Source organism: Streptoalloteichus hindustanus (assembly GCF_900129375.1).
In the GTDB taxonomy this organism is placed as follows: Bacteria; Actinomycetota; Actinomycetes; order Mycobacteriales; family Pseudonocardiaceae; genus Streptoalloteichus; species Streptoalloteichus hindustanus.
On the sequence record NZ_FQVN01000001.1, the window covers coordinates 170859 to 228529 of the forward strand.

The following is a 57671-nucleotide window of genomic DNA, read 5'->3' on the forward strand; positions in this document are numbered from 1 at the left end:
TTTCACCCACAACGGCGCTGAGGCCGACCACCACAACAACTCGATCAGGCTGCACGCCAGGACCAAGCTCGCCCAGGGCACCCTGACCGGTGTCGTCTTCCACGACCGGAACGGGAACAAGCAGGTCGATCCGGGCGAGGGCGTCGGTCAGGTGAAGGTGCGCCTGTTCGAGATGGGGCAGGGCGGACCCGACACCCAGGACGTGTACGGCGAGGCGACCACGGGGCCGGACGGGTCCTTCCTGATCAGCGCCGAGGTCGGCTGCCACTGGGTGGATCTGGCGCCCGGCTCGTCCTGGCAGCGGGACCACGCGAGCGACACCTGGTACGCCTGCACGAAGCGGGCGAATCCGGCCCACCTCCTCGTTCCGGTCATGCCCGTGAACGGAACGTCGACCACGCCGACGCCGACCCCGGCCGTCTCCTCCAGCACTACGACCGCTGTCGCCCCGGTGGCCGCCGGCGCGGGGCCGCAGATCGCCGCTCCGCTCCCGGCCGCCAAGGCCGTCCCGCAGCTCGCCAACACCGGCGCGGACGTGGGTGGCCTCACGATCGGTGGTGCGCTGGCAGTGCTCGCCGGGTCCGCCGCCGTCGTCCTCGCTCGCCGCAGGACCCGGGGAGAGACGCGGTAGGCATCGGGGCCTGGGCACAGGGGGCGACTCAACTGGTCGCCCCCTGCCTTTCCGCCTCGGAGCACGCCGGCTCGCCGCACCGGCAGTGGGTCAGGCGCTGGGGGCGAGGCGGGTGGCGGTGGTGATGGCCCGGTCGATGAGGTCGCCGTCGCGGGGGTCGTAGAGGTTGGCGAGGAGTTTGAGGACGACCTTCATGAGCGGGGTCATCGGCAGGCCGTAGCGGGTCGCGGTGCGCATCACGACGGGCTGACCGATGAGCCGGCTGAAGATGTTGCCCAGCCGGTAGTAGCCGCCGAACCGCTGGCGGAGCAGGGACGGGTAGCCCGCCAGGGCGCGCTCCCGCGAGGCGCCGTCGTTGCGCGCGAGCGCGTGCACCACGCACTCGGCGGCGAGCCGGGCCGACTCCATGGCGTAGGCGATGCCCTCCCCGTTGAACGGGTTCACCATCCCGCCCGCGTCGCCGACGAGCAGCAGGCCGGAGCGGTAGTGCGGCGTGCGGTTGAAGCCCATGGGCAGCGCCGCGCCGCCGACCTTGCCGATGGCATTGGCCTCGCGCAGGCCCCACTCCTCGGGTGTGCCGTCGAGCCAGGACCGCAGCAGCGCGCGGTAGTCGATCTTGGAGTTGCCGACGGCGGTGTTGAGGCTGCCCAGCCCCACGTTCACGGTGCCGTCGCCCATCCCGAAGATCCAGCCGTAGCCGGGCAGCAGCCGGGGCTCGCCGGGCGCCGACCGGTCCCACAGCTCCAGGTGCGACTCCAGGTAGTCGTCGTGGGTGCGGGGGCTGGTGTAGTAGCGCCGCACGGCCACGCCCATCGGCCGGTCGTCGCGCTTCTCCAGGCCGACGGACAGGGCGAGCCGCGCGGACACGCCGTCGCAGCCGAGCACCAGGGGCGCGCGGTAGGTCGCGGGGGTGCGGTCGGGTCCGGTCTTCGCGGTGACGCCGACGACCCGCCCGGTGCGCTCGTCGGTGACAGCGCCGGTGACGGTCGTGTCCTCCAGCAGGCGTGCTCCGGCGCTCTCCGCGTTCCTCGCGAGGAGCTCGTCGAAGTCCTGCCGGGGCCGCACGACGCCGTAGGGCGGGAAGCTCGCGAGCTCGGGCCACGGCAGTTCGACGGTCACCCCGCCGGCGATCACGCGCAGGCCCCGGTTGTGCAGCCAGCCGGCCTCCTCGCGGGTGTCGATGCCCAGGTCGATGAGCTGCTTCACGCCGCGCGGGGTGAGGCCGTCGCCGCAGACCTTCTCCCTGGGGAAGGTGCTCTTCTCCAGCACGAGCACGTCCACCCCGGCCCTGGCCAGGTAGGTCGCGGCGGTCGCGCCGGCCGGTCCGGCCCCCACCACGATGACTTCCGCGTCCTCGCCCGGCCCCCTGCGCATCGCGCCTCCCTCATCTCGCGGGGCCCCCACGTCCGCGGGGTACCCACGTCGGGCCGGCGTCCACGGGCGGGACAACGCGCTCCGCTCCCGGACGCCGACTTGTGAACGCTTTCACGAAGTCTCAGCGCCGGAGTTTAGCGATCCTCACATCTGTCGGGGACGCGGTTGTCGTCACTCCGCGGCCGACTGGTCCGGTCGGCCGGCGGCCGCGGAGTCGCCGGAGTCCCCGGAGTCCTCGGCGCTCGCGGGCGGGGCGCCGCCCTCCGCCCCGGCGGTCGCCTCCGGCTTGACGGCGCGGTGCAGGGCCACGGCGCCGCCCATGAGGTTGCGCCAGGCCACGTCCCGCCAGCCGGCCGCGTGGATGATCTCCGCGAGCTGCCGCTGCGCCGGCCACTCCGAGATGGACTCGGTGAGGTAGCGGTACGCCTCCGGATTGGACGACACCCTGCCGGCCACCCACGGCACGATCCGCAGGTAGAGCTCGTAGCTCCAGCGGAACGGCTGCCAGGTGGGCCGGGAGAACTCGCAGACCACGATCCGGCCGCCTGGCCGCGTGACCCTGGCCATCTCGCGGAGCGCCGCCTCGGTGTCCACCACGTTGCGCAGCCCGAAGGAGATGGTCACCGCGTCGAAGCTCTCGTCGGCGAAGGGCAGGCGCAGGGCGTCCGCGGCCACCAGCGGCACACCCCGGTGGCGGCCCCGCTCCAGCATCCCGAGCGAGAAGTCCGCCGCCACGCACCAGGCGCCGGAGCTGGCCAGCTCGACGGTGGACACGGCGGTGCCGGCGGCCAGGTCGAGCACCCGCTCGCCCGGCTGCGGGTCCACCGCCCGGGAGGTCTTGGTCCGCCACCGCCGGTCCTGCCCGAAGGAGATGACCGTGTTGGCGAGGTCGTAGCGCCGCGCGACACCATCGAACATCTCGGCGACCGCGCGCGGGTCCTTGTCCAAGTCCGCCCTGACCATCCTCGCAGCCTACGACCGCCCCGGAACGGCCACGTAGCTGCCCGACCCGGGACCGGGAACGCGCAGCGCGCCCAGCATCCCGTCGACCGATCCGGACCAGGGGAAGCGGCGCGCCCTGGCCCTGGCCGCGGCGCGGCGGGCCGCCTCGGGCCGGGCGAGGAGGTCCACGACGGCGTCGGCGAAGGCCGTGGCGTCGTCCGGCACGGCCGCGCCGCAGTCCGGGGTCACGATCTCCCGGAGCGCCGAGGAGGCCGACACCACCGCCGGCGTGCCCGAGGCCAGCGACTCCAGCGCGGCCAGGCCGAAGGTCTCGTGCGGACCCGGCGCGAGCGAGACGTCCGCGCTGGCGAGCAGCCGGGCGACGGCCCGCCGCTCGCCGACGAAGCCGAGGAAGGTGACCGGGAGGCCGGCGGCCCGCCGCTCCAGGGCCGCGCGGCGCGGCCCGTCCCCGGCGATCACGAGCCGGGCCCGGTGGCCGGCCCGGTGCAGTTCGGCGAGGGCGTCGACGCTGCGCTCGACGTGCTTCTCCGGCGACAGCCGCCCGCAGTGCACGAGCACCACGTCCGCGCCCCTGGCGAGCAGGTCGCGCGACGCGGCGTTGCGCCGGCCGGGGTGGAACTCGTCCAGGTCCACGCCCAGGGGAACCCGCCGGACGTTGCCCGCCCCGACGCGCTCGAACTCCTCCTGCGCGAACCCGGTGGTGCACACCACGGTGTCGTAGTCGGCGGCCATGCGGGCGTTCGCCCAGTCCGCCACGCGGCGGGCCACCCCGGCCGGCAGGAGGAACTGCTCCAGCAGCCGGTCGAGCCGCTCGTGGGAGATCACCGCGCTCGGGACGCCGTGCCGGCGCGCCCAGCGGCCCATGCCCCGCAGGGTCATGCGGTCGGACACCTCCAGGCGGTCGGGCCGGAGCCGCGCGAGCAGGCTCCGGACCCGCCACCCGTCCAGTGCCCGGTACCCGCCGGTGCCCGGAATGCGGGGCGCGGGCAGGCAGACGCGGCGGACGCCGGAGGGCATCACCTCGTCCGCGCCTTCGGCGGCGGGCACCACGAGCACGACCTCGTGCCCCCGCTCGACATAGCCGGCGCCCAGGTGGTGCAGCGCGGTGCGCAGTCCGCCTGATCTCGGGCCGTAGAAGTTGGCGAGTTGCACGATGCGCATCAGGCCGCCGTCCTCGCTTCCGCCAGGCCACCGATGACCTCGCTGTAGTGGCCCAGCAGCTCGTCGCACACCGCCGGCCACGTGCGTCGCAGCACGGAACGGCGGGCCGTGGCGCCGAGGCGGGCCCGGGTGGCGGGCTCGCGCAGCGCCCGCACCGCGTCCCGCAGACCTGACATGTGCGCCGCGTCGTCGTGCGGTGGCACCAGGAAACCGTTGCGGCCGGGCAGAACCAGGTCCCTCGGGCCGCCCGCGTCGGGGGCGACGACGGGCACGCCGCTGGCCAACGCCTCCTGCACCGCCTGGCAGAAGGTCTCGTGCGGGCCCGGGTGCACGAAGACGTCCAGGCTCGCGTACGCGGCGGCCAGCTCATCCCCGGTCAGCAGGCCGAGGAAGGCGGCGTCGGGCAGCGCCTCGCGCAACGCGCCGGCCGACGGGCCGTCGCCGATGACGACCAGCCGCACGCCGGGTTCGGCGGCCACCGCGGCGAGCCGGTGGACGTGCTTCTCCGGGGCGAGCCGGCCCACGTAGCCGACGAGCAGCTCCCCGGTCGGCGCCAGGGCGGCCCGCAGCGCCGGGTCGCGGCGGCCCGGGTGGAACTGGGCCGTGTCGACGCCCCGCCCCCAGCGCCGCACCCGGGGAACCCCGTGCGCGCGCAGGGTCTCCACGGCCCACGTCGACGGCGCGAGCGTGCGGTCGGCCCTGGCGTGCAGCCGCCGGGTCCACCGCCAGGCCAGCCGGGCGGCCCGGCCGAGGCCGTAGCTGCCGGCGAACCCGGCCACGTCGGTCTGGTAGACGGCCACGGTGGGCAACCCGAGCCGGCGGGCCGCCGCGACCGCGCGGGCACCGACCACGAACGGCGAGGCCAGGTGCACCACGTCCGGCCGGAAGGCGGTCAGGGCGGCGGTCACCTTCCCGGTGGGGACGCCGACGGGCAGCGACCGCACCCCCGGCAGGTCCACCGAGGGGAGGTGGACGACCGGGAAGCCGGCGTACTCGTCGGGGGCCTCGCCGGGCGCCACGACGAGGGCCTGGTGGCCGGTGCGGCGGAGGTGGTCCAGCACGCGCAGCACCGAGTTGGTCACTCCGTTGACGTGGGGCAGGAAACTCTCGGTGACGATGGCGACCCGCACACCGGGAACGGTGCCCACCGGAGACAACGGTGGTGTGACAGGGCGCGGAACGGTGGGACAACAACGTGTCTCCGCGACGGCAATTCACTTCGGTGTCGCATCGCGGACACCAGACAGGGTCATCCTTGGGAGGCATGACCGCCCTGTTCTCCCGTCCGGCCCCACCCGTCGACCCGGGTCTGGTCTCGCGGGCCCTCGAGGTCGCCGGGCGACTGGCCAACGACGCCGCCGACGTGATCTCCGCGACCGCGGGGCGCGGCGCGCGGCCGGGCGTCAAGGAGACGCCCTTCGACTGGGTGACCGACACCGGTCGCACGCTGGAGCGCCACACCCGCCGGGTGCTCGCCGGCGAGTTCGACATTCCCATCGTCGGCGAGGAGTACGGCGTCGACGCCCACCTGGCGGAGGCCGGCCGGGAGCCCGCCCCGTTCCGCTGGGTGGTCGACCCCGTCGACGGCACGTCGAACTACCTCGCCGGGCTGCCATGGTGCGCCTACAGCCTGGCCCTCGTCGACGCCCACGGCCCGGTCGTCGGCGTCGTCGCGGACCCGTACCGCGCGCAGATCTACGCCGCCGCGCGGGGGCGGGGGATGCGGGCGAACGGCACACCGGTGCGGCTCCCGGAGCAGACCGAGGTCCGGGGCGGGATCCTGTGCGTCGAGCTGACCCACGGCCGGTTCTGGCCGGGGATGTCCGCGCTCACCGAGCACGCCGCGGCGGCGCACTGCGCGGTCCGCGTCCTCGGGTCGGCGGCCCTCGCGATCACGCAGGTGGCGCTCGGCTACGCCGTGGGCGCGGTGCTCGACGACTACCACGAGTGGGACGTGGCGGGCGGGCTCGGGCTCGCGCTGGAGGCCGGCGCGGTGGTCCTCAACCGGGACGGCGCCCCGGACCCCTTCCCCGGGGGCGGGCTCCTGGTCGCCGCGCCGGCCGTGGCGCAGCAGATCATGGAGTGGTGGCGGGCGGCCCAGGGCTGACACCCGCCGTCCCCGGTCACGAGAACGCGCCGGGCCACCGCTCGCGCGCGCCTCGCGCCAGCCCGGCCCTCGGCACGTCCGCTCGGCCCTCTCCGGCCAGGAGCCGGCCGGGCGCTTTTCGCGTGCCCTTCTCTTTTGTTCTCTTCAGGCTTTGCTATGGGGGAACCCCCACTTCAAACATCTCATGCGGGTCTGACAGAAACGGCGCGGGAAAGCTCCCCGGAATGGGTGGCAGGAGCGAAGAACCCCATGGGGTGAGGGCGACAGGCGGCGTCGGGCCGCCAGTCGGTCATCGGCTCCCTCACCCGACCGTGCCGCGACGTCACAGCGCGGCCGCCAGCCACACGACCAGCCCGGTCAGGCGTCGTAGTCCACGGTGACGTGGTCCGTGACGGGGAGCGACTGGCAGGTGAGCACGAACCCGGCGGCGACCTCGTGGTCCTCCAGCGCGTAGTTGCGCCGCATCCGCACCTCGCCCTCCACCACCCGCGCGCGACACGTGCCGCACACGCCGCCCCTGCACGCGAAGGGAAGATCGGCGCGAACGCGCTGCGCGGCGTCGAGGATCGGGGTGTCCCTCGGCAACGTGAGCGCAGTGGCGCGCCCCTCAAGCTGGACGACCACCTCGCTGGTCGGACCGTCCACAGTGGACACGTCCTCGGGCCGGGCGGGCTCGGGCGGCGGCTCGTCCACGTAGAACAGCTCGTGGTGGACCCGGTCCTTCGGCACGCCCCGCTCGGCGAGCACCGCCTCCGCGTCCCGGACCATCCCGTACGGCCCGCACAACCACCACTCGTCCACGTCCGCCGCCGGCACCACCCCGTCGAGCAGCCGGCGCAGGCGGTCCGCGTCCAGCCGTCCGGAGAACAGCTCGACGTCCCTGGGCTCGCGGGAGAGCACGTGCACGAGCTGGAGCCGGGAGCGGTACCGGTCCTTGAGGTCGGCCAGCTCCTCGGCGAACATCACCGTGTCGGTGCGCCGGTTCCCGTACAGCAGGGTCACCCGGCTGGCGGGATTCGCGGCCAGCACGCTCGACACGATGGACAGCACCGGCGTGATGCCGGAGCCGGCGGCGACCAGGCAGTGGTGCGCGGGCGCCTCGGGGTCCGGGCAGAACGCCCCCAGCGGGGGCAGGACCTCCACCACGTCGCCCGGCCGCACGGCGTCGACCAGCCAGGCGGAGAACAGCCCGCCCGCCACGCGCCGCACGCCGATCCTCGGCGCCGCGCCGACCGGCGCGCAGATCGAGTAGGACCGGCGCTCCTCCTGGCCGTTCACCTGCCGGCGCAGCGTCAGGTACTGGCCGGCGCGGAACTCGTACTCCTCGGCGAGATCCGGTGGCACGGCGAAGGTGACCGCGACGGCGTCGGCGCACAGCCGGTCCACCCCGGCCACGGTCAACCGGTGGAAGGTCGACCGCCGTGCCGGGCGTCGGGTCAGCGTGGGCGTGGCCACTCAGATCTCCTTCACGTGCTCGAAGGGCTCCCGGCAGTCCTGGCAGCGGCGCAGCGCCTTGCACGCCGTGGCCCCGAACCGGGACAGCTCGACGGTGTCCGCGGAGCCGCACCGGGGGCAGCGCACGGTGGCGGACGGGGGTTCGAGCCGCAACGGCACCGGGCCGGCCGCGCGGGGGCCGAGGCGGGCCGGCGGCGCGATGCCGTGCTCGGCGAGCTTGCGCCGGCCCTCCTCGCTGATCCAGTCCGTGGTCCACGCGGGGTGCAGCGCGGTGCGGACCTCGACGTCGGGGAAGCCCTCGGCGGCGAGGCCGGACCGCAGGTCCGCGCGCATCGCGTCCAACGCGGGACAGCCCGAGTAGGTCGGCGTGATGGTGACGACGACGCGCCCGGCCTCCACCGCGACGTCCCGCAGCACGCCGAGGTCGGCCAGGGTGAGCACGGGCAGCTCCGGGTCGCACACCCGCTCCGCGACCAGCCGGGCCCGCTCCAGGTCCTCAGTGGACAGTCGACGCGATGTGGGCACGGCGCTCACCACACAGCCGCCGGGTGCGAGCGGGCGATGTGCTGCATCTCCGCCAACAGGTAGCCCATGGGCTCGGTGTGGACGCCGTGGCGCCCGGCGAGCCCGGCCGCCGCGGGCAACGCGGGCGTCTCCGGCCGGGGCAGCCCGGCCGCGACCAGCACCCGGTCCAGCACGTCGTCCACAGTGGACCGAAGCTCGGCCGGGTCGACGGCGACCCCCGCCTCGGCCAGCCGGGTCTCCACCGGGTGCGGGGTGAACAGCTCCGCCACGAACGGCCACACGCGGTCGAGCCCGGCCCGCATCCGCTCCCGCGAGAACTCGGTTCCGTCGCCCAGCCGCAGCGCCCACTGTGCCGCGTGGTCGCGGTGGTAGGCCAGCTCCTTGACGCCCTTCGCGGCGATCGCGGACAGCACCGGGTCGCGGCTGCCCGCCAACCGCTCGAACAACGCCAGCCGCCAGCAGCCGAAGACCAGGAGCCGGGCCACCGTCTCCGCGAAGTCCCCCGGCTCCTGCTCCACCATGCGCACGTTGCGGAACGCGCGTTCGTCCCGGAAGTAGGCCAGGGCGTCCTCGTCGGGCACGTGCTCCGGCGCGGCCGCCGGGCGGACGGTCGGATCGACCTCGCCGGCGCGGGTGAGCAGCATCCGGGCCTGCCCCAGGAGGTCCAGCGCGATGTTGGCCAACGCGACGTCCTCCTCCAGCTCCGGCGCGTTCGAGCACCACTCGGACAGCCGCTGCGCGAACACCAGCGCGTCATCGCCGAGCATCACGCAGTACGCGGCCAGCTCCGCCCGGTCCACGTCGGCCGGCACGTCGTGGCCGACGCCGGCGAGGGCGTCCGCGAACCCGGTGCCGAACGCCCAGTGCCCGCTGACGTCGTGCTCCTCCGTGAGCGACTCGTAGGCGTTGTCCCAGCTCATCGCGCCCCCTACAGGTGCGGAACGTCGTCGGGGATGGCGTAGAACGTGGGGTGGCGGTACACCTTGTCACCGCTCGGCGCGAAGAACGGGTCCTTCTCGTCCGGGCTGGACGCGGTGATCTCCGCCGCCGGCACCACCCAGATGCTCACGCCCTCGTTGCGCCGCGTGTAGAGGTCCCGCGCGTTGCGGACCGCCATCTCGGCGTCCGGCGCGTGCAGCGAGCCCACGTGCACGTGGTTGAGCCCCCGCTTGCCGCGCACGAACACCTCCCACAGCGGCCACGCCGACCTGGTCTCGTTCATGCCGCCCCCTCCGTCCGGGCCGCCCGCCCGGTTCCGCCGGCGTCGCCGGCCCGCTTGCGGGCGTAGGCCGCCGCGGCCTCCCGCACCCACGCGCCGTCCTCGTGCGCCCGGCGCCGGTGGGCGACGCGTTGCGCGTTGCACGGCCCGTCGCCCTTCACCACCCGCCAGAACTCGTCCCAGTCGGGCTGGCCGAAGTCGTGGTGCCCGCGCTCGGCGTTCCACCGGAGCTGGGGGTCGGGCAGGGTGACGCCCAGCTTCTCCGCCTGCGGCACCGTCATGTCGACGAACTTCTGCCGCAGCTCGTCGTTGGTGTGCCGCTTGATCCGCCAGCGCATGGACTGCTCGGTGTTGGTCGAGGCGTCGTCCGGCGGGCCGAACATCATCAGCGACGGCCACCACCAGCGGTCCACCGCGTCCTGGACCATCGCGCGCTGCTCGGCGCTGCCCCGCATCATCGTCATCAGCAGCTCGTAGCCCTGCCGCTGGTGGAACGACTCCTCCTTGCAGATGCGGATCATGGCCCGCGCGTAGGGGCCGTAGGAGGTGCGGCACAGCGGGACCTGGTTGCAGATGGCGGCGCCGTCGACCAGCCAGCCGATGACGCCGACGTCGGCGAAGGTCGGCGTGGGGTAGTTGAAGATCGAGGAGTACTTCTGCCGGCCGTCGACGAGCCGGCGGGTCAGGTCCTCGCGGTCGGCGCCCAGCGTCTCGGTCGCCGCGTACAGGTACAGCCCGTGCCCCGCCTCGTCCTGCACCTTGGCCAGCAGGATGGCCTTGCGGCGCAGGCTGGGCGCGCGGGTGATCCAGTTGCCCTCCGGCTGCATCCCGATGATCTCGGAGTGCGCGTGCTGGGCGATCTGCCGGACCAGGGTGCGGCGGTACGCCTCCGGCATCCAGTCCCGCGGCTCGATCCGCTGCTCGGCGTCGACCGTGCGCTGGAACCGGCGCTCCAGCTCCTCGATCTCCCGTTCGGGGGTCTCCCGCCCGGGGGACGCCGCCAGCTCGGCCCGTTCGGTCACGGCCCACCTCCACCGATCCGGCCCATCTCGATGTTACAGCCGAACACCGAATGTCGGCGGAAGTGTTACATCCAGGGGCCTGCCAGGGGAAGGGGTCGACGGGATCACGACAGTGCGGCCCTCCGCGAGGGTCAGGACAACAGGGCCGTGGAGCGGGAGGGCGCGGCACACGAGGCCCGGGAGCGCGGAAGCCCGGTGTGCGAAGGGGCGCAGGGCGCGAAGGCCCGGCGTGCGAGAACCCGCCAGCGCCGGGACGTCAGCGCGCCGGGCGGCGACGCAGCCACCAGACGAGCGGCCCGACCACGGCCCACACCCCGAGCAGCGTGGTGCCGGCCGGCAGCAGGGCGATGCGGAAGTCACGGCCGGCGATCCGCACCAGCTTGTCCGGCTGCGCCGGGTCGTACTCGACCCGCACGAGCTGCCCCGTCTGGAGGCCCTCCGGGTAGAGCACGCCCAGGGACGGGCTGTAGACCGCGCCGTCGGGCGTGGTGTAGCGGACCACCGTGCGCGGGAAGGAGACGAGGACGACCTCGGCCGTGGCGCGGCCCGGCTCCGGGTGCTCGATCGCGCGGTCGTTCATCCAGCACCCGACCACGAGCAGGACGCACAGCGTGCTCACCACGCAGCCGACGACCAGCAGCACCGTGGAGGTGACGCGCCGCCACCCCCGGCGCGGCTTCGCGTCGGTCAGGTGAGTCGCCACGTCGCCCGCCGCTGTCTCCGCCACGTCCGCCGAGTGTAGGGGCGGGCCGGCCACCACCGGCGCGGAGTCGGGACTGAGCCGGCCGGAGCCGGTCAGCGCTGGTCGGGGACAGGGGCGCGGGCCACATCCGACAGGGGTCGGCGGGGGTGGCGCCGCCCCGCGCTCCTACCCTCGCCGGGTGACTTCCGCCCCGGTCCCGACGCCCGACGCCGGGCTGCGCGCCCGCACCCGGGTGCTGACCCCACGCGCGGAGCCGCTGGCGGCGCTGCCCGGCCCGACGAACGTCCTCGCGTGGACGCGCGCCGGCGACGGCGTGGTCGGCTGGGGCGAGGTGGCCCGGTTCGAGCCGGCCGGGCCCGGGCGGTTCGCGGCGGCCGACGCCTGGTGGCGCGAGTTCGTCGGCGGGGTCGAGGTCCGGGACGAGGTGGGCCTGCCGGGCACCGGCCCGCTGGCCTTCGTCAGCATGGCCTTCGCCGACGAGCCGGGGCGCTCGGTCGTGGTCGTCCCCCGGGTCGTGGTGGGCCGGCGGGGCGACACGACCTGGGTCACCGAGTTCGACCCGCACGAGCCGGCCGCGCCCGTCCAGCCCGTCCGCCGCCCCTCGGTCCCCCGCTACGCCGAGGGCGAGCTGTCCGTTTCCGACTACCGCGCGGCGGTCAGCGAGGCGGTGGCCCGGATGCGGGCCGGAGCCGCGGACAAGGTCGTGCTCGCGCACGACCTGACCGCGCACACCGACGAGCCGGTCGACCAGCGCTTCCTGCTCCACAACCTGGCCGCCCGCTACCCGGGCTGCTGGACGTTCGCCGTGGACGGCCTGGTCGGCGCGACCCCCGAGCTGCTGCTGCGCCGGGGCGCCGACCTCGTCACGTCGCGGGTGCTCGCCGGCACGACCTGGCCGCGCGCCGGCGCGAGCGGCGACGAGCTGGCCGCCGAGCTGCTGGCCTCCCGCAAGGACCGGGCCGAGCACGAGTACGCGGTGCGGTCGCTGGCCGAGGCGCTCCGCCCGTTCTGCGCCGAGCTGTCGGTGCCCGACGAGCCCCACGTGCTCCGCCTGCCCAACGTGCTGCACCTGGCCAGCGACGTCTCGGGCCGGGTGCGCGAGGACGCGTCCCTGCTCCGGCTCGCCGAGGCCGTGCACCCGACGGCGGCGGTGGGCGGCACCCCGACCGCCGACGCCCTCCGGCTGATCACCGAGCTGGAGCGGATGGACCGGGGCCGCTACGCGGGTCCGGTGGGGTGGGTCGACGCCCGGGGCGACGGCGAGCTCGGGATCGCGTTGCGGTGCGCCGAGGTCGACGGCGCCGCCGTGCGCCTGTTCGCCGGCTGCGGCATCGTCGCCGACTCCGACCCGGACCGCGAGGTCGAGGAGGCCGCGGCCAAGCTGCGGCCGATCCGGGACGCCATGGAGGGCTGACCGAACCCGGCGTAGCGATGATCACGTGTCCGTCGCGGCCGCCCCTCATTACGTTTCGTACCGAACCGGAATCGAGGAGGCACCCGTGGAGCACGAGAACCCCGCCGCGACGCGCCCGGCCACCGCGGAGTGGCCGGCGGCGCTGCCCGCCGTCCAGGTGCGGGTGGCCCGGCCCACGGACCGCCTCGACGAGGTCGTCCACTTCTACCGCGACGGGCTCGGCCTGCCCGAGCTGTTCCGGTTCGAGGAGCACGCCGGCTACTCCGGCGTCATGCTCGGGCTGCCCGGCGCGGCCTACCACCTGGAGTTCACCTCGCACGTCGACGGCAGCCCCTGCCCCGCGCCGACCGCGGACAACCTGCTGGTGCTCTACTTCGCCGGGCCGGCCGACCGGGACGCCGTGGCGGAGCGGCTCGCCGCCCTGGGCCACGGCCCGGTCGAGCCGGAGAACCCGTACTGGGCGACCCGCGGCGCGGTCACGGTCGAGGACCCCGACGGCTGGCGCGTCGTGCTGGCCCCCGAACCGGTGTTCTCGTAACAGCCGAACGGAGCGCGGAGACGGACTCTCCACGTGGTCAAGCTCCCGGTAGACGTAGCCCTTGCCAGTGGTGATCAGCAGGGCGGGGTCGGGGAGCGGGCGGGGTGGTGGTCGCGGATCCATGAGCACCTGCCGCTCATCGGAACTTCGGGTCGACCAGTGCCCGGCGGCCGGGAGCCCGCCGGGAGTGCGGACAGGTGGGGGCACAGACCGAAACCAGCGCGAGTGCGAGCGGCAGTAGCCTTGCTCCGCCCAGCCGGCCCACGATGAGCGCTTCACCATCGGGCGGGAACAGGCGCCCCACCAGCGCGGAGACGGCGATCCAGACCAGCTCGGCCCACAGGTCGGCGTCGACCGGCAACAGGCAATGACCCACTTGACCAGTGGCAGCGCCGCGCGTGGACGACGGTTGTGGCCGGACTGGCCCGGCAGCTATCGGAACGCGCCGGGCATTCGGGTGGGCAGGAACCGCGACCAGCGGGCTTGAAGGACGGCCCCCACAACGCCTTCGCCACCACGAGGTTGACCAACTGCGCGTCGGTCAGCCCGGGCGACCGACCCATCCTAGGCGTGCACCAGGTAGACGTCGATCTTGGCGCGGAATGCGGTCAGCGGGGTGTTCGGGTCGCTCGCCACGAGCTGGTCTTGAGCGCCCTTCGCCCGTCTCCGGCCAGCGCACCTTGCCCGGACGTCGAGCCGCGGTCGACCCCACGGCGAGCGAAGAGGCGGGGCGGTGCACCGGCGCGACCGGCGGCGGAGCTTGCCGACCACGTCTCGGAACCGGTGGGATCGCTTCGATCAGGGGAATTCAGTGGAGTGCCGTGGTCGCGGCGCCCACCGGTGAGCGTGACCGCCAAGGGATGCCGGTGCGCCAGCTCGTATGAGCCGCCGTGCTTCTGCGGGTCGCCGTTCGCCTCCGATCGACTGTCCTCAGTGGACTCAGTGGTTGGTCCAGAACGAGTTCGCGGAGGTGGATGATCGAGCGGGTCAGGCTGATGACGGCCCGGTGAACACCGATTCGGAGCTTGGCGCGCGTGCGGAGTCGGCAGAAGCCCTTGAGCCAGGCGACGGTGCGGTCTGCCGACCAAGCCCAGAATCAGCGAGGTGAGGTTGTTGCGGTGCCCGCCGGTGGCGTGATTGCCACGGGATGCTCTCCACATCGTTGATCAGATGATGTGCGGAGCCGGGGTTGCGCCGGTCCGCCGGGCTCGGCCCAGCGCGATCCCTCCTGTGTGAGCCCACAGAGGGGGCGGAGTCCCCACGGCGGCGGAGCAGCCGCCACGTCGCGCCCGAGGCGCGGGCACAGCGCGGCGGTCAGCCGGTGCCGTCGGTGCCGGTTGCCGGTGCGCACCACGTGCGAGATGCCCTTCAGCGCGGACTGGCCCTCGGCACGCCTGCGGCCGGACAGCGGAAGCGACGGGGACGCACCGAGATCAGCGGCTTCAGGCGTGCCACCGCTCATCGGTCAGGTCCGCCACGCCCGCCGTGATCGTGGATGTCCTGCCCCGCAAGCAAAGCCGCCACGCCGGATCGCGCTGGGCCGATCACTTGTCCCGGTCCCCGTGCCCCGCCCCAGCCCGCCTGTCGCGCCGCGTCGCGGCGGTGGCTCCCGATCGGGGGAAGACCACCGCGCAGGGGTCAACCACCCCGGGCGGCCGGGTCGATCAAGGGGCGATCAGGGGTCGGGCGGCGGGCGAGGCGGGGAGGCGAGCGGTCGGTGGCACGGGCGCGGTTGCTGGCGTCCGCCCCCTGGGTGCTGGGCCTGTCGGTGGCGATCCACCTGGTGGTGACCGGCTGCCCGCCGGTGAGCTCGTTGATCGACCTGCGGGTGTACCGGGAGGCCGCGCCCGAGGTGCTGACCGGCGGCCTCTACGACTTCCGCCTCGTCGACCCGGGGGACGCCTCGTTCCCGCTGCCGTTCACCTACACCCCCTTCGCCGCCCTGCTGTTCCTGCCGCTGTCCGCGCTGCCGTGGCCCGTGGTGGTCGGGCTGTGGCAGGCGTCGTCCCTGCTGTGCCTGTGGTTGTTGGTCCACAGTGCACTGTCCCTAGTGGACAGTGTGGACCCGGGGACCCGCCGGAGCGCCGCGCTGCTGTGGACCTCGGCGGCCCTCTGGCTGGAGCCGGTGCGCACGACCCTCAACTACGGCCAGGTCAACCTGTTCCTGGCGGCTTCGGTGTGGACGGCCCTGACCCGGCGGGGCGCGGCGCTGCCGGGCGCCGCCGTCGGCCTGGCCGCCGCCGTCAAGCTCACGCCGGCCGTGGCCGGGTTGTGCCTGGTGGCGACCCGGCGGTGGCACGCGGCGGCCTGGTCGTTGGCGACCTTCGCGGCCACCGTCGCTCTGGGGTGGTTGGCGGCGCCCGAAGAGTCCCGGCGGTTCTGGTTCCAACTGCTCGGGGACGCCGGCCGGGTGGGGCCGGTCGGCTCGGCGATCAACCAGTCGCTGCGGGGCGCGCTGTCCCGCTCGCTCGGCGCCGACGTCGGGTGGTCGCTTCCGTGGTGGGGTGCCGTTCTCGCGGTCGGCGCGCTCGCCGCGGTCGCGGCGCGGGCCGCCCTGCGCCGCGACGACCCGGTGGCCGTCGTGCTCGCGGTCCAGTTGTTCGGTCTGCTGGCCTCACCGGTCTCCTGGAGCCACCACTGGGTGTGGGTGGTGCCGGCGTTGGTCTGGCTGACCAGCGCGCCCACCCGGAGCGCGGTCAGGGGTGCGGGGCCGGTCGCCGGGGCGTGGCTGCTCGCCAGCGCCGGTTACGTGGTCTCCTGGCTGCTGGTCGCCCAGCCCTCGATCTGGGAGATCCCCCGGCCGTGGCCGCTGTCCGCGCTGGGCTGGGCCTACCCGGCCTGCGCGGTGCTCACCCTGGTCGTCATGGCGACGACCAGGCGCGGAGACCGCCACCGCGCCCGGGCGGCGGAGGGGACGACAGGAGTCAGGCGGGGAGCCGCCGGGCCCTCGTCCGACAGCTCCCCACCCGTTTCCGAGGGTCCGGCCGGGGGCGCGTCGCCCAGTTGACGGCGACGCCCTCGCGGAACCGGACCGGCGTTCCGCCGAGCGCTGGGAGCGCGCTCGGCGGAACGCCCACCGGATCACCGCCCAGGTCGGGGGTGACGGGGGCAGGGGTTCACCACCCGAAGTTCTGGGTCCAGTAGATCCGGTAGCTCCCGCCGCGCGCCATGCCGACGCCCAGCGCCCTGAGGTCGCAGTTGAGGATGTTCGCCCGGTGGCCGGGCGAGTTCATCCAGCCCCGCACCACCGCCTCCGGCGTGGTCTGGCCGGCGGAGATGTTCTCCGCGCCCGGGTTGGGGTAGCCGGCGGCCCGGATGCGGTCCGCGAAGCTCCTCCCGTCGAGGGAGCGGTGGTCGAAGTAGTTCTGGGCCGCCATGTCGGCGCTGTGCCCCCTGGCCGAGGCGTTGAGCCGGTTGTCGATCCGCAGCGCCGGGCAGCCGGCCCGGTCCCGCTCCCCGTTGGTCAGCTCGGCGACCCGGCGCTCCTCCTCGCTCATCTCGGGATTCGCCGGCGCGGGTCGCGACGAGGAGACGGGTGGTCGCGGGCGGGTGGTCCCCGGCGCGGCGGTCGTGGCCGGACCGGAGGGGGACGTGGCGCCGGCCGACGGCGTGGCCGGGGTCGAGGCCGTGCTCGACGGTGTCGACGACGTGGCGCTCGCGCTGTCGCTCGGCGCGGGGGTGCTCGACCCCGGGGTCGTCGACGACGGCGCGAAGGTCGAGGAGAGGGCCACCGGCGCCGGAGCGCTGACCGCCGGATCGACGGCGGAGCCGGCGCCGCCGCCCACCGTCGGGGACGTCGGGTCGCAGGCGGCGGTCACCAGCACCAGGCCGGCCACCAGCGCGCCGAAGGCGACCCGCCGGGGGCCGGTGAGCCGGGTCGCGCGCACGCCGGGAAGAACTCGGTATCGCAGCACGAGGTCGTCCTTTGTCGCGTCGGGTTCTCGGGAGTTCCGCGCGCCTTTTCCCTGGTGCCGGCGCATGTGCGCGCGCACCGGTGTCCGCCCGGCCCACCCCCGTTGGCCGGCGAATGACGACGCCCGCGGAACCCGTCGAGGACGTTAGCGACGAAAAATGCCGGGCACGACCACGGGAAAGTTATTTATGGTGCATTTAAGGAAACGCTGAGCCGGCGGTAAGGCGAGATCATTCGGCGGAGCGGTCAGGCTCGGGCTCCCGGGCGCCGGCGATCCCGAGCACCAGTCGGAACCGCGCTCCGCCGAGCGGGCCGCGCTCGACGTGCAGGGCGCCACCGGTGCTCCGCGCGAGCCGGTCGACGATGTCCAGCCCCAGTCCGGTGGAGCCGCGCCCGCTCGCGCCCCGGCGCACGGCCGCCCTCGGGTCGCGGACCCCGGGCCCGGCGTCGTCGACGGCGATGGTCACCGCGGTCGGCTCGGCGCGCAGGGTGACGGCGAAGGCCACCCCGTGCGGCGTGTGCCGGAAGATGTTGCTCAGCAGGGCGTCGGTCGCGGCCGCGAGGTCGGCACGGGCGACCGGGACGGTCACCGGGCGGTCCACGCCCCGCAGCCGCCACATCCGCTCCTGGTCCTCGGCCAGCGCCGACCAGAACGTCAGCCGGTCGCGCAGCAGCGCGGCCACGTCGCAGCCCTCGCCGGCCCGCTCGGCGAGGCCGCCCCGCGCGGTGCGGATGATCTCGTTGACCTCGAACTCCAGCGCGTACACCGACTGCCGGATCTGGTCGGCCCTCGGATCCCCGCCGAAGGACTCGGCGTCGAGCAGCAACGCGGTCAGCGGGGTGCGCAGCCGGTGCGACAGGTCGGCGACGAACTCGCGCTCCGCCCGCAGCAGGGTGGCCACCCGCTCGGCCATCGCGTTGAACGAGGCGGCCACCTGGGTCAGCTCCCTCGGCCCGTCGACGCTCACCCTGACCTCGGTGTTCCCGCTGCCGACCTCCTTCGCGCCGGCCGCGAGTGTGCCGACCGCGCGGACCATCCGGGAGCCCAGCCGGTCGGCGACGAACACCGAGCAGGCGACCAGCCCGAGGGCCACGCAGGACAGCACGAGCCACGCCGTGGCCACTCCCCTGGTCAGCTCGGCCTCCGGCACGAACGCCTCCACCACGGCCGTGCCGCTCTGGCCCAGCACGATCGGCTGGAGCACCACCTGGCCGCCCGGCACGGCCGCGGTGAACGAGCGCCCCTCCGCCGAGGCGACGGTGACCTGGTGGGACGGCACCCGGCTGGCGCCAAGCACGGTGTCGCCCGGCAGGTGCACGACGAGCCGGCCCGCCGAGCCCATCGGGGTGCTCGCCACCGCGCGCCGGAGCTGGGCGGCGTCGGTGGTGATCACCAGCACCGGCGCGAGCGCGCTGGCCTGCCGCTCGGCCTCGGACAGCGCGCGGTCGCTGGCCAGCTCGCCCACCACGAAGCCCAGCGGCAGCAGGAAGGCCAGCGCGACCATCGAGGTGACGGCGAGCGCGAGGGTGGCCAGGCTCCGCCTCACGCCGGCCCCCGGGCAGTGCTCACCTGGGCGATGGTCCCCAGGGCAGCGCTCAGCAGGGCGGTGCTCACCAGGACGGTCGACATCGGGGCGGTCGTCACCGGGGAGCCACCAGCTTCACGCCCACGCCCCGCACGGTGTGCAGGTAGCGGGGCCGGGCCGCGCGCTCCCCGAGCTTGCGCCGCAGCCAGGACAGGTGGACGTCCAGGGTCTGGTCGTCCTGGCCGGCGGGCAGCCGCCACACCTCGGTGAGCAGGGTGGCGCGCTCCACCACCTGACCGGCCCTGGCCGCGAGGTAGGCGAGCAGGTCGAACTCCTTGCGGGTCAGGCTCAGCGGCCGGCCGTCCAACTCGGCCTCCCGGCGCCGGACGTCCACCCGCAGGCCGCCCACCTCGATCGGCCCCGGCTCCCGCGCCGGCCGGGCGCGCCGCAGCACGGCGGACAGCCGCGCGGCCAGGTGCTCGCTGGAGAACGGCTTGACCACGTAGTCGTCGGCGCCGGCGTTGAGCAGCCGGACGATCTCGGCCTCGTCGTCGCGGGCCGTGGCCACCACGACCGGGACGTCGCACACCCCGCGGATCATGCGCAGCGCGTCGCTGCCGTCCAGGTCGGGCAGGCCGAGGTCGAGCACGACGAGGTCGGGTCGGTGCGTGGTCACCGCGCGCAGGGCGTCCAGGGCGGTGCCGACCGGCACGACGACGTGACCGTGCTCCCGCAGCGCCCGCTGCACGGCGGCGCGCACCACCACGTCGTCTTCGACCAGGAGAATCGCGGGCACCCCCGTACGCTACTTCGCGTCGCGGCGGCGGGGCCAGATCGTCCTTTCCCCGGCGACCTCCGTGAATTGACATCGGCAAATATCCGTCGCCCCTTCTCCGGGACACCGGAGATTCCCCGTTCAGGAACGGGCGCGGAACGGAGCAGCCGCTGATCCCGAAATAACGGACGGTATCGGGGCAGCGGGGACGGAGCGTGGTCGAATACGCTCGTGCCCGGCCGTCGGCTCCCGGTACCGGCGGTGTTCGCCACACGTCGTCCGAGGCTTCGGACCGGCGGATGGGGGTGGGTGCGGGTGCGCGTCCGGTACGTCGCGGCGTGGCTCACGGTGACCGCGTGCGCCGTCGCCCTGTCCTGGCTGGGCGTGCGCTCGGTCTTCGGCGTCACCCTCCCGCAGCGCTTCGACCTGCACGCCGGACTCGCGGCGCCCACGCACACCGTGGTGCTCGCCACGCCCGAGGCGCCCACGTCGTCACCCCCGCCCAGTCCCACGCCGACGGCCACAGCCACCCCCGCCGCCCACACCACCACCGCGGCCCCGACCACGAGCAGCGCACGCCGGACGACGACCGAACGCACCACGCCCGCGCCGCCCCCGCTCCCGCACGAGGGGACGTGGGTGTGGGAGGGCGGTCGCCCGGTCTACCTGCGGAGCTTCCGGCTGCACGGCGGCGACGCCGGCGTCCGGTTCGGCGAGGGCGGGGTCGACGCGGTCTCGGCGACCCCGGGCAAGGGCTACTCCGCCCAGGTCGAGCGGCAGCGGCCGGATCTGGTCGTCATCACCTTCCGCTCGGCGGGCGGCACGTCCCGGCTGGAGGCCACCTGGACGGGTGGCCCCTACTGGCGGGTGACCGAGACCGCCGGGTGAGCCCGCCACCTCCCCGAACGCGGGCCGCCCGCCCGGTTCGGTGAACCGGGCGGGCGGCCGGAAGGCGCGACGGTCGTGCTGCCGCTCACTTGTGCGCGCTGTGCGCGCTGTGCAGCGTCTCGTGGGTCGCGCGGATCTTGTCGGCCGACTTCGGCTTGGCCGGCAGGGCCGCCGTGGTGTCGCCCGCGGCCGCCGCCGCGAACTGGCCGGCGGCGAGGGCCGCGCTGGCCGCCACCCCGCTCTGCGCGCCCACCTGGGGCTTACCCTTGGTGAACAACCAGGTCTCGAAGAGCTTCCCGAGCTTCTTGCCGGAGATCTTCTCGGCGTGCGCGATGAACTCCTCGATCGTGCCGTTCTGGTACTTCTTCTGGGCGACCCAGCTCTTGATGGTCGAGAAGAACGCCTGGTCGCCCACCTCGGTGCGCAGCGCGTGCAGCGTCATCGCCCCGCGGTCGTACACCGCGTTGTGGAAGACCTGCTTCGAGCCCGGGTCACCGGGCAGGACCTGCCAGAACGGGTCGTCGGCCGGGCGACGGCCGTACTCGTAGTCGAACAGCTGCTGCGCGGTGCCCTCGCCCTTGGCCTCCGACCACAGCCACTCGGAGTAGGTGGCGAAGCCCTCGTTCAGCCAGACGTTGCGCCAGGTCTGCACCGACACCGAGTCGCCGAACCACTGGTGGGCGTTCTCGTGCACGACCACGTACATGTTGGCGCCGTTGCGGAAGAACGCCGGGCTGTAGGTCGGCCGGGTCTGGTTCTCCAGCGCGAAGCCCAGCCCCTCCTTCGGCACGACGCCGCCCTGCGCCTCGAACGGGTAGTCGCCGTACAGGCCGACCAGGAACTCGACCGCCTCCGGCGTGCGCTCGATGCTCGCCTTGGCCGCGCCCTCGATCTCGCCGAGGCCCTCGGAGTAGGCGGTGACGAACGGCTGCCCGTTGTACCCGGTCTTGGTGTTGATCTCGTACTGGCCGACCGCCAGGAAGGCCAGGTAGGTGGCCATCGGCTTGGTGCTCCGCCAGTTCCAGCGCGTCCAGCCGTACTTGGTGGGGTTGCTCTTGAGCACGCCGTTGGACAGCACCTCGGTGCCCTCCGGCACCGCGACGGAGATGTCGAACGTGGCCTTGTCCGTCGGGTGGTCGTTGCCCGGGAACCACCACGACGAGATGTGCGGCTCGTCGATCGCCACCGCGCCGTCGGAGGTCCTGCGCCACGCGGTCGTGCCGTCGACCTTCACGTTCGACGGGGTGTCGGCGTAGTCGACGACGATCGTCAGCAGGCTGCCGCGCCGCAGCGTGGTGGCCGGCGTGACCTGCAACTCCTTGCCCTGCTGGGTGAAGGTCCGCACCGGGGTGCCGTTGACCCGAATGGAGTTGACCTTGAGCGCGAAGTCCAGGTTGAACCGGGTGAGGTCCTGCGTCGGCTTCGCCACGATGGTCGTCGTGCCCTCAAGCCGGTCGTCCGAGGGCTGGTACTTCAGGCGGATGTCGTAGTGGGCGACGTCGTACCCGCCGTTGCCGTCGGTGGGGAAGTACGGGTCCCCGACGCCCGCCGAGCCCGGCCCCTCGGTCCCAGCGCCCGCCGGCAACGCCAGCAGGGCGAGTGCGCAGGTCGCCGCGGCGGCGACGCGAAGGGTGTTTCTCACGGCCACGTGCTGAACCTCCCAGTCAGCCGAATGCGTGCGGCCGAACGTATCGAGGCCCCTCCCCGGCCGCCACCCTCCGTACGTTGGGGGTCACGGCGTGGAACGGCGCTGGTCAACGCCGGTGTCGGCACCCGGCCCGGAGCCGTCGGCGGACGTGCACCCGTCGGAGGTTGCGCTCGGAGCGACCGGCCGACGAGCCACTTCACCCCGTTTCTTGCGCAGCGTAGGACAACGTGACCCACGGTGACGAAACGGCAGAGTCGCAGTCGAGCGCGGTCGCCGCCAGCCCCACCCGTCCGGGCGACCGGACCGCGGGGACGGGACAGCACACGTCTCCCGTCGGTCGTCAACGCTGCTCGGTGAAACCCTCCGGCACGGGCGCGACGAGCTTCTCCAGGTTGTCCGGCGTCGGCTTCAGCCACTCCAGGTCCGACGGGCGTTCCCACCCACCGCCCTGCTGGCGCTCCCCGCGCACCGGCAGACAGGTCTCCCGGTCCACTCAGAACCCGATCGGGGGAGCGGCCTTCTGCTGGAGGTCACCGGCCTCCGGCGCGCCACCACCGGGTGTCAGAGCGACCAGACCGACGACGAGCGCGATCGCGACCGGCGCTGCGGTCAGGACGGCACGCCGGGCCGCGATGCGCCGGGCGTAGCGCCGGCCCACCGTCGGCAACAGGGTGGGGGCACGTACGCGTCGGGCTGCTCCCTGACCCGATGCCACCGCATCGCGGTCCGCAGCAACGCGGTCTGGAGCAGGTCCTCCGCGTGCCCGCGGTCGTTGACCAGCAGGAAGGCCAGGCGGAGGAGCCCGGCCGACCGCGCGGTGACGAACTCCTCGAAGTCGGCGTCCAACCGCCTGCCGACATGTCGTCCGAAGAACACAGCCTGGATGAACGCCGTCCCGCCGGGGGCGGTTGTCGTGCCCGCCGAAGAAGTGGGACGAGGAGGAGTGACAAGCGTCTCGGCGGGGGCCGCCACCCGTGGATCCACGAGGTGACAGCGGCCGCCGCCCTCACGTCGCTCCCGGCGCCTCTGATCGGACTTCGGGCGGTCGGACGAGGCGCGCGGCCCCGGTCACGCCGGTGTTCAGCCGAGCAGGGCGGCGCGGACCGAGGCCCGCACCCGCTGGTGCAGCTCCCGGAGATGGGCGCGGTCCGTGCGCACCTCGACCACCCGCAGGCCCGGCGCGGGCCGCAAGGCGGTCCGCAGCTCCTCCTGCGTGGTGGCCGTGACGTGCGGCACGCCGTGCGCCGCGCACAGCGCGGACAACTGGACGCCGTGCGGCGTGCCGAAGACCCGCTCGAACGAGCCGGCGTGCTCGGGAGCACCCTGTTCGAGCAGCGAGAAGATGCCGCCGCCGTCGTCGTTGAGCACGACGATCGTCAGGTCGGGCCGGTCCTCGTCCGGGCCGATCAACAGCCCGTTGCTGTCGTGCAGGAAGGTCAGGTCGCCGAGCAGGGCGTAGGCCGGCCCGCGATGGCCGAGCGCGGCGCCCACCGCGGTGGAGACCATGCCGTCGATGCCGGCCACCCCGCGGTTGCGGAGCATGAGCACGTCGGGCCGGGGGTGGGCGGCCAGCGCGACGTCGCGGGTCGGGTTCGACGAGCCCAGGACGAGCAGGGCGCCCGAGGGCAGGGCGTCGACGACCGTGCGGGCCACGTGCAGCCCGGTCGGCCACGGCTGCTCGTCGAGCGCGGCGTGCAGGGCGACGCTCGCCGCCTTCTCGGCCGCCTGCCAGGCCGCCAGCCACTCCGGGTCGCGGTCGCCGAACGGCGCGCCGAGGGCCTGGCCGACCTCGCGGACGTCGTGGCCGGGCGCCGGCCAGTCGTTGCCGTCGTGCACCAGGTAGACGTCCACGCCCGGGTCGGCCAGCAGCCGCTGGACCTGCCGGAACACCGTGGGCCGCCCCACGCACACCACCTGGTCGGGGTGGTGTTCGGCCAGGAACTCGTCGATGCCGAGCAGCCACGCGCCGGCGCTGATCGCGTTCGGACCGCCGAGGCCGACCCCGCCGGACTCGGACAACACCGGCCAGCCGTGCTCCTCGGCCCAGCGCACGGCCAGCCGGGGGTGCCCCTCGCAGACCAGCACCACGCCCCGCCCCTCGCCCGGGCAGACCAGGCTCGGGGCGGCGAAGTGGTCAGTCACCTCGGTCCAGGGCAGACCCTCGCGGCGTCCGGCCAGCGACTCGCACCAGTCACCCTCGGCCCCGTCGGGCACGAGCGGGTCGCGGAACGGCATGTTCAGGTGCACCGGGCCGGCCGTGGTCCACCAGTCGCCCCGCGCCGCGTGCCAGGCGCGACACACCTCACTGCGCCAGTAGGCGTTCTGCCCCTTCCGGCGCTCCGCGACGGCCAGCTCGGCGAACAGCCGGACCGCGTCGCCGTAGAGGCGGTGCTGGTCGACGACCTGGTTGGCGCCGGCCGCGCGCAGCTCGGGCGGCCGGTCGGCGGTGAGCACGATCAGCGGCACGCCGGAGCGGTCGGCCTCCAGCACCGCGGGGTGGAAGTTGGCGGCCGCGGTCCCGGAGGTGCAGCACACCACCACCGGCTGGCGGCTCTGGGCGGCGATGCCGAGCGCGAGGAACGAGGCGCTGCGCTCGTCGATGCGCACGTGGAGCCGGAGTCGACCGGCTTCGGCCGCCTCGTGCAGGGCGAACGAGAGCGGGGCGTTGCGCGATCCCGGGCTCAGCACGACGTGACGCACGCCGTTGCGCACCAGCTCGTCGACGACGACCCGGGCCTGCGCCGTGGAGGGATTCACCGGCACCACCCCGTGCCGACGGACCACCGGTGGGCCGGTGGTGGCGCGGCGACAAGAGTGGAGGACACACCCCTATCCTCGCAGGCGTGCCAGAGCCGCAGGTCTCCGAGCTGTTCGACCCCGCCGCGTGGAAGCCGGTCGAGGGGTTCGACTTCACCGACATCACCTACCACCGCGCGGTGGACCAGGGCACGGTGCGCATCGCGTTCGACCGCCCCGAGGTCCGCAACGCGTTCCGCCCGCACACGGTGGACGAGCTGTACCGGGCGTTGGACCACGCCCGGATGAGCCCGGACGTGGGCTGCGTGCTGCTCACGGGCAACGGCCCGTCGCCCAGGGACGGCGGCTGGGCGTTCTGCTCGGGCGGCGACCAGCGCATCCGCGGCCGGGACGGGTACCGGTACGCCAGCGGTGAGACGGGCGACACGGTCGACCCGGCCCGCGCCGGCCGGCTGCACATCCTGGAGTGCCAGCGGCTGATCCGGTTCATGCCCAAGGTGGTCATCGCGGTGGTGCCCGGCTGGGCCGCCGGCGGCGGGCACAGCCTGCACGTGGTGTGTGATCTCACACTGGCCAGCGCCGAGCACGCCCGGTTCAAGCAGACCGACGCCGACGTGGGCAGCTTCGACGGCGGCTACGGCTCCGCCTACCTGGCCCGGCAGGTCGGCCAGAAGTTCGCGCGGGAGATCTTCTTCCTCGGCCGCGCCTACTCGGCCGAGGAGATGCACCGCATGGGCGCGGTGAACGCGGTCGTCCCGCACGCGGAGCTGGAGACCACCGCCCTGGAGTGGGCGCGGGAGATCAACGGCAAGTCGCCGACCGCACAGCGCATGCTCAAGTACTCGTTCAACCTGATCGACGACGGGCTGGTCGGGCAGCAGCTCTTCGCCGGCGAGACGACCCGGCTGGCCTACATGACCGACGAGGCCGTCGAGGGTCGTGACGCCTTCCTGGAGAAGCGCGCGCCGGACTGGTCGCGCTACCCGTACTACTACTGACGCCCCGGTTGACCAGGATCGTGGCGCCCGAAGCCCGTGAGCTGCGCCCGCTGCCGGTTCCGACCGGCGGCGGCGCGCTGCTGCTGCCACCGCTGCGGCGGGCGCTCGCCGGCGAGGGGCCGGCGGTGCTGCCCGTGCCCGCCGACGACCCGGTGACGGCCGAGCGCCTGGTGGCGGCGTTGTGCGCCGGCCCGCTGACCCCGGCCGAGCACGGCGCCGACGCGGCCGACGGCCCGACGGCGCTGGTCGTGGCGACCTCGGGCTCCACGGGAGAGCCCAAGGGCGTCCTGCTGCCGGCCGGGGCGCTGCGCGCCTCCGCCGAGGCCACCCACGCCCGGCTGGGCGGGCCGGGCCACTGGCTGCTCGCGTTGCCCGCCTGGTCGGTCGCAGGGACGCAGGTCCTCGTCCGGTCGCTGACCGCGGAGACCGAGCCCGTGGTGATGGACACCTCGGGTGGCTTCCGGCCGCCCGGCTTCGCCGAGGCCGCCGCACCGCTGCTGGCCCGAGCGGGCCGGCACTACACGTCCCTGGTGCCGACGCAGCTCGCTCGACTGCTCGCCGAGGGCGGCTCCGGTCTCGCGGCGCTGCGGGCCTTCGACGCCGTGCTGCTCGGCGGCGCGGCGACACCTCCGGCGCTGCTGGACCGGGCGGAGAGCGCCGGCGTGCGCGTTGTCACCACCTACGGGATGAGCGAGACCAGCGGCGGCTGCGTGTACGACGGCGTCCCCCTGGACGGGGTGCGCGTGCGGCTCGCGGACGGGGCCGGCGGGTCGGCGGCCGACGGCGCCGCCGCCCCCGACGGGCGAGTCGGCCGGATCGAGCTGGGTGGGCCGGTGGTGGCTCGGGGTTACCGCGGCCGGGCCGACCTGACCGCCGCCGCCTTCGGCGACCCCCGGGACGGGTGGTTCCGCACGAGTGATCTCGGGCGACGCGGCGTGAACGGGCGGTGGGAGGTCCTCGGCCGGGTGGACGACCTGGTCAACACCGGCGGCGTGAAGGTCGCGCCGATCCTGGTGGAGCGGGTGCTCGCCGCGCAGCCGGGGGTGCTGGAGGCGTGCGTGGTCGGCGTGCCGGACCCGGAGTGGGGGCAGGCCGTGGCGGCCGCGGTCGTCCCGGTGGACCCGGCGGCCCCGCCGAGCGCGGACGCCCTGCGCGGCACGGTGCGGGAACAGGTCGGCCGAGCCGCGACACCGAAACGGGTGACGTTCGTTCGGGCGCTTCCGCTCCGTGGACCGGGCAAGGTTGATCGCACCGCGGTACGCACGCTTTTCGCCCCATCGAAGTAACCAGTCCGGGTGATCGACAACCTATTCTGTCGCTTTGCGCACCGAAAGCGACGGGCGTTTTCCGCATTCCGTGTCCCCCGGAACGCGGCCCGAGTTGCCGTTTCCGGACCCCGGGATTCTCCTGACCAATGGTCGGAGACGCCCGGCTCGACCGGGCTTCCGACGGTCCTGATACCGGAGAAACGGAGCCGTCTGCCATGCGAGTCGTTGTTGTGCCATGGCGTCGTCTGCTCCCCGCACTGGTGGTCGGCGCGCTCGCGCTCCCGGTCTCACCGCCGGCCGCCTCGGCGGCGTCCAGCTGGGTCGTCGACCTGTCCGGAGTCGACCGCGACGACAGCGACGTCGTCGTCGAGCGGGGAACGGTGCGGTTGGCCGGCCACGGCCGGTCGGACGTCGGCGCCCCTCCACAGCGGCGCACCGGCGTCCTGGTCCTCGCACCACGTCGGCTCGCCACGCCGGTCAACCGGGTGGCCGCCGACCTGACCGGGGCCGTGCCGCCCGGCGCCGAACTGGCCGTCGACGTCCGGGGGCGGCGGCGGGACGGCCGGTGGACGGAGTGGGTCGAGGCGCGGCCGGGCCAGCCCGCGGCGCTCGCCACACCCACCACCACCGTCCAGGCCCGGGCGGTGCTGTCCGCCGCGCCCGGCGGGGCCGGTCCGGAGCTGCGCCAACTGCGGCTCAGCGGCGACACCGAGCCGGACGCCGAGGCCGCGCCCCCCGAACCCGAGGGGGACAAGCCGGCGGCGCCCGCGTCGTTCCGGGTCTACGCCACCCGCGAGGGGCTGGTCGGCGGCAAGACCGCGAACGGCCACATCATCGTCGACCGCGACCACTTCGTGGCCCTCCCGTCACGCCGCGGGCTGGCCCCCAGGGACACCGGGGACTACACGGTGAGCGCCTGCGCGGACAACGGGCGCTGCGAGTGGGCGCCGGTGTGGGACGTGGGCCCGTGGAACACCAAGGACGACCACTGGAACGCCGAGCGCGAGATGTGGCAGGACCTCCCCCGGGGCCTGCCCCAGGCCCAGGCCGCGTACGAGGACGGCCACAACGGGGGGAAGGACCAGTTCGGGCGCACCGTGCGCAATCCGGCGGGCATCGACCTGGCGGACGGCATGTTCTGGGACGGGCTGCGGCTGACGGCGAACGAGTGGGTCACCGTCACCTACGTGTGGACCGGCACGGGTCCGGTCGGCACGGTGAACGGCGACGACGTGATCACGGTGCACAGCAAGCCGCAGGTCACCGCCGAGACCGAGAACGGCATGGCCACGCCGCGCGCGCAGGTTCCGCTGGAGTGCGAGACCACGGGTGAGTTCGCCGACGGCACCACCAAGTGGTTCCGCGTGGGCCAGGACCGGTTCGTCCCCAGGGGGCGGGTCGACGTCACCGCGGAGATCCCGCCCTGCTGACCCCGACCCGGCGGGCGCCCGGGGCATCCCTCCCCCGGGCGCCCGCCGCACCAACCCTGCCCGTGCCCGTGGCTGTGGCTGTGGCTGTGGCCGTGGCCGTGGCCGTGGCCGTGGCCGTGGCCGTGGCCGTGGCCGTGAGCCACGAAATCAGCGGCCAAAACCGACAGCAGCCCGCAGATCGGGCTACCCCTGCCGTCAAATTCGTCCAAAACGGTGTTATGTGGGGGAACCCCCTATTTCATGGTCCCGCGTGAATTGCGGCGGGGGCAAGGCCCGGGTCGGGGGTTCCGGCGGGGCCGCCGCCGGCCCGACGGCGAGCCGGGCCGGCCGCGCGAGCGCGGAATTCATGATCACCGCAGGGGGCGGTCGTGGGGTCCGGCCCCGAGCGACAGCACCGAACTTCTTCGGTTTTCCCACTCCCATTCCCGCGCGCCGCGCCCCGCGCCGACGACCGGACCCCGGACCGCCGCCGGAGGCCGAGCGACGGGGGCGCGGGACGGGCCCACCCGGCGATGTCGCAGGATGTCCCCATGGCGACGGTGGCACAGTGGATCGAAGGCGCGCGGGTGCGCACGTTGCCCAACGCCATCGCTCCGGTCGTGGTCGGTGTCGGTGTGGCGGCCGGGCTCGGCGCGTTCGTCTGGTGGAAGGCCGCGCTCGCGCTGCTCGTCTCGCTCGCGCTGATCGTCGGCGTGAACTACGCGAACGACTACTCCGACGGCATCCGGGGCACCGACGACAACCGGGTCGGCCCGCTGCGGCTGGTCGGCTCGGGCGTCGCGAAGCCGCGCGCCGTCCTCACGGCGGCGTGGTCCAGCTTCGGGATCGCGGCGGTCGCGGGCGCCGCGCTCGTCGTCGCCTCCGGCCAGTGGTGGTTGTTCGGCGTCGGCGCGCTCTGCGTCGCCGGCGCGTGGTTCTACACCGGCGGCAAGCGCCCGTACGGCTACGTCGGGCTGGGCGAGATCGCCGTCTTCGTGTTCTTCGGGCTCGTGGCCGTGCTCGGTACGGTCTACGTCCTCGCGGGACGGGTCACCGGGGTGGCCGTGGGCGCGGCGGTGGCCGTGGGCTGCTTCTCCTGCGGCGTGCTGGTGGCCAACAACCTGCGCGACATCCCCACCGACAAGGAGGTGGGCAAGCGCACGCTCGCCGTCCTGCTCGGCGACCGGGACACCCGCGCCCTCTACACCGCGCTGGTGGTCATCCCGTTCCTGCTGACCGTCCTCATCGGGCTGCGGGAGCCGCTGGCGCTGACCGCGCTGGTCGCGGTGGCGCTGGTGGTGCCCGCCCTGCGCCGGGTCCTGCGCGGCTTCACCGGCCGCGCGTTGATCCCGGTCCTGCGCGACACCGGGCTGGCGATGCTGGTCTGGTCGGTGGCCACCGGCGTCGCGCTCGCGCTCTGAGCACGCGCCTCCCGGCTCAGCGCGGTTCGCGGCGCACGCCGTAGACCACGCCGAGCACGACGGGCACCAGGACCGCGAGCGGCACGCCGACCCGGAAGCCCAGGGACCTGGTCTTCGTGTGCAGGCCGATCGAGCTCCCGGTGTAGGCCTTGGCGTCCACGTCGCAGGAGATCCACGCCGGGCCGCCGAACCAGGGGTTCAGCTCGACCCCGGCGCCGCCCCTGGCGGCGACCGCGACGTCCCGCTGGTAGTCCTTCTCCGGCCGGACCAGGCACGTGCCGGGCCGGCTGCCCAGCCCCTCCAGGAGCAGGTCGCCCCCGCCCCACCGGTACTCGTGCTTCTCCCCCGGGCTGGAGGCGGGGATGCGGGAGCCGCCGAAGGCTCCCGACGCCCACACGCCGATGGCGCCGAACGCGATCACGACCGCGATGGCGAACAGCAGGTACCCCCGGGGAGTGACCCGCGCCAGCCACGTTCTCGTGCTCATTCCGCCAACTCTCCCACGGTCGGGTGACCGGCCGGCGACGTGTGCGGATCAGCTCCGCCACTCACCCGTGCGGTGGAAGTGGCCGAGGGTGTCCAGGGACGGGGCGAGGTCGATCCCCTCGCCGCGCACCCACGCGTCGTCGTAGTAGGTGTTGGCGTACCGTTCGCCCCCGTCGCAGAGCAGGGTGACGACACTGCCCGTCCGCCCCGCTCCGCGCATCTCGGCCACGAGCTGGAACACGCCCCACAGGTTGGTGCCGGTCGACCCGCCCACCCGGCGGCCCAGCACCCGCTCGGCGTGCCGGATCGCGGCGAGCGAGCCGGCGTCCGGGACCTTGATCATCCGGTCGATGACCGCCGGCAGGAACGACGGCTCCACCCGGGGCCGGCCGATGCCCTCGATGCGCGAGCCCCGCTCGCCGGTGCGGCGCGGGTCGTCCTCCCGCCAGGCGTCGAAGAACACCGAGTGCTCGGGGTCGACGACGGCGAGGCGGGTCCGGTGGCGCCGGTAGCGGACGAACCGGCCGATGGTCGCGCTGGTGCCCCCGGTCCCGGCGCCGACCACGATCCACGTCGGCTCGGGGTGCGGCTCCATGGCCATCTGCTCGAAGATCGCCTCGGCGATGGTGTTGTTGCCGCGCCAGTCCGTCGCCCGCTCCGCGTGTGTGAACTGGTCCATGAAATGGCCCCGCAGCTCGGCGGCCAGCCGGCGGGACTCGTCGTAGATCGCCCCCGGCGCGTCCACGAAGTGGCAGCGGCCGCCCTGCCGCTCGATCAGGGCGACCTTCTCCCGGCTCGTCGAGCGGGGCATGACCGCGATGAACGGCAGCCCGAGCATGCGCGCGAAGTACGCCTCGGACACCGCGGTGGATCCGGAGGACGCCTCGATCACCGGGGTGCCCTCGACGATCCAGCCGGTGCAGAGCGCGTGGAGGAACAGCGAGCGGGCCAGGCGGTGCTTGAGCGAGCCGGTCGGGTGGGTCGACTCGTCCTTGAGGTAGAGGTCGATCCCCCATTCGGGGGGCAGCGGATAGCGCAGCAGATGCGTGTCCGCGCTCCGGTTGGCGTCGGCCAGGATCACCCGAACGGCTTCACTGACCCAGTCTCGCGTCGGCTCGCAGCACCGGTCCACCTGCACGAAACCGCAGCGTAGTCGCTGTTCACCCTCCTCCGAGCCGGTGGTTTGCCCGCGCGTCCCCCGTGCGCCGGGCCAGCCCCGCCCGGATCATGGGCCTGACCTCGTCCGAAAGGAGGAAGAAGTGATCCGGAAGACGCAGCAGCGAGACGGGCGTGTGCGCATCACCTTCGTGCTGCCGGTGGGCGAGCCCGACGGTCCGGTCAGCGTCGTCGGGTGCTTCAACGACTGGACGCCGGGGGAGCACGAGCTGCGCCGGCGCTCGAACGGGACCAGGTCCACCACCGTCACGGTGGACCAGGGCAGTCGGCTGCGGTTCCGCTACCTGGGCCCGAACGGCCACTGGTTCGACGACGAGCACGCCGACGACCGGGACGGCCAGGACAACCTCGTGCAGGCCTGACGGGTCCTAGCGGACGCCGTCGCCGCCCGTCGCGCCGCCGTCGGCCGACCGGTCACCCCGGGGTCGGTCGGCGCCCTCGTCGTGCCCTGGACCGGCCTCCCCGGCCGCCGCCCGGCGGTCCCCGCCGGGCCCGGCCGACCCGCCGGCCCGGTCGGCCTCGCCGACCTCGTCCCTCGGCCGCTCGCCCCGGAGCTGGGCCCGCAGCCGCTCCCGCTCGGAGCGCCGACGCGCGCCGGCCGCGGCCAGGCTCGTCGTCGCCCGGGCCCGCAGGCCGCGGAACAGCAGCAACGACAGGGGCAGGCCGAGCACGAGCGCGACCACGAGGGACACGAGCAACGGCACCCGGACGAGGACCAGCACGGCCGTCACGACGGCGACCAGCGCCAGCCGGGCGAGCGAGTAGAGCGCGACGTCGCGGGCCGCCTGGCCACGCGTCGCACTGCCGTCCCCGGTGCCGGTGTCGCGTGCGCCTCCGGGGCGCGAGGTGTCGTCGTGGGAGGTCACGAACGCTGAGGCTACGCGCCCGACTTGTCCGGGACGGCCGGGGGCGGCGCCGGCTCCGGCGCGTTCGGCCGGCCCTCGAACCGGGTGGACAGCACGACGGTGGTGCGGGTCCTGGCCACGCCGTGGATCCGGCGCAGCCGGCCCAGCGAGCGCTCCAGCTCGTCCACCGTGGCCACCCGGATCTTCACCACGAACGCCTCGTCGCCCGCCACCGCGTAGCAGGACTCGACCTCGGGGAGTTCGCCGAGCGCGGCGGCGATCTCGTCGTCGTCGCCGGTGTCGGTCGGCTGGATGCCGACCAGCGCGGTGACGCCCAGTCCCACCGAGGGCGGGTCCACCACCGCGTGGTAGCCGGTGATCACCCCCGAGGACTCCAGCTTGCCGACCCGCTCGTGCACCGCGGAGGCCGACAGGCCCACCTGGCGCCCGAGATCGGCGTAGGTGGCCCGGCCGTTGGCCCGCAGCGCCGCGATGATCTGGCGGTCCACAGCGTCCATGCCGCCTAGTGTCGCGTACCGCACACCGGAGCCCTCCGCTGGCCGCGTCCCGCCACGCGCGGGAGCGAACTCGCTGGTGGGAACCTGACCGAAGTGGGCGTTTCATCCCTTACCGACCCTTTACCTCCAGCCAAGCGTTCGAGTACCTGGCGGGTGCGGTGTCACGATGCGACCGGAACGCCGGAATCACGGCTGGTAAGAGGAGGGCAACGTGACCGCGTCCATCCAACAGAACCGCCAGCAGGTCTCCGAGCGGCTGCTGACCCCGGGCGAGGTGGCCTCGCTGTTCCGAGTCGACCCGAAGACGGTGACCCGCTGGGCCACCGCGGGCCGCATCGGATCGATCCGCACACCCGGGGGGCACCGCCGGTTCCGGGAGTCCGAGGTGCAGGCGCTGCTCGCGACGCTGACCACCGAGGCCAGTCACCCGGTCGACACCCGCTGACCCCGCGCCGCCCGTGCGACGCGATGGGCGAACCCGACACCGCGAACCGTGCGAATCGGGCTAACCTCAACGGGGGTGGGGAAGCTCTCCCCGCCCCCGAGGGGCGCGCGAAGGAGGTGGGCGCGGTGCTGTACCTGCTCGCGGTGATCGGCGCGGCGACCGTCGGCATCCTGATGTGGCGGGCCTTCGGCCCGAGCACCCTGCCACCGCGGTCGACCCGCCGGGCGCCGGTCGCCCCCGACGACGACCCCGAGTTCCTGCGCAAGCTCGACGAACGGGTGCGGCGCCGGGACGAGGACCAGTAGCCGCGGCTCACCGCCCGGCGACGATCTCCGAGCGATCCGGAACGACCCGGAACAACACTGAACGAGCAGCTCAGGCGGGCCAGGACGGCCGGGCTCGACCCGGTCACCGCGAGGCCCGATCCTCGCGTGGCGCTCCCCCGCCCTGACGCCGCCCCGACGCGCCTTCGAACGAGTGGCCGGCCCGGCGCCGCCCCGCGCATCAGGTGATTCAAGCCGGCGCCTCGTGCCGTCACGCCCCCGCGCCACTCCGGCTCCCCGTCCACCCCGTGATCCGGGGACGGAGACCTTCCCCACACTGACGTCACCACCCGGTCGGGACTCGGTCAGGCGAGAGCCCGCCGGGCGGGGATCCGTTTACCGAACGATTACCGGGTCACTGGGTCCGACCCCGGGCGCTGGCGTGCGGGAAGTCGTCGGCCACGGTGGCCGCGAGCTCCAGCAGGGCCAGCCGGGTGGCCGGGGCCAGCCGGTCCAGCTCGATCTCCGCGCCCTCCTCCAGGTGCGGGTCGAACGGGATGCGGCAGACCGCGCGGCAGCGCGCCGCGAAGTGCTGCGCCAGCTTGTCCAGGTCGACCTTGCCCGAGCCGGGGCGCACCGAGTTGATCACCGCGACCGACCGGGACACCAGATCCCGGTAGCCGTGCGCGTCCAGCCAGTCCAGGGTGGCCGAGGCGCTGCGCGCGCCGTCCACCGATCCGGACGACACGATCACCAGCGAGTCGGCCAGCTCCAGGACGCCCTTCATGGCGGAGTGCATCAGACCGGTGCCGCAGTCGGTGAGCACGATGTTGTAGAAGTGCTCCAGCAGCTCGACCGTGCGCCGGTAGTCCTGCTCGCTGAACGCCTCGGACACCGCCGGGTCCTGCTCGCTGGCGAGCACCTCCAGCCGGCTCGGCCCCTGCGAGGTGTAGGCGCGGATGTCGCTGTACTTGCGGACCCGGCTGGCGTCGCGCAGCAGGTGCCGCACGGTGGCCGTGGTCTCCAGCGGGATCTTCTGCGCCAGCGTCCCCCGGTCGGGGTTGGCGTCCACCGCGATCACCCGGTCGCCGCGCAGCGACGAGAACGTCGAGCCGAGCGTGGTGGTGGTCGTCGTCTTGCCGACGCCGCCCTTCAGGCTCAGCATCGCGATCTTGTAGCACCCGTGCAGCGGCTGGTTGATCCGCGCGATCAACTCCCTGCGGTGCAGGTCGGCCGAGCTCTCGCCGAGGTTGATCGCCCGCCCGCTCGCCATGTACACGGCGCGGCGCCAGCCGGACTGCGGCGGGCGCTTGCCCTGCTTGATCAGCTGCGACGAGGACAGGTCCTGCTGGGTGGGCCGGCCGCCCTGCTGCGGCTGCTGCCCCGGCGGCGCGACCGGCGCGCCGGCCTGCGGAACACCGGCCTGGGGGACGCCGGCCTGGTAGTAGCCGGGCTGCGCCACCTGCTGCTGGGGCCCGGAGGCGTGCTGCTCCACGTAGTACGGCCCGGACGCGTGCGGGTCGACCGGGTAGGGGCCGGACTGCGCGCCGGGGACCTGGTGCGGACCGGACGGCCCACCCGCCACCGGGTACGGCCCCGACGGGCCGCCGGCCACCGGGTAGGGGCCGGAGGCGCCGCCGCCGACCTGGTACGCGCCCGAGTGGCCGCCACCGACCTGGTACTGACCGGAGCTGGACGGATCGGCGTACAGCGGAGCCGACTGCTCCACCGGGCGCCCCGTCGCGTCCACCGGGTACGGGCCGGACGGACCGCCGGCCACCTGGTGCCGCCCCGAGGCCGACGGATCGACGCGACCCGCGCCCGACGGGTCCGGCTGTTGCGCCGGCGTCGCGCCGGGCTGCTGCCACTGCCGGCCTTCGGGCTCCTCGTAGCGTCCGGTCACCGCTGGAGTCCTCCCCCTTGGGCGTTTCCTGTCGCGACCGGAAGGTAGTGCCAGCACCGCCGCCGAGTCGACCTGGGGTCGGGCAAGACGATAACAGTCCGCGCAGGTGGTCGCGCTCGAACCGGTCAGACTCCCGCGTAGGAGTGCAGGCCCGTGGTGACCAGGTTGACGAAGAAGAGGTTGAACACGGTGGCCGCGAAGCCCGCCACGTTCACCCACGCGGCACGGGTGCCCCGCCAGCCGGCGGTCGCCCGCGAGTGGAGGTAGGCCGCGTAGATCACCCAGGAGATGAAGGCGACCGTCTCCTTCGGGTCCCAGCCCCAGTACCGGCCCCACGCCGACTCGGCCCACACCGCGCCGGCGATGATGCCGAAGGTCAGCAGCGGGAAGCCGAACACCGAGACGCGGTAGGCGGTCTTGTCCAGGGCCGCCGACTCCGGCAGCCGGGCGGCGAGCCCGGCGAACCGCTTCGGGTTGGCCTCGTTGCTCGCCTTCACCACGTAGAGCAGGCTGATCACGCCCGCGACCAGGAACGCGCCGCTGGCGATCACCGCGGCGGACACGTGGATCACGATCCAGTACGAGCGCAGCGCCGGCACCACCGGGGCCGCCTCCGCGTAGAGCAGCTTGGCGGCGATGAACAGCATGATGCCGATCGGCGTCAGCACGAACGCGCCGAGCTGGCGGACCGGGTGCCGCCGCACCATCACCAGCCAGGCGACCACCGCGGCCAGGCACACCGCGGAGATGTACTCGTACATGTTGCCCCAGGGCACGCGGCTGGTGGCCAGCCCGCGCAGCACCAGCGACGCCAGGTGCAGCAACGCGCCGAGCACGGTCAGCGCCACGCCCATCCGACCCAGCCGCTCGGGCAGCGGGCGCTCCCGGGGCGGGGGCGGCGCGGGGCGCTCGGCCACCGCCGTGCCGCCCCCGCCCGCGGCGACCGCCGCGAGCTTCGCCTCCCGCTTCAACGCCTGCCGGCCGAAGGCGCTCTCCGCGGCGTGCAGCAGCAACGCCAGGAAGTAGACCGCCATCGCGCTGACCACGGACAGGTCGCTGTACTGCGCGTAGGTCTGGTTGATCGGCATCAGGGCACGTCCTGTCGTTCGCGGCCGCCTCCCGGGGCGGCCAGGGGTCGGCCGACGGCCAGCAAACCACCGGCAAGCCTGGTGAACTCCTCGCCGTAGCCGGCCTGGTCCGTGCGGGCGAGCCCGCCGACCTCGACGACCGTACGGCCGGTCCCGTCGGCGTCGCCAGACGGGGCGGCCCGCAGCCACAGCCGGCGCCGCTTCACGAGCAGCGAGCCGCCGAGGCCGACCAGCACCAGCACCGCGGCGACCAGCACCCACTCCTGGGCGGGGTCGTGCGAGACCTGGAGCGACACCCAGTTCTCCACGCCGTCGAACCGGATCCTGGTCCCGTCGTCGAGGGTGAGCTCCTGCCCCAGCTCCAGGTTCTTCCTGGCCACCTTGCTGAGCCGGCCGGCGTCGACCATCCTGCGGTCGATGCTGAAGATCGACTGAGGCGTGCCGGAGTCGGTGCCGAGGTCGCCGACGTAGACGTCGACGGCGACGGCCGGCCGGTTGGGCATCGGGAACACCGAGGTGAGCACGGTCCCGTCGTAGCCGGCGGTGGGCGCGAACAGCCCGGTGACCGCGAGCTGCGTCTTCCGCCGCTGCTCCGGATCGGTGACACCGGGCCGGTCGAACTTGGTGGCGCCCTCGGACAGCAGCGTCGTCGTGTCCATCGGCTTCCACTGGACGGCGCCGGTCCGCTGCTGGCCGTCCGGGAAGGTGACCACGAACCGCGGGGCGTAGCCGTGGCCCAGCAGGTAGACCCGGTCGCCGTTGACCCGCAGGGGGCTGTTGACCTCCAGCCCGTACTTCCGCCACGCGTCGGGGTCGTTCCCGAGGGAGGCGGCGCCGTCCTGGTAGGTGAGGTCCGCGTGGAAGACGTCGGCCTGGCCCGTGTGCAGGTACTTGGCCTGGAAGCCGTCCACCCGGACGCAGAACGGCGAGAGCTCCGTGCCGTCGACCCGCAGGCCGGGCCGGAACGAGTCGTAGGCGAACAGGCCGGAGTTGCACCACTGCCGGTTCTCCGAGCCGTCGGCCCGGACGATGACCTGGCCCTCGTAGCCGTACAGCTTGCCGGCGGCCAGGCCGACCAGCAGCAACATCATGGAGAAGTGGAAGACGAGGTTGCCGGCCTCGCGCAGGAAGCCGCGCTCCGCGCTGATCGTGCGCGCCCCGTCGGCCTCCTCGCGCACCGCCACCCGCCAGCCCCGCAGGCGCTCCTTCGCGTGGGCGACCACGGCGTCCGGGTCGGCGTCGACCTCCGCCCGCGCGTAGTGCGGCATGCGGGTGAGGCGCCGCGGGGTGAGGGTGGGCTCGGCCCGGAGCTGCTGCGCGAACTCGAACGTGCGCGGCACGAGGCAGCCGATCAGCGAGACGAACAGCATCAGGTAGATCGCGGCGAACCAGGGCGCCGCGAAGACGTTGAAGAAGCCGAGCTTGTCGAGCCAGGGGCCGACGACGTCGTGCTCGGCCTTGTACTGCTCCACCTTCGCCGAGTTCAGCGAGTACTGCGGCAGCAGCACGCCGGGCAGCGCGGCCAGCGCGAGCAGGAACAACAGCACGAGCGCGGTCCGCATGGCGGTCAGGCCACGCCAGGTGTTCCGGAGGAGGGCGAGGATGCCGGCCATCAGATCGGGGTCTCGAATCCCTCGATGGGCTTGCGCAGCAGGGCCACGAGGTCAGCCCACATCCCGGTCACCAACAGCACCCCCACGACGACGAGCAACACGCCCCCGGCGATCTGCACGTGCCGGCCGTGCCGGCGCAACCAGCCGGTCGCGCGCAGCGCCCACCGCGCGCCCAGCGCGAGGACCACGAACGGCAGGCCGAGCCCGAGGCAGTAGGCGAGGACCAGCGCGACGCCGCGCGCCAGGTTCCCGCCGCTGGTCCCCGCAGCCATCGTGACCACGCCGGACAGCATCGGCCCCATGCACGGCGTCCAGCCGAGCCCGAACAGCGCCCCGAGGACCGGCGCGCCCGCGAGGCCCATGCGCGGGACGCGGTGCGACCGCACGTCCTTCTGCAACGCCGGCACGAGCCCGACGAAGACCAGCCCCATGAGGATGGTCACCACGCCGCCGATCCGTTGCAGCAGCTCCATGTTGCCCAGCAGCGCGTCGGACAGGCCGACCACGCCGACCATGATCACCGTGAAGACCGCGGAGAACCCGGCCACGAACAACGCGGCCGCGCCGGCCACCCGCCACCGCCCCTTCGCGGGCGGCTCGTCGACACCCACCGGCGGGGCGTCGGCGCCCACCACCCCGGAGAGGTACGCGAGGTATCCCGGCACCAACGGCACGACGCAGGGGGAGGCGAACGACACCGCGCCGGCCAACATCGCCATGGCCGCCGCCAGCAGCAGCGGCCCGGAGGACGCCAGGCCGTTGTAGTCCACGGCCCGTCAGCGTAGGGACACCTGTTGGGTGGCTACGCACCGGCCCACCCGACGGGTGACGCAGCCCGCACCCCGCGACCGGGCCGCGACGCGCTGACCAGCGGTCACGCCGGCTCGGCTGCGATCTGCTCCACGGCCGGCCGGAGGTCGGAGTCGAGCAGGGTCTCCAGGAACACCGCGGCGACCCGGTGCTGGCGGTCCAGCACGATCGTCGACGGCACGGTGTTGCGGGGGTAGCCCTTCAGCCCGAGCAGGGACCGGCCCGGCGGGTCGAACAGCGACGGGAACGTGATCCCGTTGTTCCGCGCGAAGTCCTCGGCCGCGCTCCGGTCGTCCCGCACGTTCACCCCGAGGAACTGCACGCCGGACCCCTTGGTGGCCTCGGCGACGCGCTCCAGGTCGTCGGCCTCGCCCCGGCACGGGGCGCACCACGAGCCCCAGAGGTTGATCACCACGACCTTGCCGGCGTAGTCGGCGACGCTGATCCGCTTCCCGCGCTCGGCCAGGCTCTCCCCGGCGATCTCCGGCGCCTTCTGCCGGTCGGCCGGCTCGTACCGGATGCGGGTCTGACCGCCGGGCGCGACGAACTGGAAGTCGCCCCCGGTCGCCACCGCGTCGCCGCCGGTCGAGCAGCCGGTCAGCGCCGCGACCGTGGCCACCCCGGCGACGAGCGCCGCCCCGAGGCGGCGGAGCACCGGCCGGGTCGTCATGCGCCGGTCACCGCAGGGTCGGTGCTGCCGGCCGGCTCGGCGTAGGCGATCCGGATGAGCTTCTCGTCCTCGAACACGAGGCTGGTCAGCGAGGCCAGCGAGCACTGCCGGCGCCGGGGGTCGTGCCAGAGCCGGCGGCCCTCCAGGAAGCGGCGCAGCGTCCAGATCGGCAGCTGGTGGGACACGCAGACCGCCTCGTGGCCGGCCGCCGCCGACCGGGCGCGGTGCACCGCGGCGAGCATGCGGTGCGCGATCACCAGGTACGGCTCGCCCCAGGACGGGCGGAACGGGTTGCGCAGCTTCGGCCAGTGCTGCGGCGAGCGCAGCGCGCCGTCGCCCACGGCCACCCGCAGCCCCTCGAACAGGTTGTCCGCCTCGATCAGCCGGTCGTCGACCGCGACCTCCAGGGCGTGCGCCTCGGCGATCGGCCGCGCGGTCTGCTGCGCCCGCTCCAGCGGCGAGGCCACCACGTGCGTCACGTCGTGGTCGGCCAGGTGCTCGCCGACCAGCTTGGCCTGCTGCTGACCCGTGCCGGAGAGCCGGAAGCCGGGCAGCCGGCCGTAGAGGATGCCCTCCGGGTTGTAGACCTCGCCGTGCCGGAGGAGGTGGACGACGGTGCGGGTCACTTGCTCTCCTCCGGGGCCTGCGCGGCGGCCGCCGCGGCGGCGGCGTGCGGCAACGCGTCGGCGATCACCTCGAACGCCGCGTCGTCCAACGCGGCGGACACGAACCACGCCTCGAACGCGCTGGGCGGCGGGTAGACGCCGCGCTCCAGCAGCGCGTGGAAGAACGGCGGGAACCGCCAGGTCTGGGCCGCCCTGGCGGAGTCGTAGTCGCGCACCTCGTCGGCGGTGAAGAACACGCTGACCAGGTTGCCCGCGTACTGCACGCGGTGCGTCACGCCGGCCTCGGCGAGCGCGGACCCGATCAGGTCGCCCAGCCGCCGGGCGTTGGCGTCCAGGGCGGCGTAGACCTCGTCCGTCGCGTTGCGCAGGGTGGCCAGGCCGGCGGCCACCGCCACCGGGTTCCCGGACAGCGTGCCCGCCTGGTAGACCGGGCCGACCGGGGCCAGCCGCGCCATGATGTCGGCGCGGCCGCCGAACGCCGCCGCCGGGAGGCCGCCGGACATCACCTTGCCGAAGGTGTAGAGGTCGCCGGCGACGCCGTCCAGGCCGAACCAGCCGGAGCGCGAGACCCGGAACCCGGTCATCACCTCGTCCATGACCAGCAGCGCGCCGTGCTCGTGGCAGGCGTCGCGCAGCGCGGCGTTGAACCCCTCGACCGGGGCGACCGCGCCCATGTTGCCGGCCGCCGCCTCGGTGATCACGCAGGCGACGTCGTCGCCGTGCTCGGCGAGCACCGCGCGCACCGCGTCGATGTCGTTGTAGGGCAGGACGATCGTGTCGGCGGCCTGCGCGCCGGTGACGCCGGGGCTGGTGGGCAGGCCCAGCGTGGCCACGCCCGAGCCGGCGTGCGCGAGCAGCGCGTCGACGTGGCCGTGGTAGCAGCCGGCGAACTTGATCACCTTGCGCCGCCCGGTGAAGCCCCTGGCCAGCCGCACGGCGCTCATCGTGGCCTCGGTGCCCGAGTTGACCAGCCGGACCCGCTCGACCGGCGCGACCCTGCCGATGATCTCCTCGGCGAGCTCGACCTCGCCCTCGGTCGGGGTGCCGAAGGACAGCCCGCCACCGGCCGCGGCGCGCACCGCCTCGACGACGGCGGGGTGGGCGTGCCCGAGGATCATCGGACCCCACGAGCTCACCAGGTCCACGTAGCGGTTGCCGTCGGCGTCCCACAGGTGGGCGCCCTCGCCGCGCACCATGAAGCGCGGCGTCCCGCCCACCCCGTGGAAGGCCCGCACCGGGGAGTTGACCCCGCCCGGCGTCGCGTTCGCCGCCCGCTCGAACAGGGCGCGCGACGCGGCGGTGTTCGCCGAGGCCGTCCTGTTCTCCGCCGTGTTCTCCGAGTTCCTCGCGGCCGTCACGCCCCCAGTGTCGCAGCCCCCCGTGGCGGTCGGTTGCGCCCCCTGGGTGACCCCCGTCTCTCCCGCCCCAGGTCGGGACCGGGCCGGAGCGGAGGCGCCGGCTCAGCGACGCCGGCGGCCGCGCCCCCCGGCCCGGACCGCGAGCACGAGCTGGCGCAGCGCGTCCAGCAGCGCGAACCCGGACAGCACCGCCAGCCCGACCGCGCCCGCCAGCCAGTGCCCGAAGTAGCGGGTGACCCGTTGCACGGGCTCGCCCTCCCGCCACGCGGGGAACTCCACCACGGCGGCGCCCCGGCGCCAGGCCCAGACGGCGGCGACGACGAGCAGCGCCGCGAGGACGACCTCGGCGAGCGCGACGAGCGCGCGCCACGGCTGGTTCAGCCGGGGCGAGGAGCCGGCGCCGGGAACCGGCGGGGGCGTGCCGGCGGGCGCGGTGGTCTCTGCGGCGCTCACAGCTCGGCAGCTTCTCACGCCGGCCGCAGCAGGCGCGCGACGGCGGCCCGCAGCGCCGCCGGATCGTGCGACCACGCGAGCACGACGCTGCCGTCGACCAACCGCAGCGGGACGGCGGTCGTGCCCTTCGGCGGCGTCCACCCGCCGCCCAGCACCCGGGCCCCGACGGGCACGCCGACGTCGTCGACCTCGGCGATCCGGTCGACGGGCAGCTCCTCCCTGCCCTGGCGCAGCACCGAGGGCGTCAGCGACACCGAACAGGCCCGCTGGCGGGCCTGCGCCCAGACCACGGCCGCGACGACCCAGCCCGCCGCCACCGCCGACCAGACCCCCCAGTGGGCCGCGCCGCCGAGCAGCGCCTCCACCCCGGCGGCGGCCAGGGCGATCACCGGACCCCACAGCACCGGCCACCAGCTCGTCCCGCGTTCGGCGTGCAGCACCGGCTCGGGTTCGCTCACGCCTGTCCCCGCAGGTCGGCGAGCCAGGCCGTGGTGGCCGGTAGCCACAGCGCGACCAGCCCGCCGGCGAGCAGCGCCAGCACCACCAGGCCGGTCACGCTGAGCCCGCCGGCGACGAACAGCAGGAAGAGCTGGAGCATCCCGACCAGGGTCAGCGCGGCGCGCGCCCACGGGCGACCCCGCCGCAGGACCAGGGCGAACCCGGCGCTGGCCACCGCGAACAGCCCGTTCACCGCGGCGTTCTGCCAGACGAGGCGGTTGACGATCTGGTCGACCTGGTCGACGGGCACCAGGTTCCGGTTGAGCAGGTCCTGCCGCAGGGTGCCCCGCCCCGCCCAGAGGAGGCCGGCCTGCAGCGCGACGAACACCGCCAACGCCAGGAAGAAGCCGACCGCGAAGTGCGCGGTGCGCGGCGCCGGGGCGGCGGTCGTGCTTCCGTCGTCGCTCAAGATTCCTCCGTCCGGCGAGGGAACGTCCCGTCGCAGGGTAGGACCCGGCACGTCGGCGCTGGTCGGGACCGGCGGTTGTTCGGTCGGCACTGCTCGGACGGCACTGCTCGGACGGCACTGCTCGGGAGAGGGCGTCGGCGTCGACCGCCCGGAGAAGCGCGGACGCCCCGTCCGGCGGGCGAACGGGGCGTCGGCGTCGGCGGGACAGCGAGCCGCTCAGCGCGCGGGCCGCTGCTGCGCCTGGAAGTACGCGTTCGCGTTGGGCAGGAACATCAACACCACCGCCGCGACCGAGACCAGCGACGACAGCACCGACGCCCAGGTCGGGCCGGTCAGGAGGAACAGCACGCCGAGCGCGGTGAGCACGGTCAGGGTGATCCGCGCCCAGTTGCGCCCCGCCCGCATCTTCACCGCGAACAGCAGGTAGAGCGCGGCCACGACGACCGCGACCACGGCGGTGAACGCGATGACCAGCGACACGCCCGCGTCGACCTGCTCCGCGGTGAGGGTCGGGCTGGCCTCCCGGGTCGCGCGCGCCATCTCGTCCCGGCTGCCGGCCAGCACGACCGGAGCCAGGAAGGACAGCAGGGCGCTGGCGACCCACGTCCAGAAGGAGATCTGCACCTCGACCGGGCGCCGGGGAACCACCGACTCGTGCGGGCTCAACGGCGGCGCGGCGGGCAGGTGCCCGACCGGCGCCGGCGGCGCCGGCGGGAACTGCTGCGGACTCGGCCCCTGGTCGGGCCTCGGAGATTCCGTCACGAACCCACCGTAGGGCGGCGAACCGACAGGAACGTGACGTTGGGACGTTTCGATGCCCCAACGTCACGTTCGTCGCCACCGATCACTCCACTCGGCGGGCGAGCTGCGCCGACAGCCCGTCAGCCGACCGGACGACGTTCGCCGCGGAAGTAGGCGTTGGCGTTGGGCAGGAACATCAACACCACGGCCGCGATCGCGATCAGCGTGCCGATCGAGCCCGCCGAGGCGGCCGCCACCTGCACGAGGAGGAACAACGCCGTGATCACGGTGAGCGCGATCCGGGCCCAGTTCCGCCCGGCCCGCATCTTCACCGCGAAGAACACGTAGAGCGCGGCCACCAGCACCGCCACCACGATCGTCAGCCCGATCGTGACGTTGGCCAGCCGCTCGGCCTCCTCGGCGGTGATGTTCGGGTCCTGCCGGCGGATCTGGTCGATCGCCGGCTCCCGCTGGGTCAGCGCCAACAACGAGCTCAACGCGCTGAGCACGGCGCTGACGATCCAGATCCAGAACGAGATCCGCACCTCGCGGGGCGGCCGGGACACGGGCTGGGCCGGCGGCTCGTCCAGCGGCGGGGCCGTCGGGTAGCCGGTCGCCCCTGGCACGGGTGGCGGCGGGCCGCCGAGCGGCGGGGCGACGGGCAGCCCGGCGTCCCCGTGCGGGGGTGTGGTGGCTCCCGGCTGCTCCGGCACGGCGGGGCCGCCGGGGCCGCCGCCGGGCGCTCCCGTCAGCTCACCGGGCGGGGGTGTCGCGAGTGGGGTCGTCGGCGGTTCCGCCGACAGGGGAGGTTGGTCGCCGGCGGCCCGGTCACCGGCACTGGCCCGGTCACCGGCACTGTCGGCGGGAACCTGGCCGGGTGGGACCGGCGACGGCTCGCCGGTCCCCTGGGGAGGGGGTGACACGGGGGGAGGCGGCAGGTCCGCCCGCTCCTTCCGCCCCTTCTCGGCGTCGTGGTTGTTGGGCGCGGTCACCCGCCGCAACCTAGGCCGGTCCCGGCGGCGGGACCGCTCCCGCCCAGCAAAACCCCCGGATCGAGTGAAGGGTGACCGCCCTAACGGGTGGGTCGGGCCAGCGCCTGCGTCCGTCGGTAGTAGCCCACGTGCGCGAACCAGCCGTTGGCCTGAGGCAGGAACATCAGCACCAGCGCCACCGCGTCGAGGAGCAGCGAGATCACGGCCACGACCACGTCGAGCGCGCCCACCCGGACGCCGAGCGCCCCGGCCAGACCCGCCGAGATCCCCGCCAGGCCGACGAGACCGCCGAACACCCCCAGCCCGCCGAGGACGGCGAGCACGATCCGCGCGGGGTTCCACCCACCGGCCATCCGGTTGGCCAGCAGGACGTACAGCCCGAGCAGCGCGAGCGCGAGCAGCAGCCCGAAGGTCACCCCGCCGCTGGCCGCCTGGTCGAGCTGGTCCTGCCCCAGCTTCGGGTCCATCCGGCGCAGCTCGTCGACCATGCGGTTGCGGTCGGCCAGCTTGATGACCGACCGCACCGCGCCCAGCAGCGCGCTGGCGATCCACAACCACCGGGCCAGGACGACGGGGCGCGGCGCGGGCGGCGGCTCCGGCACGGTCGGGTGCACGACCGGGGGCATCGGGTGCACGCTCAGCCCTCGCGCAGCCAGCGCGCGGCCTCGACCGCCCAGTACGTCAGCACGCTGTCCGCCCCGGCCCTGCGGACGGAGGTGAGCGTCTCCAGGATGGTGCGGCGCCGTTCGAGCCACCCGTTGGCGGCGGCGGCCTCGACCATCGCGTACTCGCCGGAGACCTGGTAGGCGAACACCGGGACGGTCGAGACCTCGGCGACGGCGCGCAGCACGTCCAGGTAGGGCAGCGCGGGCTTGACGATCACTGCGTCCGCGCCCTCCGCCAGGTCCAGGTCCAGCTCGCGCAGCGACTCCCTGACGTTCGCCGGGTCCTGCTGGTAGGTCTTGCGGTCACCGGTGAGCGCCGACTCCACGGCGTCCCGGAACGGGCCGAAGAACGCCGAGGCGTACTTGACGGAGTAGGCCAGGATGCCGGCGTTGACGTGCCCGGCCGCGTCGAGCGCCTCGCGGATGACGCCGACCTGGCCGTCCATCATCCCGCTCGGCCCGACCATGTGCGCCCCGGCCTCGACCTGGGCCACCGCCATCTCGGCGTAGACCCGCAGGGTGGCGTCATTGTCCACCGAGCCGTCCTCGGCGAGCACGCCGCAGTGGCCGTGGTCGGTGAACTCGTCCAGGCAGCAGTCGGACATCAGGACGGTGGCGTCGCCGACCTCGGCGCGCACGTCGCGCAGCGCCACGTTGAGCACGCCGTTCTCGTCGACCGCCCCGGATCCGGTCGGGTCCTTGCGCTCCGGCACGCCGAAGAGCATCAGCCCGCCGACGCCGGCCTCCACCGCCTCGGCGGCGGCCTTGCGCAGGGAGTCGCGGGTGTGCTGCACGACGCCCGGCATCGAGGCGATCGGGATCGGCTCCCCCGCCCCCTCCCTGACGAACATCGGCAGCACCAGGTGACGGGGCTCGACGCTGGTCTCGGCGACCAGGCGGCGCATCGCGGGGGTCGTCCGCAGGCGACGCGGACGGTGGGACGGGAACACCTCGGCGTACTCCCTTCGGGGGTGTTCGGCGTCGACCACGCCGACGAGCCGGCGGGGGCTCGTCAGGCGCGGTCGACGCCGAGCGGTGACTCCTGCGCGCTCAGCGACGGGCGCGCTTGGTCTTGCGCGGGGGCGGCAGCGCCCCCTCGGCCCGCAGCCGGGCCGCGTGCTGGGCCAGCGCCTCGACCAGCGCCGGCACCTGGGCCACCTCCGGCTGGACGTCCACCCGCAGGCCGAACTCGCGGGCGGTCTCCGCCGTGGCGGGGCCGATGCAGGCCACGATCGTGCGGGCGTGCGGCTTGCCGGCGATGCCGACCAGGTTCCGCACGGTGGACGACGAGGTGAAGCACACCGCGTCGAACCCGCCGGTCTTGATCATCTCGCGGGTGTCGGCTGGCGGCGGCGCGGCCCGCACCGTGCGGTACGCGGTCACGTCGTCGATCTCCCAGCCGCGGTCGCGCAGCCCGGCCGCCAGCGTCTCGGTGGCGATGTCGGCCCGCGGCAGCAGCACCCGGTCGACCGGGTCCAGGATGTCGTCGTGCGGCGGGAAGTCGGCCAGCAGACCCTCGCTCGACTGCTCCCCGGAGGGGATCAGCTCCGGCTGGATGCCGAACGAGCGCACCTTCGCCGCGGTGGCCTCGCCGATGCAGGCGATCTTCACCCCGGAGAACGCCCGCGCGTCCAAGCCGAACTCGCGGAACTTCTCCCACACCGCGCGCACCGCGTTGGTGGAGGTGAAGATCACCCACTGGTAGCGGCCGTCGACCAGGCCCTTGACCGCGCGCTCCATCTGCGCGGGGCTGCGGGGCGGCTCGACCGAGATGGTCGGCACCTCGACCGGGATCGCGCCGTGCGAGCGCAGCCGGTCGCTCATCGCGCCCGCCTGCTCCTTCGTGCGCGGCACCAGGACCTTCCAGCCGTACAGCGCCCGGGACTCCCACCAGGACAGCTTCGCCCGGCCGCCCGCGGCGGCGCCGATGGTCACCACCAGCGGCCCGGCCAGCTCCCCGGCGTCGGCGGCCAGCGTGGCCAGCGTGGTGTCCACGGTCCGCTGGCTGCACGTGGTGCCCTCGGCCGTCACCGCCACCGGCGTCTGCGCGGCCACGCCGTGCTCGACCAGCGCCGACGCGGCCTCGGCCAGGTGGCTCCCGGTGGCGTGCAGGACCAGCGTGCCCGGCGCGGCGGCCAGTGCGGCCCAGTCCACGTCGCCGCGCACGTCGGCCTCGGTGTGCACCGTGCCCAGGGCGATGCCGGCGTAGGCGGGAACCGCCGTCACGCTGGCCACGCCGGGCACCACGTCGAAGGCGACGCTGGTGCGCGCCACGGCCTGCGCCTCCCGGACCACGGCGTCCGCGGTCAGCGGGTCACCGGCCACCAGGCGCACCACCGACCGGCCGGACCTGGCCTCGGTGACCAGGTCCCTCGCCACGTCCGCCGGGTCGCCGACGGCCGGCCGCACCTCGGCCCCCTCGGGCGCCAACGCGACGACCTCGGCCGGGACGTCGGGGTCGGTCACCACCAGCGAGGCGCGGGTCAACAACTCCTGCGCCCTGACGGTGAGCAACCCCGCGTCGCCGGGGCCGGAGCCCACGAAGGCGACGCGCCCCGGGGTCTTGCGTGCACGGGTGGTCATCAGGCACTCCCCATCCCATTCACTCCCCGGGACCGCCGAGCACGGCGGCGCCGAGGTCGAGCAGTTCCGCGGCCAACGCCCGGCCGAGCTGCTCTGCTGCGGTCGTCTCACCGGTGGTCGAGGCGCGCAACAGCTCGTCGCCGGGCGTGGCGGCCACCCCACGCAGCGACAGCCTCAGGACGGAGCGGACCGCACCCGCGGCGCTCTCGTCCAGGTCCTCGACCACCTCGGCCAGTGCGCCGACAGGCGCGGAGCAGCCCGCCTCCAGCGCGGCCAGCATGGCGCGCTCGGCGATGACCGCCACCCGGCTGGCCGGGTCGTCCAGTGTGGACTGGAGGAGGTGCTCGACGTCGACGTCGTCGACGCGGCACTCCACCGCGAGCGCGCCCTGCGCGGGAGCGGGCAGCATCTGCAGCGGGTCGAGCACCTCGGTGATCGCGTCGAGCCGGCCGATGCGGGCCAGCCCGGCGCGGGCGAGCACGACGGCGTCCAGCTCGCCGTCGACAACCTTGCGCAGTCGGGTGTCCACGTTGCCGCGGATCGGCACCACCTCAAGCCCGAGGCCGAGCGCCCGCAGCTGCGCGGCGCGGCGCGGCGAGCCGGTGCCGACGGTGGAGCCGGGGGGCAGTTCGCCGAGCGTCAACCCGTCCCTGGCCACCAGCGCGTCCCTGGGGTCCTCGCGCAGCGGCACGGCGGCCAGCGACAGCCGGGGGTCCCCCGCGGTCGGCAGGTCCTTGAAGGAGTGCACCGCGACGTCCACCTCGCCGTTGGCGAGCGCGTCCCGCAGCGCCGAGGTGAACACGCCGACGCCGATCTCGGCGATCGGCGCGGACGACTGGTCGCCGGGCGTGCTGACGGTGATGATCTCCACCTGGGCGCCCGCCCGTTCCAGCGCGTCCGCGACCGTGCCGGTCTGCGCGAGCGCCAGCGCGCTGCCGCGGGTTCCGATCCGCAGCGTCCGGTTCACCGCTTCTCACCGTCCTGTCCGTGGTCGACGGTACGCGGGGCGGTCAGGGCCGCGGCCGCGTTCGAGTCCAGGCCGAACAGCTCGCGCAACGCGTCCGCGTAGCTCGACCCGCCCGGGGCCGCGGCCAGTTCCTTGACCCGCACCGTCGGGGTGTGCAGCAGCTTGTCGACGACCCGGCGCACCGTGCGGGCGAGCTCGTCGCGCACCGTCGCGTCCAGGTCGGGCAGTCGTGAGTCCAGGCGCAGCAGCTCGGCGTCGACCACCTCGGCGGCGCGCCGGCGCAACGCGGTCACCGTGGGGGTGACCTCGGCCGACCGCTGCGCGGCCAGGTAGGCGCGCACGCCCTCGGCGACCAGCTCGGCCGCCCGCCGGGTGTCGGCGCCGGCCGGGGCCTCCAGCAGGCGGCGCTGCAACGTCTCCAGGTCCACCACGGTCACGCCGGGCAGGCCGCCCACGGCCGGGTCGACGTCCCTGGGCAGGCCGAGGTCGCAGACCACCAGGGGGTGGGCCCGCTCGGCGCGCGCCGCCACGACCATGTCGACGTCCACGACCGACTCCACCGCGCCGGTGCAGGCGACCAGCAGGTCGGCCGCGGCCAGCTCGCCGACCACCTCGGCCAGCGGCACGGCGCGGGCCGGGGTGCCCTCGGCGAGGCTGAGCGCGGCCAGCCGCTCGCCGTTGGCCGTGGTGCGGTTGGCGACCACGATCTCGCCGACGCCGGCCCGGCGCAGGTGGGCGGCGGCCAGCCCGGCCATCGACCCGGCCCCGACGATCAGCGCCCGCCGGCCGGCCAGCCCGTCGAGCACCCGCTCGGCGTCGGCGAGGGCCTCGGTCACCACCGACGCGCCGGCGTGGTCGATCCCGGTCTCGGCGTGCACCCGCTTGCCGACCCGCAGCGCCTGCTGGACGACCTCGTGCACCACCCGACCGGTGGTGCCGGCGGTCTCCGCCTCCGCGTAGGCGGCGCGGATCTGGCCGAGGATCTGCGCCTCGCCCACCACCATCGAGTCCAGCCCGGCCGCCACCGTGAACAGGTGCTCGGCCGCGGCGCCCGCGTAGTGCACGTACAGGTGCGGGACCAGCTCGGTCACCTCGCACCCGGCGTGCCGCGCGAGCACCCCGGTGATGTCGGCCAGGCCGCCGTGGAACGCCTCCACGGCCGCGTAGACCTCCACCCGGTTGCAGGTGGACACCAGCACGGCCTCGCTGACGTTGGGGCGGTCCAGCAGCTCGCCGAGCAGCTTGCCGACCTCGCCACCGGACACCGCGACACGCTCGAGCACCCGCACCGGCGCGGTGCGGTGGGACATCCCGACCGCGAGCAGGCTCACCGGCGCATCACCACCCCGTCCACATCGGACAGATCCGCGCCCTCGCCGGCCGCCTCCGCGGCCTCGTCCGCCCGTCGGGCGACGTGGAAGGACAGGATCTGCATCTCCACAGCCAGGTCGACCTTGCGCACCTCGACGTCGTCCGGGACCTGGAGCACGACGGGCGCGAAGTTCAGGATGCACTGCACACCGGCGGCGACCAAGCGGTCGCAGACCTCCTGCGCCGCCGGCGGCGGGGTGGCGATGACGCCGATCGAGACCTCCCGCTCGGCCACCACCCTCGGGATGTCGTCGACGTGGTCGACCGGGATGCCCCCGACCGGGACGCCGATCAGGTCCGGGTCCACGTCGAACAGGGCGGCCACCGGGAACCCCCTGCCGGGGAAGCCGCCGTAGTTGGCCAGGGCGTGCCCCAGGTTGCCGATGCCCACGACGCACACGCTGTGCTTCCTGGTCAGGCCGAGGATGCGCTCGATCTGGCCGACCAGCACGTCGACGTCGTAGCCGACGCCCCGCGTGCCGTAGGAGCCGATGTAGGAGAGGTCCTTGCGCAGCTTCGCCGAGTTCACGCCGGCGGCGGCGGCGAGCTCCTCGCTGGAGATCGTGTTCACGCCCTGCTCGGCCAGGCCGGAGAGCACCCGCAGGTAGATGGCCAGCCGGGCGACGGCGGCCTCCGGGATGGCGCGCGCCCGCTCCCTGGCGGTCGGCTCGGGGGCCTGGTCGGCCGGGGCTCCGGAGCTCGCGGAGCCGGCGTCGTCGGCCGCGACCCGGGGGGCCGCGACGCGATCCGCTCCGGGGGCGGTCGGGGTGCTGGTCACGACCTCGCCACCCTCGTCCCGCTGTCCCGCCACACTGAACTCCCTCTGCCCGGTGCTGCGCCCGCCCCCGCCGAGCCTCCCGCCACAGTCGTCCCGGGCGGCGGCCCGGACGGCTCGGGAGGGCCAGGGTGGATTCCGAGTGGTTTCCGCCGAAGCCCTTGACGGCGCGACGAAGACACGGTAGCCGCTTGTGAACGCAGGCACAAAGTCGCGCGTCGCGGGCATGACGAGACGCACACGGGCACTGCGACGCAGGTCACGGCCATCGCCCGAACGGCCTAGCCGGGCAGGTGGACCCTCACCACGCGCCCACCCGGTCGCGGCGAGGGCCGCCGGGTGCGCCCCGCCCGCGCGTCGCGGCCCGGGGTGGCGCCTGCCCAGGTGACACCCGGGCAGGCGGGAAACGCGGCGGGCTCAGCCGGCCAGGGCGCGGCGGAGGCGCTCCTCCTCCACCTTCCAGTAGCCGTGCTCGGCGCCGTCGACCAGGATCACCGGCACGCGGTCGCCGTACTCGGCGCGCAGCTCCGGGTCGGTGTCGACGTCGACCGCCGACCACTCGACGGCGAGCTCGCCGCAGATGCGCCGCAGGTCGGCCTCGGCCACCTCGCAGGCGTGGCAGCCCTGCCGGGTCATCAACGTCACCTGGTGCGACACGCCCGCTCCTCCCACGGCTCGACGCTGCGTGCCGACACAGAAAAGCACAGGCGGCGCACGGTGCGGACGCCGGGCCGGCGGGCCACGCGCCCGCGTGCCCCGGGCCTTCCGAACCCGGGGCCGTGGCGAGGGATGGTCTCCTCCGGGGCGCCGTCAGCGTTCGAGCAGGGCGCGGCCGATGACCAGGCGCTGGATCTGGTTGGTGCCCTCGACGATCTGCAGGACCTTGGCCTCCCGCATGTAGCGCTCGACCGGGTAGTCCTCGACGTACCCCGCGCCGCCGAGCACCTGAACCATGTCGGTGGTGACCTTCATGCAGGTGTCCGTGGCGACCAGCTTGGCCATGGCGGCCTGGGTCGCGTAGGGCCGGCCGGCGTCCTTGCGGCGCGCGGCGGCGAGGTAGAGCTGCCGGGACGCCTCGATGCCGGCCGCGGCGTCGGCGAGCAGGAACGACACGCCCTGGAAGTCGCCGATGGGCCGGCCGAACGCCGTCCGCTCGCCCGCGTACTCGACGGCGACGTCCAGCGCGGCCTGGGCCAGCCCCACCGCGCACGCGGCGATGCCGAGCCGGCCGGCGTCCAGGGCGGCCATCGCGACGCCGAAGCCCTCGCCCTCGGCGCCCAGCCGCCGCTCGGCGGGAACCCGGGCGCCGTCGAACACCACCTGCGAGGTGATCGAGGCCTTCATGCCCATCTTGCGCTCCGCGGGGGCGGCGACCACCCCCGGCGTCTCCGCCGGCACCAGGAACGCGCTGATGCCCTTGGCGCCGTCGTCGCCGGTGCGGGCCAGCAGCGTCGAGAAGTCGGCCACCCCGCCGTGGGTGATCCACGCCTTCGTGCCGGTGACCAGGTAGTCGCCGTCGGCCTGGCGCTCGGCCCTGGTGCGCAGCGCGGCCGCGTCCGACCCGCAGTGCGGCTCCGACAGGCAGTACGCGCCGAGCAGCTCGCCGCCCAGCATGTCCGGCAGCCACCGCCGCTTCTGCTCCTCCGAGCCGAAGTTCGCCAGCGCGTGGCAGGACAGCGTGTGCACGCTGACGCCGAGACCGACCGCCAGCCACGCCCTGGCCAGCTCCTCGACGACCTGCAGGTACACCTCGTAGGGCTGGCCGGAGCCGCCGTGCTCCTCCGGGTAGGGCAGGCCGAGCAGCCCGGCCCGGCCCAGGGTGCGGAACAGGTCCCTCGGGAACTCGGCGGAGCGCTCGGCCGCCGCCGCGCGCGGGGCCACCTCCCGGACGGCGAGTTCCCTCGTGAGCTCCAACAGCGCCGCCGCGTCGTCGGTCGGCAGCTGGCGGTCGATGACGGGCGCGCCCATACCGGCGTCCTCCAACAGTGGCACGGGACTAGGTGTCCCGATAGTAGGACGCCCAACGGTTGGAACGTCAGACTCCGAGCGCTCGGAACCGTGTCAGCCCGATGTGGCCCGCGTCACCGCCGCCGCGCCCTCAGCGCAGGGCGCGACGGGCCAGCTTGCCGGTCGGCGTGTGGGGCAGCTCGTCGACGAACTCCACCAGCGTGGGGACCTTGAACTTCGCCAGGCGCGCCGCGCAGTGCTCCCGGACCTGGTCGACGGTCAGCTCCGCGTCGGGCCACGGCACGACCACCGCCTTGACCGTCTCGCCGGTGACCGGTTCCGGCACGCCGACGGCGGCCGCCTCCGCCACCCCCGCCAGCTCGCACAGCACGTGCTCGACCTCGTGCGGGTAGACGTTGAAGCCGTTGACGATGATCAGGTCGCCGGCCCGGTCCACGAGGTGCAGGTCGCCGTCGGCGTCCAGGTAGCCGACGTCGTTGGTGCGGAACCAGCCGTCGGCCGCCGGGCCGTCGGCGGCGTCCGGCCAGTAGCCCAGGAAGAGGTTGTCACCGCGGGCGGCGACCAGGCCGGTGCCGGCGGCGTCCTCCCCCATCTCCGCGCCGTCCGGCAGCGGCTCGCCGTCGACGTCCACCAGCCGCAGCTCGACCCCGGGCAGCGGGCGGCCCACCGCGCCCGGCTTGGGCCGGCCGGACACCAGGGTCGAGGTGAGCACCGGGGCGGCCTCGGTCAGGCCGTAGCCCTCGAACACGTCCAGGCCGGTCGCGGCCCGGAAGGCGGTCAGCACGTCCGGCTCCAGGGGCGCGGCGCCGGAGCCGAAGACGCGGACGGTGGTGAACCCGGCGCGCAGCCGCTCGGCCGGCAGGCGCAGCCACGCCGTGTACATGGGCGGCACACCGACGACGGCCGTCACGCGGTGCCGCTCGACGACGGCCAGCGCCTCCTCCGGGTCGAACCGCTCCATCAGGACGCCGGTGGCGCCGGTGGCCGCCACCTGGAGCAGCCCGGGCCCCAGCCCGTAGGCGTGGAACAGCGGCACCGCGAGGAGGACCCGGTCGGCGGCCGTCACCGGGGCCGGGCGCAGCGCGGCGCACTGCCGCACGTTCGCCAGCAGGGCCCGGTGCGGCAGCATCGCGCCGCGCGGGGCGCCCGAGGTGCCGGAGGTGTAGGCCAGCACCGCCAGGTCCTCGTCCCCACCGACGGCCTCGAAGGGCTCCGCGGTCGCGTCGGGGTCCGGCGCGGCGTGGACGGGCAACCCGCCCGCGTCGGCTCCGCCCCCGACGACGAACACCGCGCCGCTGTCGGTCAGCACACGCTCCAGCTCGCGATCCGGCGCTCCTGGCGCGAGGGGAACCACGACGCAACCCGCGCGGAGGGCGCCGAGCACCGCGACGCAGAACGCCGTCCCGGTCGGCAGCCGCACGGCCACGCGGTCACCCGCGGCCGCCCCCAACTCCCGGACGCGGTGAGCCTCGGCGTCCACTGCGGCGTCGAGCCGCGACCAGCTCCGGGTCGTCCCCGCTGTGACGTCGACGAGCGCGGGGTGCTCCCCTCCGCGCTCGGCCGCCCCTCGGACGAGCTCGGCGACGTTGCTGACGGTGGGGACGCGCGTCATGGAGGACCTCCTCACGGCCGGGCGAACCCGGCTCGGGCCGACGAGTCGGCGAGCCCCGGCCTTCGCAGCACTCTGTAGTCGACTTCCGATGATCACGCCATACGCGTCTCGTGTCGAAACGGTCCCGTATGCCGACCGTGACGACCGCGTCCGCGCCACCACCGCGTCCACGAAAACAGATGAAGAATTCTCACTTTCATCGGGGTTTCGACCGGATGGAGGCACGGGGAAACCACCCCTGGCTTTCGCCGGGTGATCCGGCTAAGAAGGGCGACGATCACGACCGGAACCCCGACCGCGCCGGCGATCCCGGCGTCGGACCCGCCCGGGCGCGGGTCCGGCCAGCGCCGGCGCGGACCGGGTCGACGAGTGAGGACAGCGGACAGCGTTGACGGTGGGACGACAGGGTTGGGTCACGAACAACGGCCATTCACGTCGCGGGCGGACGCACCGGCAACACGCCGACGATCGCATCTGGCGCGCGGACAACGCCGATGGCACAGCGAGTGGCCAGGCGCGACCCGAGCGAGTCGCCTTTCCTGTTCGGCCCGTGTCGGCGGCCACGCCGCGAGCTGTCTCCCTTTCGATACCAACTCCTCTCCCTACCCCTGAGTAACTACCCGTATGCTGCCCGTGCGGCTCAGGGTGGCGGCGGTCACCCGAGGCAGTCGAGCGAGGGAGTGGCAGATGCCCCGATCGCTGGGTCGGCCCCGCCGGCCGCGCGCGTCGCGCGCGCCGGGCCCCCGGCACGCCCTGCTACCGCCGAACCCCACCTCCGCTGACCACGGCACAGCGGCGCGCCGCCCGCCGCTGCCGAACCGCCTGTCAGTGCCCGGCCGAAGAGTCGCCGGACTCCCCCGGCCGACCCGGTCAGCCCGGTCGGCCCGCCCCGAGCCGAGCCGAAGAGGAGGGGTCAGGCCCCGATGACCCCTTCGGCCCGCCAGGAGTCACCGCAGGCGTTCGACCCCGACCGGAAGCAGGTCGGGCTGGAGACGGCCGCGCCCGACGAGGCGCCCGGCGGCGCCCGGGCCGACGGCGCCCCGGCCGAGCAGGCCGAGTCCTGGGACCTGGTCCGCGCGGCGCAGGCCGGCGACACCCGCGCCTTCGGCCGGCTCTACGACCGCTACGTGGACGTCGTCTACCGGTACGTCCTGTTCCGGGTGGGTGACCGGGCCCTTGCCGAGGACGTCACCAGCGAGACATTCCTGCGCGCGCTGCGGCGCATCGGCTCGGTGAGCTACCAGGGCCGCGACGTCGGCGCCTGGTTCGTGACCATCGCCAGGAACCTCGTGCTCGACCACGTGAAGTCCAGCCGGTACCGGCTGGAGGTGCCCACCGCGGAGCTGGCGGAGAGCCGGCAGGTGGAGAGCGGTCCGGAGCAGGAGGTGTTGGACGAGGCCATCCACACCGAGCTGCTGCGCTGCGTCGGTCAGCTCAACAACGACCAGCGGGAGTGCATCGTGCTGCGGTTCATGCAGGGCCTCTCGGTGGCGGAGACGGCGAAGGTGATGGGACGCAACGAGGGCGCCATCAAGGCCCTCCAACACCGGGCCGTGCGGCGCCTCGCGCAGCTCCTCCCGGAGGAGCTCCGCTGAGCGGGGCGGGATCGCCCACGACCGGGTCGGGTGGGGTGACACCGCCGCCTGGGCTGATCAGGGGAAGGCGACCGGGCGGTAGCGGCGCGCCGACCACCCGGGGGACGCAGCGGTCACCTACCCCCGGTGGCGTAACCCACCTGGTCGGTGGATCGTTTCTCCGAACAGGTCGACGTGGGACAGGTGCGGGACGGTGACCAGGGGACGCACTCCCTTCGGGGACAGGGGCAGGCGCGGGCGGTTCGCCCGGGCCACCGAGGCGTTGCCGCCGTTGACCACACCGCTGACCGACGTCGTCGGCAGATCGGACAAGGTGGGACCAGGCTCGGTGGGAACGGGCGCGGCGGGAACGGGCGCGGCAGGGCGGGACACGCCCGACGAGCCGGGCCGCGACGTCGACCCCGCTCCGTTCACCCGGCTCGACGACCAGCTCACCAGCGAGTTGGCGATCGTGGCGTTGCTGCGTCGCGCGGCGGACGGGGTCGGCCCGGACCCGGCGGCACGGGAGCGGATGCGCCAGCGCCTCCTGGCCGAGCTCGCCGCCCGCCCACCCGTCGAACCGGCGGGCGCGGTCCGGCGGCCCCGCCGCCGCCCCGGCCGACGGCCTCCGGGGCGCGGCCGGGACGCCCGTCGTCCCGATACCGGCTCCTCGTCGCCGGAGGGCCCCGCCGCCGGCGAGGCGGGCCCGCGCCACGGCGCCCACGGCCGGCTCGCGGTGGCGCTCGTCGCCACGTTGTGCCTGGTGCTGTCGTTGTCCGGGATGAGCCTGGTCCTGAGCAGGGACGCGCTGCCGGGAGACCCGCTCTACCGGGTCAAGCGCAGTGCCGAGAACGCCTCCCTCGGACTGACCTTCGGCGACGAGTCCCGAGCGGTGAAGCACCTGGAGTTCGCCGCCGCGCGGATGGACGAGATCGAGGCGCTGGTCGGCCGGAGCCGCCCACCCACCGACGACTACCTCACCGCCTTGGCCGACTTCGAGGAGGACGCGGCGGCCGGCGCACGGCTGCTCGTGCACCTCGGTGGCCACGGCGACGACCGGCTGCTGGAGACCCTCCGAGGCTGGGCCGAACAGCAGGAACGACGGTTGGCCGGCAGCACGGCCGCGCTGCCCAGATCCGCCGCGACGCGGGCGGAGGCCACCACGTCCCTGCTCACGCGGATCAGGGAGCGGGCGGTCGCCCTGGCCCAACGCGCCGACTGCGCCACTGTCACCCGCGGCGACGCCGACGACATCGGGCTCCTGCCCTCGGCCGAGCCCTGCGTCCCACCCGCCGGGCGGCGGGACCCCCGCGTCCCGGCGGGCGAGCGCCCGCTCTCCGGCGGCAACGCGCCGCCAGCTCCCTCGGACCAGCCCGCGAGCCCGCTCCCGGACCCGCCGTCGGGCTCCCCGCGCCCGCCGGCCGACCCGCCCCCGGCGTCGGTCCTCGCCGAGCCGCCGGCGGCGACCGAGCGCCCCGGCCAGTCGGAGCCGGGACGTCCGGCGCGGCCCGAGCAGCCGGGCCGGCTGGCGCCCACCCCGAGGCCGG

General features: G+C 74.5%; 57 protein-coding genes and 1 pseudogene (2 of these 58 cut by a window edge). 15 read left to right on the top strand and 43 right to left on the bottom strand.

The features are described 5' to 3' along the window. A protein-coding gene (locus BUE43_RS33195; protein ID WP_159447670.1) for an LPXTG cell wall anchor domain-containing protein crosses the window boundary here: on the top strand, positions 1–631 show its 3' portion. 512 nt of this gene lie to the left of the window's left edge; 631 of the gene's 1143 nt are visible here — the last part of the coding sequence; the start codon falls outside the window, past its left edge; the stop codon is at positions 629–631. 90 nt (positions 632–721) lie between these two features. On the opposite strand, the gene BUE43_RS00855 is transcribed toward BUE43_RS33195, so the two are convergent. The 4 genes from BUE43_RS00855 to BUE43_RS00870 all read right to left on the bottom strand — a co-directional run bounded on the left by BUE43_RS00855 (position 722) and on the right by BUE43_RS00870 (position 5277). Next, positions 722–2005: a geranylgeranyl reductase family protein gene (locus BUE43_RS00855; protein ID WP_073479399.1), complete on the bottom strand. Its 1284-nt coding sequence runs from the start codon at positions 2003–2005 to the stop codon at positions 722–724. Between the two features lie 171 nt (positions 2006–2176). Continuing rightward, positions 2177–2968 carry a demethylmenaquinone methyltransferase gene (locus tag BUE43_RS00860; protein ID WP_083959212.1) on the bottom strand — a complete coding sequence of 264 codons (792 nt, stop codon included), beginning with the start codon at positions 2966–2968 and terminating at the stop codon, positions 2177–2179. Between the two features lie 9 nt (positions 2969–2977). Next, complete coding sequence (locus tag BUE43_RS00865; protein WP_073479400.1) at positions 2978–4129, bottom strand: glycosyltransferase; 1152 nt, start codon at positions 4127–4129, stop codon at positions 2978–2980. Next, positions 4129–5277, bottom strand: coding sequence for a glycosyltransferase family 4 protein (locus tag BUE43_RS00870; protein WP_327083413.1), 1149 nt, complete (start codon positions 5275–5277; stop codon positions 4129–4131). Before BUE43_RS00870 ends, BUE43_RS00865 begins: the two co-directional genes overlap by 1 nt. Before the next feature lie 116 nt (positions 5278–5393). Here BUE43_RS00870 and BUE43_RS00875 point away from each other — a divergent pair, with 116 nt between their 5' ends. After that, on the top strand, positions 5394–6236 hold the full coding sequence (locus BUE43_RS00875) for an inositol monophosphatase family protein (RefSeq protein WP_073479401.1): 843 nt from the start codon (positions 5394–5396) through the stop codon (positions 6234–6236). 357 nt (positions 6237–6593) lie between these two features. Here the strand turns inward: BUE43_RS00875 and paaE are convergent, their stop codons facing one another. The 6 genes from paaE to BUE43_RS00905 form a co-directional block, all read right to left on the bottom strand. After that, positions 6594–7691 (bottom strand): 1,2-phenylacetyl-CoA epoxidase subunit PaaE, encoded by a 1098-nt coding sequence (paaE, locus tag BUE43_RS00880; protein WP_073479402.1) that lies wholly within the window; start codon positions 7689–7691, stop codon positions 6594–6596. After that, positions 7692–8216 carry a 1,2-phenylacetyl-CoA epoxidase subunit PaaD gene (gene paaD, locus BUE43_RS00885; RefSeq protein WP_234995466.1) on the bottom strand — a complete coding sequence of 175 codons (525 nt, stop codon included), beginning with the start codon at positions 8214–8216 and terminating at the stop codon, positions 7692–7694. It abuts the gene before it with no gap. Between the two features lie 5 nt (positions 8217–8221). Continuing rightward, positions 8222–9136, bottom strand: a complete 915-nt coding sequence (gene paaC, locus BUE43_RS00890; protein WP_073479403.1) for a 1,2-phenylacetyl-CoA epoxidase subunit PaaC — start codon at positions 9134–9136, stop codon at positions 8222–8224. 8 nt (positions 9137–9144) lie between these two features. Continuing rightward, positions 9145–9438, bottom strand: coding sequence for a 1,2-phenylacetyl-CoA epoxidase subunit PaaB (gene paaB / locus BUE43_RS00895; protein ID WP_073479404.1), 294 nt, complete (start codon positions 9436–9438; stop codon positions 9145–9147). Beyond that, a complete protein-coding gene (gene paaA, locus BUE43_RS00900) occupies positions 9435–10400 on the bottom strand; it encodes a 1,2-phenylacetyl-CoA epoxidase subunit PaaA (protein ID WP_200797362.1) in 966 nt (321 codons plus the stop codon). The genes paaB and paaA overlap by 4 nt, the downstream gene beginning before the upstream one ends. Positions 10401–10713: 313 nt before the next feature. Then, on the bottom strand, positions 10714–11184 hold the full coding sequence (locus BUE43_RS00905; RefSeq protein WP_234995467.1) for a DUF3592 domain-containing protein: 471 nt from the start codon (positions 11182–11184) through the stop codon (positions 10714–10716). Between the two features lie 154 nt (positions 11185–11338). Here BUE43_RS00905 and BUE43_RS00910 point away from each other — a divergent pair, with 154 nt between their 5' ends. Then, complete coding sequence (locus tag BUE43_RS00910) at positions 11339–12574, top strand: isochorismate synthase (RefSeq protein WP_083959214.1); 1236 nt, start codon at positions 11339–11341, stop codon at positions 12572–12574. 85 nt (positions 12575–12659) lie between these two features. Next, positions 12660–13112, top strand: coding sequence for a VOC family protein (locus BUE43_RS00915; RefSeq protein ID WP_234995468.1), 453 nt, complete (start codon positions 12660–12662; stop codon positions 13110–13112). A gap of 748 nt (positions 13113–13860) precedes the next feature. Here the strand turns inward: BUE43_RS00915 and BUE43_RS35865 are convergent. Continuing rightward, positions 13861–13972, bottom strand: a pseudogene (locus BUE43_RS35865) (IS5/IS1182 family transposase); the annotation flags it as partial. 635 nt (positions 13973–14607) lie between these two features. Here BUE43_RS35865 and BUE43_RS00925 point away from each other — a divergent pair. Beyond that, positions 14608–16119 carry a mannosyltransferase gene (locus BUE43_RS00925; protein WP_073479406.1) on the top strand — a complete coding sequence of 504 codons (1512 nt, stop codon included), beginning with the start codon at positions 14608–14610 and terminating at the stop codon, positions 16117–16119. A gap of 109 nt (positions 16120–16228) precedes the next feature. Here BUE43_RS00925 and BUE43_RS00930 read toward each other — a convergent pair whose 3' ends face one another. From BUE43_RS00930 to BUE43_RS00940, 3 genes are all read right to left on the bottom strand, one after another. Next, positions 16229–17026 carry a CAP domain-containing protein gene (locus BUE43_RS00930; RefSeq protein ID WP_234995470.1) on the bottom strand — a complete coding sequence of 266 codons (798 nt, stop codon included), beginning with the start codon at positions 17024–17026 and terminating at the stop codon, positions 16229–16231. Positions 17027–17255: 229 nt separating this feature from the next. Further along, on the bottom strand, positions 17256–18572 hold the full coding sequence (locus tag BUE43_RS00935) for a sensor histidine kinase (protein WP_073479408.1): 1317 nt from the start codon (positions 18570–18572) through the stop codon (positions 17256–17258). A 94-nt stretch (positions 18573–18666) separates the two neighbouring features. Next, complete coding sequence (locus BUE43_RS00940; protein WP_143173888.1) at positions 18667–19347, bottom strand: response regulator transcription factor; 681 nt, start codon at positions 19345–19347, stop codon at positions 18667–18669. 288 nt (positions 19348–19635) lie between these two features. Here BUE43_RS00940 and BUE43_RS00945 point away from each other — a divergent pair, with 288 nt between their 5' ends. Beyond that, positions 19636–20214, top strand: coding sequence for a hypothetical protein (locus tag BUE43_RS00945; protein WP_073479409.1), 579 nt, complete (start codon positions 19636–19638; stop codon positions 20212–20214). Positions 20215–20299: 85 nt separating this feature from the next. Here BUE43_RS00945 and BUE43_RS00950 read toward each other — a convergent pair whose 3' ends face one another. The 4 genes from BUE43_RS00950 to menD form a co-directional block, all read right to left on the bottom strand. After that, positions 20300–21862 carry a M1 family metallopeptidase gene (locus BUE43_RS00950; RefSeq protein WP_073479410.1) on the bottom strand — a complete coding sequence of 521 codons (1563 nt, stop codon included), beginning with the start codon at positions 21860–21862 and terminating at the stop codon, positions 20300–20302. Positions 21863–22202: 340 nt separating this feature from the next. Beyond that, positions 22203–22355 carry a hypothetical protein gene (locus tag BUE43_RS34000; protein WP_159447671.1) on the bottom strand — a complete coding sequence of 51 codons (153 nt, stop codon included), beginning with the start codon at positions 22353–22355 and terminating at the stop codon, positions 22203–22205. A 116-nt stretch (positions 22356–22471) separates the two neighbouring features. Continuing rightward, on the bottom strand, positions 22472–22738 hold the full coding sequence (locus tag BUE43_RS00955; protein WP_073479411.1) for a SigE family RNA polymerase sigma factor: 267 nt from the start codon (positions 22736–22738) through the stop codon (positions 22472–22474). A gap of 204 nt (positions 22739–22942) precedes the next feature. Further along, positions 22943–24619 (bottom strand): 2-succinyl-5-enolpyruvyl-6-hydroxy-3-cyclohexene-1-carboxylic-acid synthase, encoded by a 1677-nt coding sequence (gene menD / locus BUE43_RS00960; protein ID WP_073480156.1) that lies wholly within the window; start codon positions 24617–24619, stop codon positions 22943–22945. Positions 24620–24705: 86 nt separating this feature from the next. Between menD and BUE43_RS00965 the strand changes: the two genes are divergently transcribed. The 4 genes from BUE43_RS00965 (at position 24706) to BUE43_RS00980 (ending at position 29715) form a co-directional block, all read left to right on the top strand. Then, the gene (locus BUE43_RS00965) at positions 24706–25617 is read left to right on the top strand and encodes a 1,4-dihydroxy-2-naphthoyl-CoA synthase (RefSeq protein WP_073479412.1); all 912 of its coding nucleotides are present in this window, start codon (positions 24706–24708) and stop codon (positions 25615–25617) included. Between the two features lie 41 nt (positions 25618–25658). Further along, entirely contained in the window at positions 25659–26903 is a 1245-nt protein-coding gene (menE, locus tag BUE43_RS00970; RefSeq protein ID WP_407697087.1) for an o-succinylbenzoate--CoA ligase, read from the top strand. Positions 26904–27100: 197 nt separating this feature from the next. Continuing rightward, positions 27101–28315, top strand: coding sequence for a hypothetical protein (locus BUE43_RS00975; RefSeq protein ID WP_073479413.1), 1215 nt, complete (start codon positions 27101–27103; stop codon positions 28313–28315). 530 nt (positions 28316–28845) lie between these two features. Then, complete coding sequence (locus BUE43_RS00980; RefSeq protein WP_073479414.1) at positions 28846–29715, top strand: 1,4-dihydroxy-2-naphthoate polyprenyltransferase; 870 nt, start codon at positions 28846–28848, stop codon at positions 29713–29715. Positions 29716–29731: 16 nt separating this feature from the next. Here BUE43_RS00980 and BUE43_RS00985 read toward each other — a convergent pair whose 3' ends face one another. After that, positions 29732–30202 carry a hypothetical protein gene (locus BUE43_RS00985; protein WP_073479415.1) on the bottom strand — a complete coding sequence of 157 codons (471 nt, stop codon included), beginning with the start codon at positions 30200–30202 and terminating at the stop codon, positions 29732–29734. Positions 30203–30250: 48 nt separating this feature from the next. Continuing rightward, positions 30251–31333 carry an L-cysteine desulfhydrase Cds1 gene (gene cds1 / locus BUE43_RS00990; protein ID WP_083959329.1) on the bottom strand — a complete coding sequence of 361 codons (1083 nt, stop codon included), beginning with the start codon at positions 31331–31333 and terminating at the stop codon, positions 30251–30253. A gap of 127 nt (positions 31334–31460) precedes the next feature. Between cds1 and BUE43_RS00995 the strand changes: the two genes are divergently transcribed. Next, on the top strand, positions 31461–31739 hold the full coding sequence (locus BUE43_RS00995; RefSeq protein WP_073479417.1) for an early set domain-containing protein: 279 nt from the start codon (positions 31461–31463) through the stop codon (positions 31737–31739). 6 nt (positions 31740–31745) lie between these two features. Here BUE43_RS00995 and BUE43_RS01000 read toward each other — a convergent pair whose 3' ends face one another. Both BUE43_RS01000 and BUE43_RS01005 read right to left on the bottom strand, forming a co-directional pair. Then, positions 31746–32243 (bottom strand): DUF4229 domain-containing protein, encoded by a 498-nt coding sequence (locus BUE43_RS01000; protein ID WP_073479418.1) that lies wholly within the window; start codon positions 32241–32243, stop codon positions 31746–31748. An 11-nt stretch (positions 32244–32254) separates the two neighbouring features. Further along, positions 32255–32740: an Lrp/AsnC family transcriptional regulator gene (locus tag BUE43_RS01005; protein ID WP_073479419.1), complete on the bottom strand. Its 486-nt coding sequence runs from the start codon at positions 32738–32740 to the stop codon at positions 32255–32257. Positions 32741–32951: 211 nt separating this feature from the next. On the opposite strand from BUE43_RS01005, the gene BUE43_RS01010 reads away from it, so the two are divergent. Then, on the top strand, positions 32952–33185 hold the full coding sequence (locus BUE43_RS01010; protein ID WP_073479420.1) for a BldC family transcriptional regulator: 234 nt from the start codon (positions 32952–32954) through the stop codon (positions 33183–33185). Between the two features lie 125 nt (positions 33186–33310). Beyond that, entirely contained in the window at positions 33311–33490 is a 180-nt protein-coding gene (locus BUE43_RS01015) for a hypothetical protein (protein WP_073480158.1), read from the top strand. 373 nt (positions 33491–33863) lie between these two features. On the opposite strand, the gene BUE43_RS01020 is transcribed toward BUE43_RS01015, so the two are convergent. From BUE43_RS01020 to BUE43_RS01120, 21 genes are all read right to left on the bottom strand, one after another. Further along, complete coding sequence (locus tag BUE43_RS01020) at positions 33864–35351, bottom strand: MinD/ParA family ATP-binding protein (protein ID WP_073479421.1); 1488 nt, start codon at positions 35349–35351, stop codon at positions 33864–33866. Between the two features lie 125 nt (positions 35352–35476). Next, a complete protein-coding gene (gene ccsB, locus BUE43_RS01025; protein ID WP_073479422.1) occupies positions 35477–36439 on the bottom strand; it encodes a c-type cytochrome biogenesis protein CcsB in 963 nt (320 codons plus the stop codon). Further along, positions 36439–38052, bottom strand: a complete 1614-nt coding sequence (gene resB / locus BUE43_RS01030) for a cytochrome c biogenesis protein ResB (protein ID WP_073479423.1) — start codon at positions 38050–38052, stop codon at positions 36439–36441. Before resB ends, ccsB begins: the two co-directional genes overlap by 1 nt. Continuing rightward, on the bottom strand, positions 38052–38771 hold the full coding sequence (locus tag BUE43_RS01035; RefSeq protein WP_073480159.1) for a cytochrome c biogenesis CcdA family protein: 720 nt from the start codon (positions 38769–38771) through the stop codon (positions 38052–38054). The genes resB and BUE43_RS01035 overlap by 1 nt, the downstream gene beginning before the upstream one ends. Positions 38772–38926: 155 nt before the next feature. Further along, positions 38927–39532: a TlpA family protein disulfide reductase gene (locus BUE43_RS01040; protein ID WP_073479424.1), complete on the bottom strand. Its 606-nt coding sequence runs from the start codon at positions 39530–39532 to the stop codon at positions 38927–38929. Continuing rightward, positions 39529–40158 (bottom strand): histidine phosphatase family protein, encoded by a 630-nt coding sequence (locus BUE43_RS01045; RefSeq protein WP_073479425.1) that lies wholly within the window; start codon positions 40156–40158, stop codon positions 39529–39531. The genes BUE43_RS01040 and BUE43_RS01045 overlap by 4 nt, the downstream gene beginning before the upstream one ends. Then, entirely contained in the window at positions 40155–41516 is a 1362-nt protein-coding gene (gene hemL / locus BUE43_RS01050) for a glutamate-1-semialdehyde 2,1-aminomutase (protein ID WP_073479426.1), read from the bottom strand. The genes BUE43_RS01045 and hemL overlap by 4 nt, the downstream gene beginning before the upstream one ends. 102 nt (positions 41517–41618) lie before the next feature. Further along, positions 41619–41969: a hypothetical protein gene (locus BUE43_RS01055; RefSeq protein WP_073479427.1), complete on the bottom strand. Its 351-nt coding sequence runs from the start codon at positions 41967–41969 to the stop codon at positions 41619–41621. Positions 41970–41983: 14 nt separating this feature from the next. Beyond that, positions 41984–42427: a hypothetical protein gene (locus BUE43_RS01060; protein ID WP_073479428.1), complete on the bottom strand. Its 444-nt coding sequence runs from the start codon at positions 42425–42427 to the stop codon at positions 41984–41986. Next, positions 42424–42876: a hypothetical protein gene (locus BUE43_RS01065; RefSeq protein ID WP_073479429.1), complete on the bottom strand. Its 453-nt coding sequence runs from the start codon at positions 42874–42876 to the stop codon at positions 42424–42426. Before BUE43_RS01065 ends, BUE43_RS01060 begins: the two co-directional genes overlap by 4 nt. Positions 42877–43092: 216 nt before the next feature. Next, positions 43093–43638: a hypothetical protein gene (locus BUE43_RS01070; protein ID WP_143173890.1), complete on the bottom strand. Its 546-nt coding sequence runs from the start codon at positions 43636–43638 to the stop codon at positions 43093–43095. 119 nt (positions 43639–43757) lie between these two features. Next, positions 43758–44609 carry a hypothetical protein gene (locus tag BUE43_RS01075; protein WP_073479431.1) on the bottom strand — a complete coding sequence of 284 codons (852 nt, stop codon included), beginning with the start codon at positions 44607–44609 and terminating at the stop codon, positions 43758–43760. 80 nt (positions 44610–44689) lie between these two features. After that, positions 44690–45235, bottom strand: a complete 546-nt coding sequence (locus BUE43_RS01080; RefSeq protein ID WP_143173891.1) for a hypothetical protein — start codon at positions 45233–45235, stop codon at positions 44690–44692. Positions 45236–45246: 11 nt separating this feature from the next. Beyond that, complete coding sequence (hemB, locus tag BUE43_RS01085) at positions 45247–46224, bottom strand: porphobilinogen synthase (protein ID WP_073480160.1); 978 nt, start codon at positions 46222–46224, stop codon at positions 45247–45249. Between the two features lie 100 nt (positions 46225–46324). Continuing rightward, positions 46325–47857: a bifunctional uroporphyrinogen-III C-methyltransferase/uroporphyrinogen-III synthase gene (locus BUE43_RS01090; RefSeq protein WP_073479433.1), complete on the bottom strand. Its 1533-nt coding sequence runs from the start codon at positions 47855–47857 to the stop codon at positions 46325–46327. 19 nt (positions 47858–47876) lie between these two features. Then, positions 47877–48824, bottom strand: coding sequence for a hydroxymethylbilane synthase (gene hemC / locus BUE43_RS01095; protein ID WP_073479434.1), 948 nt, complete (start codon positions 48822–48824; stop codon positions 47877–47879). Next, positions 48821–50155, bottom strand: a complete 1335-nt coding sequence (locus BUE43_RS01100) for a glutamyl-tRNA reductase (RefSeq protein WP_073479435.1) — start codon at positions 50153–50155, stop codon at positions 48821–48823. Before BUE43_RS01100 ends, hemC begins: the two co-directional genes overlap by 4 nt. Next, entirely contained in the window at positions 50152–51006 is an 855-nt protein-coding gene (locus tag BUE43_RS01105) for a redox-sensing transcriptional repressor Rex (protein WP_234995471.1), read from the bottom strand. The genes BUE43_RS01100 and BUE43_RS01105 overlap by 4 nt, the downstream gene beginning before the upstream one ends. Positions 51007–51387: 381 nt before the next feature. Further along, the gene (locus tag BUE43_RS01110) at positions 51388–51627 is read right to left on the bottom strand and encodes a glutaredoxin family protein (protein ID WP_073479436.1); all 240 of its coding nucleotides are present in this window, start codon (positions 51625–51627) and stop codon (positions 51388–51390) included. A 153-nt stretch (positions 51628–51780) separates the two neighbouring features. Next, positions 51781–52938, bottom strand: coding sequence for an acyl-CoA dehydrogenase family protein (locus BUE43_RS01115; protein WP_073479437.1), 1158 nt, complete (start codon positions 52936–52938; stop codon positions 51781–51783). A 130-nt stretch (positions 52939–53068) separates the two neighbouring features. After that, positions 53069–54550: an AMP-binding protein gene (locus tag BUE43_RS01120; RefSeq protein ID WP_073479438.1), complete on the bottom strand. Its 1482-nt coding sequence runs from the start codon at positions 54548–54550 to the stop codon at positions 53069–53071. A 923-nt stretch (positions 54551–55473) separates the two neighbouring features. On the opposite strand from BUE43_RS01120, the gene BUE43_RS01125 reads away from it, so the two are divergent. Together BUE43_RS01125 and BUE43_RS35560 are read left to right on the top strand one after the other, a co-directional pair. Continuing rightward, positions 55474–56145, top strand: coding sequence for a sigma-70 family RNA polymerase sigma factor (locus BUE43_RS01125; protein WP_073479439.1), 672 nt, complete (start codon positions 55474–55476; stop codon positions 56143–56145). A gap of 193 nt (positions 56146–56338) precedes the next feature. Continuing rightward, positions 56339–57671: the 5' portion of a DUF5667 domain-containing protein gene (locus BUE43_RS35560; protein ID WP_073479440.1), read on the top strand. 131 nt of this gene lie beyond the right edge of the window; only the first 1333 of its 1464 coding nucleotides appear in the window; its start codon is at positions 56339–56341; the stop codon falls past the right edge of the window.

Coding starts and splice junctions, on each gene's coding strand:
- BUE43_RS00985 (WP_073479415.1), bottom strand. CDS start 30,202: ATGAGCACGAGAACGTGGCTGGCGCGGGTCACTCCCCGGGGGTACCTG.
- BUE43_RS00875 (WP_073479401.1), top strand. CDS start 5,394: ATGACCGCCCTGTTCTCCCGTCCGGCCCCACCCGTCGACCCGGGTCTG.
- BUE43_RS00865 (WP_073479400.1), bottom strand. CDS start 4,129: ATGCGCATCGTGCAACTCGCCAACTTCTACGGCCCGAGATCAGGCGGA.
- BUE43_RS01120 (WP_073479438.1), bottom strand. CDS start 54,550: ATGACGCGCGTCCCCACCGTCAGCAACGTCGCCGAGCTCGTCCGAGGG.
- BUE43_RS00925 (WP_073479406.1), top strand. CDS start 14,608: ATGTCCTGCCCCGCAAGCAAAGCCGCCACGCCGGATCGCGCTGGGCCG.
- BUE43_RS01035 (WP_073480159.1), bottom strand. CDS start 38,771: ATGGCGATGTTGGCCGGCGCGGTGTCGTTCGCCTCCCCCTGCGTCGTG.
- BUE43_RS01115 (WP_073479437.1), bottom strand. CDS start 52,938: ATGGGCGCGCCCGTCATCGACCGCCAGCTGCCGACCGACGACGCGGCG.
- BUE43_RS01040 (WP_073479424.1), bottom strand. CDS start 39,532: ATGACGACCCGGCCGGTGCTCCGCCGCCTCGGGGCGGCGCTCGTCGCC.
- ccsB (WP_073479422.1), bottom strand. CDS start 36,439: ATGCCGATCAACCAGACCTACGCGCAGTACAGCGACCTGTCCGTGGTC.
- paaB (WP_073479404.1), bottom strand. CDS start 9,438: ATGAACGAGACCAGGTCGGCGTGGCCGCTGTGGGAGGTGTTCGTGCGC.
- BUE43_RS01005 (WP_073479419.1), bottom strand. CDS start 32,740: ATGGACGCTGTGGACCGCCAGATCATCGCGGCGCTGCGGGCCAACGGC.
- resB (WP_073479423.1), bottom strand. CDS start 38,052: ATGGCCGGCATCCTCGCCCTCCTCCGGAACACCTGGCGTGGCCTGACC.
- BUE43_RS01125 (WP_073479439.1), top strand. CDS start 55,474: ATGACCCCTTCGGCCCGCCAGGAGTCACCGCAGGCGTTCGACCCCGAC.
- paaC (WP_073479403.1), bottom strand. CDS start 9,136: ATGAGCTGGGACAACGCCTACGAGTCGCTCACGGAGGAGCACGACGTC.
- BUE43_RS00860 (WP_083959212.1), bottom strand. CDS start 2,968: ATGGTCAGGGCGGACTTGGACAAGGACCCGCGCGCGGTCGCCGAGATG.
- BUE43_RS01090 (WP_073479433.1), bottom strand. CDS start 47,857: ATGACCACCCGTGCACGCAAGACCCCGGGGCGCGTCGCCTTCGTGGGC.
- BUE43_RS00980 (WP_073479414.1), top strand. CDS start 28,846: ATGGCGACGGTGGCACAGTGGATCGAAGGCGCGCGGGTGCGCACGTTG.
- BUE43_RS01080 (WP_143173891.1), bottom strand. CDS start 45,235: ATGCCCCCGGTCGTGCACCCGACCGTGCCGGAGCCGCCGCCCGCGCCG.
- BUE43_RS00975 (WP_073479413.1), top strand. CDS start 27,101: ATGCGAGTCGTTGTTGTGCCATGGCGTCGTCTGCTCCCCGCACTGGTG.
- BUE43_RS00855 (WP_073479399.1), bottom strand. CDS start 2,005: ATGCGCAGGGGGCCGGGCGAGGACGCGGAAGTCATCGTGGTGGGGGCC.